General features: G+C 57.6%; 52 protein-coding genes, 2 pseudogenes and 3 riboswitches (1 of these 57 only partly in view). Of the genes and pseudogenes, 14 read left to right on the forward strand and 40 right to left on the reverse strand.

The genetic code is table 11. The features are described from left to right. Positions 1-14: 14 nt before the first annotated feature. The 6 genes from IDH41_RS16715 to IDH41_RS16740 form a co-directional block, all read right to left on the reverse strand. A complete protein-coding gene (locus IDH41_RS16715; RefSeq protein WP_190862986.1) occupies positions 15-743 on the reverse strand; it encodes a DDE-type integrase/transposase/recombinase in 729 nt (242 codons plus the stop codon). Further along, complete coding sequence (locus IDH41_RS16720) at positions 740-1,234, reverse strand: transposase (RefSeq protein WP_190862988.1); 495 nt, start codon at positions 1,232-1,234, stop codon at positions 740-742. Before IDH41_RS16720 ends, IDH41_RS16715 begins: the two co-directional genes overlap by 4 nt. Positions 1,235-2,115: 881 nt before the next feature. After that, the gene (locus IDH41_RS16725) at positions 2,116-4,218 is read right to left on the reverse strand and encodes a glycoside hydrolase family 36 protein (RefSeq protein WP_190862990.1); all 2,103 of its coding nucleotides are present in this window, start codon (positions 4,216-4,218) and stop codon (positions 2,116-2,118) included. Positions 4,219-4,312: 94 nt separating this feature from the next. Then, the gene (locus IDH41_RS16730) at positions 4,313-5,620 is read right to left on the reverse strand and encodes an ABC transporter substrate-binding protein (protein ID WP_190862992.1); all 1,308 of its coding nucleotides are present in this window, start codon (positions 5,618-5,620) and stop codon (positions 4,313-4,315) included. A gap of 131 nt (positions 5,621-5,751) precedes the next feature. After that, positions 5,752-7,401, reverse strand: a complete 1,650-nt coding sequence (locus IDH41_RS16735; RefSeq protein WP_190862994.1) for a response regulator transcription factor — start codon at positions 7,399-7,401, stop codon at positions 5,752-5,754. Continuing rightward, complete coding sequence (locus tag IDH41_RS16740) at positions 7,394-9,253, reverse strand: sensor histidine kinase (protein ID WP_397328131.1); 1,860 nt, start codon at positions 9,251-9,253, stop codon at positions 7,394-7,396. Before IDH41_RS16740 ends, IDH41_RS16735 begins: the two co-directional genes overlap by 8 nt. A 151-nt stretch (positions 9,254-9,404) precedes the next feature. Here IDH41_RS16740 and IDH41_RS16745 point away from each other — a divergent pair, with 151 nt between their 5' ends. Beyond that, positions 9,405-10,295 (forward strand): carbohydrate ABC transporter permease, encoded by an 891-nt coding sequence (locus IDH41_RS16745; RefSeq protein WP_190862998.1) that lies wholly within the window; start codon positions 9,405-9,407, stop codon positions 10,293-10,295. Continuing rightward, the gene (locus IDH41_RS16750) at positions 10,295-11,134 is read left to right on the forward strand and encodes a carbohydrate ABC transporter permease (RefSeq protein ID WP_190863000.1); all 840 of its coding nucleotides are present in this window, start codon (positions 10,295-10,297) and stop codon (positions 11,132-11,134) included. Before IDH41_RS16745 ends, IDH41_RS16750 begins: the two co-directional genes overlap by 1 nt. 102 nt (positions 11,135-11,236) lie before the next feature. On the opposite strand, the gene IDH41_RS16755 is transcribed toward IDH41_RS16750, so the two are convergent. From IDH41_RS16755 to IDH41_RS31810, 7 genes are all read right to left on the reverse strand, one after another. Then, positions 11,237-13,576, reverse strand: a complete 2,340-nt coding sequence (locus IDH41_RS16755; RefSeq protein ID WP_190863001.1) for a universal stress protein — start codon at positions 13,574-13,576, stop codon at positions 11,237-11,239. A gap of 295 nt (positions 13,577-13,871) precedes the next feature. Further along, positions 13,872-14,444, reverse strand: coding sequence for a potassium-transporting ATPase subunit KdpC (gene kdpC / locus IDH41_RS16760; protein ID WP_190863003.1), 573 nt, complete (start codon positions 14,442-14,444; stop codon positions 13,872-13,874). An 18-nt stretch (positions 14,445-14,462) separates the two neighbouring features. Continuing rightward, positions 14,463-16,490: a potassium-transporting ATPase subunit KdpB gene (gene kdpB, locus IDH41_RS16765; RefSeq protein ID WP_190863005.1), complete on the reverse strand. Its 2,028-nt coding sequence runs from the start codon at positions 16,488-16,490 to the stop codon at positions 14,463-14,465. A gap of 30 nt (positions 16,491-16,520) precedes the next feature. Then, on the reverse strand, positions 16,521-18,191 hold the full coding sequence (gene kdpA / locus IDH41_RS16770) for a potassium-transporting ATPase subunit KdpA (RefSeq protein WP_190863007.1): 1,671 nt from the start codon (positions 18,189-18,191) through the stop codon (positions 16,521-16,523). Positions 18,192-18,239: 48 nt separating this feature from the next. Continuing rightward, complete coding sequence (kdpF, locus tag IDH41_RS32155; protein WP_190863255.1) at positions 18,240-18,320, reverse strand: K(+)-transporting ATPase subunit F; 81 nt, start codon at positions 18,318-18,320, stop codon at positions 18,240-18,242. 124 nt (positions 18,321-18,444) lie between these two features. Then, positions 18,445-18,849, reverse strand: coding sequence for a hypothetical protein (locus IDH41_RS16780; protein ID WP_190863009.1), 405 nt, complete (start codon positions 18,847-18,849; stop codon positions 18,445-18,447). Between the two features lie 128 nt (positions 18,850-18,977). Further along, a riboswitch (cyclic di-AMP (ydaO/yuaA leader) is annotated at positions 18,978-19,160 on the reverse strand. After that, a complete protein-coding gene (locus IDH41_RS31810) occupies positions 19,145-19,267 on the reverse strand; it encodes a hypothetical protein (RefSeq protein WP_263364587.1) in 123 nt (40 codons plus the stop codon). Its footprint overlaps the riboswitch before it by 16 nt. Positions 19,268-19,290: 23 nt before the next feature. Further along, positions 19,291-19,489: riboswitch (cyclic di-AMP (ydaO/yuaA leader) on the reverse strand. A gap of 336 nt (positions 19,490-19,825) precedes the next feature. On the opposite strand from IDH41_RS31810, the gene IDH41_RS16785 reads away from it, so the two are divergent. Then, positions 19,826-20,284 (forward strand): hypothetical protein, encoded by a 459-nt coding sequence (locus tag IDH41_RS16785; protein WP_190863010.1) that lies wholly within the window; start codon positions 19,826-19,828, stop codon positions 20,282-20,284. A 29-nt stretch (positions 20,285-20,313) separates the two neighbouring features. On the opposite strand, the gene IDH41_RS16790 is transcribed toward IDH41_RS16785, so the two are convergent. From IDH41_RS16790 to IDH41_RS16815, 6 genes are all read right to left on the reverse strand, one after another. Next, positions 20,314-21,840, reverse strand: a complete 1,527-nt coding sequence (locus tag IDH41_RS16790; protein ID WP_317890764.1) for a glycine betaine uptake BCCT transporter — start codon at positions 21,838-21,840, stop codon at positions 20,314-20,316. Positions 21,841-21,932: 92 nt separating this feature from the next. Next, positions 21,933-22,553, reverse strand: a complete 621-nt coding sequence (locus IDH41_RS16795; protein ID WP_190863256.1) for a flavin reductase family protein — start codon at positions 22,551-22,553, stop codon at positions 21,933-21,935. 30 nt (positions 22,554-22,583) lie between these two features. Then, on the reverse strand, positions 22,584-23,189 hold the full coding sequence (locus tag IDH41_RS16800; protein ID WP_190863014.1) for an alpha/beta hydrolase: 606 nt from the start codon (positions 23,187-23,189) through the stop codon (positions 22,584-22,586). Next, positions 23,186-24,136 (reverse strand): ring-cleaving dioxygenase, encoded by a 951-nt coding sequence (locus IDH41_RS16805; protein ID WP_190863016.1) that lies wholly within the window; start codon positions 24,134-24,136, stop codon positions 23,186-23,188. Before IDH41_RS16805 ends, IDH41_RS16800 begins: the two co-directional genes overlap by 4 nt. Before the next feature lie 74 nt (positions 24,137-24,210). Beyond that, positions 24,211-24,612, reverse strand: a complete 402-nt coding sequence (locus IDH41_RS16810; protein ID WP_190863018.1) for a DoxX family protein — start codon at positions 24,610-24,612, stop codon at positions 24,211-24,213. 149 nt (positions 24,613-24,761) lie between these two features. Further along, positions 24,762-25,208, reverse strand: coding sequence for a MarR family winged helix-turn-helix transcriptional regulator (locus IDH41_RS16815; RefSeq protein ID WP_190863020.1), 447 nt, complete (start codon positions 25,206-25,208; stop codon positions 24,762-24,764). Between the two features lie 192 nt (positions 25,209-25,400). Here IDH41_RS16815 and IDH41_RS16820 point away from each other — a divergent pair, with 192 nt between their 5' ends. After that, positions 25,401-26,396 (forward strand): DUF1835 domain-containing protein, encoded by a 996-nt coding sequence (locus IDH41_RS16820; protein ID WP_190863022.1) that lies wholly within the window; start codon positions 25,401-25,403, stop codon positions 26,394-26,396. Between the two features lie 400 nt (positions 26,397-26,796). Here the strand turns inward: IDH41_RS16820 and IDH41_RS16825 are convergent, their stop codons facing one another. From IDH41_RS16825 to IDH41_RS16840, 4 genes are all read right to left on the reverse strand, one after another. Beyond that, entirely contained in the window at positions 26,797-27,786 is a 990-nt protein-coding gene (locus tag IDH41_RS16825; protein WP_397328133.1) for an MBL fold metallo-hydrolase, read from the reverse strand. A gap of 233 nt (positions 27,787-28,019) precedes the next feature. Next, positions 28,020-29,135 carry a sensor histidine kinase gene (locus IDH41_RS16830; RefSeq protein WP_190863026.1) on the reverse strand — a complete coding sequence of 372 codons (1,116 nt, stop codon included), beginning with the start codon at positions 29,133-29,135 and terminating at the stop codon, positions 28,020-28,022. Beyond that, complete coding sequence (locus tag IDH41_RS16835) at positions 29,132-29,806, reverse strand: response regulator transcription factor (RefSeq protein ID WP_190863028.1); 675 nt, start codon at positions 29,804-29,806, stop codon at positions 29,132-29,134. Before IDH41_RS16835 ends, IDH41_RS16830 begins: the two co-directional genes overlap by 4 nt. A gap of 34 nt (positions 29,807-29,840) precedes the next feature. Beyond that, positions 29,841-31,583: an ABC transporter ATP-binding protein gene (locus IDH41_RS16840; protein ID WP_190863030.1), complete on the reverse strand. Its 1,743-nt coding sequence runs from the start codon at positions 31,581-31,583 to the stop codon at positions 29,841-29,843. A 172-nt stretch (positions 31,584-31,755) separates the two neighbouring features. Between IDH41_RS16840 and IDH41_RS16845 the strand changes: the two genes are divergently transcribed. The 3 genes from IDH41_RS16845 to IDH41_RS16855 all read left to right on the forward strand — a co-directional run bounded on the left by IDH41_RS16845 (position 31,756) and on the right by IDH41_RS16855 (position 34,217). Next, entirely contained in the window at positions 31,756-32,487 is a 732-nt protein-coding gene (locus IDH41_RS16845) for a MerR family transcriptional regulator (protein ID WP_190863032.1), read from the forward strand. A gap of 366 nt (positions 32,488-32,853) precedes the next feature. Further along, entirely contained in the window at positions 32,854-33,837 is a 984-nt protein-coding gene (locus IDH41_RS16850) for a BadF/BadG/BcrA/BcrD ATPase family protein (protein ID WP_190863034.1), read from the forward strand. Beyond that, a complete protein-coding gene (locus tag IDH41_RS16855; protein WP_317890765.1) occupies positions 33,834-34,217 on the forward strand; it encodes a zinc-binding dehydrogenase in 384 nt (127 codons plus the stop codon). Before IDH41_RS16850 ends, IDH41_RS16855 begins: the two co-directional genes overlap by 4 nt. Before the next feature lie 246 nt (positions 34,218-34,463). Here IDH41_RS16855 and IDH41_RS16860 read toward each other — a convergent pair whose 3' ends face one another. Next, a complete protein-coding gene (locus IDH41_RS16860) occupies positions 34,464-35,453 on the reverse strand; it encodes a Gfo/Idh/MocA family protein (RefSeq protein WP_190863036.1) in 990 nt (329 codons plus the stop codon). An 83-nt stretch (positions 35,454-35,536) separates the two neighbouring features. Next, positions 35,537-36,457 carry a macrolide 2'-phosphotransferase gene (locus tag IDH41_RS16865; protein ID WP_190863038.1) on the reverse strand — a complete coding sequence of 307 codons (921 nt, stop codon included), beginning with the start codon at positions 36,455-36,457 and terminating at the stop codon, positions 35,537-35,539. A gap of 438 nt (positions 36,458-36,895) precedes the next feature. Between IDH41_RS16865 and IDH41_RS16870 the strand changes: the two genes are divergently transcribed. Then, on the forward strand, positions 36,896-37,582 hold the full coding sequence (locus tag IDH41_RS16870; protein ID WP_190863039.1) for a class I SAM-dependent methyltransferase: 687 nt from the start codon (positions 36,896-36,898) through the stop codon (positions 37,580-37,582). 72 nt (positions 37,583-37,654) lie between these two features. Here the strand turns inward: IDH41_RS16870 and IDH41_RS16875 are convergent, their stop codons facing one another. After that, positions 37,655-39,175 carry a methyl-accepting chemotaxis protein gene (locus tag IDH41_RS16875; protein WP_190863041.1) on the reverse strand — a complete coding sequence of 507 codons (1,521 nt, stop codon included), beginning with the start codon at positions 39,173-39,175 and terminating at the stop codon, positions 37,655-37,657. 241 nt (positions 39,176-39,416) lie between these two features. Here IDH41_RS16875 and IDH41_RS32160 point away from each other — a divergent pair, with 241 nt between their 5' ends. Continuing rightward, positions 39,417-41,651, forward strand: coding sequence for a GDYXXLXY domain-containing protein (locus tag IDH41_RS32160; RefSeq protein WP_190863043.1), 2,235 nt, complete (start codon positions 39,417-39,419; stop codon positions 41,649-41,651). Between the two features lie 9 nt (positions 41,652-41,660). Here the strand turns inward: IDH41_RS32160 and IDH41_RS16885 are convergent, their stop codons facing one another. From IDH41_RS16885 to IDH41_RS16895, 3 genes are all read right to left on the reverse strand, one after another. After that, positions 41,661-42,119 (reverse strand): hypothetical protein, encoded by a 459-nt coding sequence (locus IDH41_RS16885; protein ID WP_190863045.1) that lies wholly within the window; start codon positions 42,117-42,119, stop codon positions 41,661-41,663. 158 nt (positions 42,120-42,277) lie between these two features. Beyond that, positions 42,278-43,015, reverse strand: a complete 738-nt coding sequence (locus IDH41_RS16890) for a MerR family transcriptional regulator (protein WP_190863047.1) — start codon at positions 43,013-43,015, stop codon at positions 42,278-42,280. 151 nt (positions 43,016-43,166) lie between these two features. Beyond that, positions 43,167-43,475: an MGMT family protein gene (locus IDH41_RS16895; RefSeq protein ID WP_190863049.1), complete on the reverse strand. Its 309-nt coding sequence runs from the start codon at positions 43,473-43,475 to the stop codon at positions 43,167-43,169. A gap of 446 nt (positions 43,476-43,921) precedes the next feature. On the opposite strand from IDH41_RS16895, the gene IDH41_RS16900 reads away from it, so the two are divergent. Both IDH41_RS16900 and IDH41_RS16905 read left to right on the forward strand, forming a co-directional pair. Next, the gene (locus tag IDH41_RS16900) at positions 43,922-44,365 is read left to right on the forward strand and encodes a DUF1641 domain-containing protein (protein ID WP_190863051.1); all 444 of its coding nucleotides are present in this window, start codon (positions 43,922-43,924) and stop codon (positions 44,363-44,365) included. Between the two features lie 34 nt (positions 44,366-44,399). Next, the gene (locus IDH41_RS16905) at positions 44,400-45,581 is read left to right on the forward strand and encodes an NAD(P)/FAD-dependent oxidoreductase (protein WP_190863054.1); all 1,182 of its coding nucleotides are present in this window, start codon (positions 44,400-44,402) and stop codon (positions 45,579-45,581) included. 55 nt (positions 45,582-45,636) lie between these two features. Here the strand turns inward: IDH41_RS16905 and IDH41_RS16910 are convergent, their stop codons facing one another. Together IDH41_RS16910 and IDH41_RS16915 are read right to left on the reverse strand one after the other, a co-directional pair. Further along, entirely contained in the window at positions 45,637-46,191 is a 555-nt protein-coding gene (locus IDH41_RS16910; protein WP_190863056.1) for a pyridoxamine 5'-phosphate oxidase family protein, read from the reverse strand. Positions 46,192-46,295: 104 nt separating this feature from the next. Continuing rightward, positions 46,296-46,661: a winged helix-turn-helix transcriptional regulator gene (locus IDH41_RS16915; RefSeq protein WP_190863259.1), complete on the reverse strand. Its 366-nt coding sequence runs from the start codon at positions 46,659-46,661 to the stop codon at positions 46,296-46,298. A 155-nt stretch (positions 46,662-46,816) separates the two neighbouring features. Here IDH41_RS16915 and IDH41_RS16920 point away from each other — a divergent pair, with 155 nt between their 5' ends. Both IDH41_RS16920 and IDH41_RS16925 read left to right on the forward strand, forming a co-directional pair. Then, the gene (locus IDH41_RS16920; protein ID WP_190863058.1) at positions 46,817-47,560 is read left to right on the forward strand and encodes an SDR family oxidoreductase; all 744 of its coding nucleotides are present in this window, start codon (positions 46,817-46,819) and stop codon (positions 47,558-47,560) included. 99 nt (positions 47,561-47,659) lie between these two features. After that, on the forward strand, positions 47,660-48,451 hold the full coding sequence (locus tag IDH41_RS16925) for an oxalate:formate antiporter (protein WP_190863060.1): 792 nt from the start codon (positions 47,660-47,662) through the stop codon (positions 48,449-48,451). 5 nt (positions 48,452-48,456) lie between these two features. Here the strand turns inward: IDH41_RS16925 and IDH41_RS16930 are convergent, their stop codons facing one another. The 7 genes and pseudogenes from IDH41_RS16930 to greA form a co-directional block, all read right to left on the reverse strand. Beyond that, positions 48,457-48,909 (reverse strand): DUF4362 domain-containing protein, encoded by a 453-nt coding sequence (locus IDH41_RS16930; RefSeq protein ID WP_190863061.1) that lies wholly within the window; start codon positions 48,907-48,909, stop codon positions 48,457-48,459. Beyond that, complete coding sequence (locus IDH41_RS16935; protein WP_190863063.1) at positions 48,906-49,331, reverse strand: VOC family protein; 426 nt, start codon at positions 49,329-49,331, stop codon at positions 48,906-48,908. The genes IDH41_RS16930 and IDH41_RS16935 overlap by 4 nt, the downstream gene beginning before the upstream one ends. A 445-nt stretch (positions 49,332-49,776) precedes the next feature. Continuing rightward, positions 49,777-49,854: pseudogene (locus IDH41_RS31435) on the reverse strand (hypothetical protein); the annotation flags it as partial. Further along, positions 49,848-50,407 (reverse strand): annotated as a pseudogene (locus IDH41_RS16945) (phosphoribosyltransferase family protein). The pseudogenes IDH41_RS31435 and IDH41_RS16945, both read right to left, overlap by 7 nt. Positions 50,408-50,556: 149 nt before the next feature. Then, positions 50,557-50,660, reverse strand: a riboswitch (purine riboswitch). A gap of 188 nt (positions 50,661-50,848) precedes the next feature. Then, positions 50,849-51,211, reverse strand: a complete 363-nt coding sequence (locus IDH41_RS16950) for a hypothetical protein (protein ID WP_190863065.1) — start codon at positions 51,209-51,211, stop codon at positions 50,849-50,851. Between the two features lie 44 nt (positions 51,212-51,255). Then, positions 51,256-52,452 (reverse strand): ParM/StbA family protein, encoded by a 1,197-nt coding sequence (locus IDH41_RS16955; protein WP_190863067.1) that lies wholly within the window; start codon positions 52,450-52,452, stop codon positions 51,256-51,258. A gap of 347 nt (positions 52,453-52,799) precedes the next feature. Continuing rightward, the gene (greA, locus tag IDH41_RS16960; protein ID WP_190863068.1) at positions 52,800-53,276 is read right to left on the reverse strand and encodes a transcription elongation factor GreA; all 477 of its coding nucleotides are present in this window, start codon (positions 53,274-53,276) and stop codon (positions 52,800-52,802) included. Between the two features lie 155 nt (positions 53,277-53,431). On the opposite strand from greA, the gene IDH41_RS31970 reads away from it, so the two are divergent. Next, on the forward strand, positions 53,432-55,090 hold the full coding sequence (locus IDH41_RS31970; RefSeq protein ID WP_190863070.1) for a GMC oxidoreductase: 1,659 nt from the start codon (positions 53,432-53,434) through the stop codon (positions 55,088-55,090). A gap of 105 nt (positions 55,091-55,195) precedes the next feature. Here the strand turns inward: IDH41_RS31970 and IDH41_RS16970 are convergent, their stop codons facing one another. Both IDH41_RS16970 and IDH41_RS16975 read right to left on the reverse strand, forming a co-directional pair. Then, positions 55,196-56,707 (reverse strand): sulfatase-like hydrolase/transferase, encoded by a 1,512-nt coding sequence (locus IDH41_RS16970; RefSeq protein WP_190863072.1) that lies wholly within the window; start codon positions 56,705-56,707, stop codon positions 55,196-55,198. Positions 56,708-56,778: 71 nt separating this feature from the next. Continuing rightward, positions 56,779-56,946: the 3' portion of a LacI family DNA-binding transcriptional regulator gene (locus IDH41_RS16975; protein WP_190863073.1), read on the reverse strand. It continues 909 nt past the right edge of the window; the window shows 168 of its 1,077 coding nt (coding positions 910-1,077); its start codon lies off the right edge, out of view; it ends in the stop codon at positions 56,779-56,781.

Genomic DNA, 56,946 nt, shown 5'->3' on the forward strand with positions numbered 1-56,946 from the left:
CTTTATTAATGAAATTAACAAGACACCAATGAAGACCGTAGATAGGCTATGCATTCAACTATGAATCTTGAGTACCGTCTATATAGTAACGTGGATCCCTTCATCGGACTTCCATTATCCGAGTGAAGCACGAGCGGTTGCTGACGGATCACACATTGCTCTCGAATGACGGTGCGACGAATCAACTGACTGGCATGCTCAGCCGACTCTTCCTCCCAAATCTCCCAGCCTACGATTTTACGGCTGTACAAATCCAATATGAGATACAGGTAGAGAAACAGCCCCTTTATAGGCCCCGGCAGCCAGGTAATATCCCACATCCATACTTCATTCGGTCCGGTCGCAGCATGGCTGGTAAGCGGCCTTGCTGTGCGCTTCTTGCTACGCCCGCGATGATGCTGTTGATTATGTTTATGCATGATTCGATAGAAGCTTGATTCGGAGGCGATATAGATGCCTTCGTCAGCCAGAGCAGGCACGATCTGGCTTGGCGGCAGGCTCCTGTTTTGCGGCTGCTGAAGAATATTCAGCACCTGCTGCTCTTCCGTCTCGCTCAGTTTGTTGACAGGCGCTGGCCGCATGGCGTTAGGACGTCCGTCCTTGGCGCCGCCTTGCTTACGCCAGCGTTGCAGTGTCCGCTGCGTCAGTCCGAGTTCCTTGCAAGCAAAGGCTTCTCTTGCGCCGGCGGCGACCGCCTCTTGAATCAGTGTGATAGCTTCCTTGCGATCTGAGGCACTGATCATTCGTCCTCTTGGTCCCCCCAAATCGCTTGGGCCTTTTTTCGCAGCACCAACAAGGCGGCTGCTTCAGCGAGCGCTGCTTCTTTACGTTTAAGCTCTCGGCTTAAGGCTTTGTTTTCTTGCTCTTTCGTGCGCAGTTCCTTCTGCAGCTTGCCCGCCTGCGCGGTAACTCCGCCATTGGCTTGCATACAGGCATCACGCCATGCTTCAACCTGCTCGACGAACAACCCTTTTGTCCGACAATACTCTGCTAACTCGATTTCGCTTAAGCTTGCCGTTTCGATGACGATGGCGAACTTCTCACGCGTGTTCCATCGCTCAGGTGACACATCACCGTTCATCGTCATCCCTTGGTCCTTCGCCGCCTTTTTCCATTTGTATAGCGTCGTCTCCGATAGACCGCTTTCCTTGGCAATCCGACTAACCGATTCGTTGTTCGGGGGCAGCATTCGTTGTACAATGCTCTGTTTCAACTTCTCATTCACTTGGTTCATTGTCTCTCACCTCGTCCTCGTTATCCCCACTATACTTTCATTTAAGGGGTACGACAACTATTCTGACAGAGGGGGACTGCCATGTCCCCATCGCCGCCATGCTGCCGCGCAACACTCACCATCCTTTCCTCACCGCAGCCGTCCTGCCATGCAACACTTGCCTTGCTATCCGCACCTTCACCAAGTTGCGCGCTCAACTGCCATGTCCCCATCGCCGCCATGCTGCCGCGCAACACTCGTCATCCTTTCCGCACCGCAGCCGTTCTGCCAAGCTCATCCCCGCTCTCGTAAGGAGTTGGCTTCTCCATCCTACTACCACGTACCCCGTTCTCCCCTCCGCATTCACTTAGAGTGGAAATATCCAGTCAAATAGCGAATACGAGCCTCCTTTGGAACGTTTGAATGGATTTCATACAGGCAAAAGCGCTTGAAACCCCCACATACATGCGAAATCCGTTTTTTTGACTGGAAAAATCCATTCAAACCCGCTCTTTGGGGACGATCTGTACCATTTGATTGGATAAAATACAGCCAAACGAATCAGAGCCGGAAATTGCCGCGGTACGCCGACCCGAGCCGACTCAACCCGAGCCGGGCCAAGTCAAGGAGCGAATCAAATGAAACCAGTAGGTAAGTATCGGAAAGGAGTGTGAAGTTGAGTGGTGGTGGGTGAGGGTGTGTGAGGGTGATGTAAAGTTGAGTGATGGTGTGTGAAGTGAAGCAAGTCAGGCAACGCATCCTACGGAACCAGTTCGAGCAAAGCCAACCCAAAGCAAGCAAAAGCTAGGCTATCCAACTCAACCAAATCGAAGGCCAGCCGAGCACTCCACTCCCCCCAAAGAAAGCGGCGGAGCTCCTACAGCTCCGCCGCCAATGTATCGTTACTTTTCCGCGCGCAGCTCGAACAGCCGCGCCGTCCTGCCGGCCGGCAGGCTCGCCCGCAGCGCGCCCTCCGCCGGAAGCCAGCGCCACGCCGTGCCTGGCGCTTCAGCCGGATAGGCGCAGCGCGCGGTCAGCTCGCGCCCCCGCCACCGCTCAAGCGGCAGCTCTACCTCGGCCGCCTCGCCGCCGGTGCGCCATACCGCGACGTAGACCCGGTCGCCGGCATGCAAGCCGAAGCTGACCCAGTCGTCCTGCTGCTTCGGCAGGCCGAGCGGCCAGAACGGCAGCGCTTCGGGAATGTCGGCGCGAATCGACTTGTAGTAGTCGAGCGCCTCCTTCACGAGCGCTCTACGCCGCGGGCTCAGCTCGGCCAAGTGCCCGCTCTGGTGCACGCGAAGCAGAAGCGCGTTCACCATGTTGAAGACGACCTCCTCGTCGTCGCCCTCGCGCAGCGGATACGACCAGACGGCGGATTGCTCGGGCGTCAGCGCCGCCGGCGAAGCCGCCGCGATCGCCGCGTACTTGACGTAATCCTCCTGGTCGCTCGTCGATTGAATGCTGTGCCGGCTCAGCATCGCGTAATCCATCCGCATGCCGCCGCTCGAGCAGTTCTCGATGACGAGCTCCGGATACCGCGCGAAGATGCGGTCGAGCCAGGCCATGTAAGCGCGGTTATGCCGAAGCAGGCCGTCGCCGACGCTGTCCGCGTCCGTCTCCGTCCCGATGCCGGCATTGATGTTGTAATCCATCTTGATGTACCCGACGCCGTAATCCTCAACCAGCCGCCGAATGACCTCGTCCGCATGCGCGATCACCTTCGGATTGCGGTAGTCGAGCTGGTAGCGGCTGCGGTCCTTCACCCGCTTGCCGTGCCGCATGAAGAACCAGCTGTCGTCGGTCTCCGCCAGCTTCGGGCTGTTGACGCCCATCACCTCGAGCTCCAGCCACAGGCCGGGAATAAGCCCCTTGCCGCGAATGTAATCGAGCACATATTTGATGCCCTCCGGGAACCGCTCGCCGGACGGCAGCCATTCGCCGACGCCGTCCCACCACTCGCCGGCTGCATACCAGCCCGCGTCGATGCAGAAATATTCGCACCCGACGTCGGCGGCCGCGTCGATGAGCGGCAGCAGCTTCTCCGTTGTCGGGTCGCCCCACAGGCAGTTCATGTAATCGTTGAAAATAACCCGAAGCAGCCGGTTGTCGTCGTTCGGCCTGCGGATAAGGCGGCGGTACGCCGTCAGCTGCGCAATCGACTCCTCGAAGCCTCCGGCGACCGATCCGACCGCCAGCGGCACCGATTCGAACCGCTCGCCCGGCGCGAGGCTGAGCCACCAATGATTGTCATGCTCCGTCGGTCCGCCGATCAGCACGGTCAGCAGATCCGACTGCTCGATAATCTCCCAATGCCACGAGCCGTTATGCTCGATTTGCCAGAACAGGCTCGTCCCGGCCTCCTCGTTCGCCAGCACCGCCATCGGAATATGCTCGGCCGCCGACCAGGAGCCGGTGTTGCTGCACGACACCCGCTTCGAGCCCCGGTCCTTGAGATGCGACATCCCGAGCTCGGGCAGCTTGTATGAGCGCCATTGCAGCTCGCTCTGCCAGCCGTTATGCGCCACGTACAGCCGCATCTTCTCGTCGCGATCCTGTGCGCCTTCTTTGTCGAGACCGGTCAGCGCGAACGACGAGACGTATTCCACCTCGGCCGGCGCTTCCCCTTCGTTCTCCAGCACGACCCAGCAGCGAACGGTTTGCACGCCGTTATAGAACTGAATGTGCTGCGTCGCCTTAAGGCCGGTCGCCTCGTCGCGCAGCCGGAGCTCCAGCTTGCGGCCGAGCGCTTCCCGCCTATCGGCATGTCCGTCGTAAACCATGCGCAGTCCCGGGTACGACGCCCGGTGCGTCCGGCCGTGGTATTCCGCGCGGTCCTCGCCGGTCAGCTGCAGCTCCATCAGCCGGAAGCCCGCCTTCTGGCTACCCCCGAGCATAGCCGGGTCATACGGCTGCGCGCCGAAATGAAGAAATAAGACGTCGCCGCTCTCCGTCACTTCAATAACGAGATGAAGGCCATTTTCAGCCAGTTCAATCCTCTTACTCATCGTTTGCCATCCTCTCCACAGTGAATTGCTTATTAAAAAAGCTTAACCCGGCACGGATATCGCGCCGAGTTAAGCTTCCCTCCTTATCGAACCGTTATTGCGCGGATCCGAATTGCGTCCAGGCTTGCTGAATTTCCGTGATCGCCTGATCCTTCGACTTGCTTCCGCCGATGTAGGCCTGCATCAGCTCGCCGAATTTTTGGTGGAACGTATCGAGCGAGTAGTTCACCGTCAGGTCGCCGGATTTTTCCGTCTTCAGAATTTCTTCCATTTGCTTCGGCATATCCAGATCGGGAAGCGGAGCGTCCTTGATCGGAGGAATAACCTTCGCTACGTCGGAGAACCAGCTTTTGCCGTATTCGGACGTGTACAGCCAGTTGAAGAACGCGATCGTTTCCTTCGCCGCCGCGGAATCCTTGTTGATGCGAAGCGCTTGGTCGGCGCCCGTCACGAGCAGCGCCTGCTCCGGCTTGTCGCTGACCGGATAGCCGACGATGCCGATCTCGATGTCCGGGCTGATCTTCTTGATCGCCTCTTCGTCCCATGCGCCCTTGCCCGTCATGAACGCCGCTTTGCCGGAGGCGAAGTCGCTCACTTCGGCGTTGCTGTCCCGCTCGAGCGGCTTGTTCGTGCCGTGCTCCACGGTCATGTCGATGAAGTTGAAGAAGTTGTCGTACAGAACCGGATGATCCTTGATCGTCGTTTCGCCGGCGATGAACTTGCCGACGAGCTCCTTCGGCGTCGTGCCCGCGTCTTCGGCGGCCGCGTTCACGAAGTTTTGGAAGATGTGCTTCCATACCCACCACTCTTTGTAGGCGTTGGCGAACGGCGTAATGCCCTTGGCTTCCAGCTTCGCGATCGCGTCCTCCATTTGGGCCGTCGTCTTCGGCACTTCGGTAATGCCCGCGTCCGCAAGCAGCTTCTTGTTGTACACCATGCTCATCAGGTTGCCTTTGACCGGAAGGCCGAGCACTTTGCCGTCCGAGGAGCTCATGTTGGTCTTCACGGCGTCGGTCATCGCCGCCGCAAGCGGCTCGTTCGTCAAGTCCGCGCTATATTCCGCGAACGTGTCGATATCGCCGCCGGCCGTCGTCTGGAACACGTCGGGCGTGCTGCCCGCCGCGATTCTCGACTTCAACACCGTATTGTAGTCAGCCTGCATAATTTCAAGGTTGATCGTCACGTTCGGCTTTACTTTTTTGTATTCGGCGATGTACGCGTTGAAGGCGTCCGTATATTCCGGCGATGCCGTGAACATGTTGATCGTCACCGGAGCGTTGGGATCCGCCTCGCCGTTGCCCGCCGCGCCTTCGTTTCCTGCCGTGTTATTTCCGCCGCAAGCCGACAGGATGCCGACGACGAGCGCCAAGCTTACCGACATGGAGAGAAATTTCTTTTTCATGGTCGTGCCCCCATTTCCCTTGTTGAATGTTGTCTACGGTGTCTATTGTAAGGAATCAGAAACAGGATAAGAATGCACATAAGTGAATAGTTAAGGGTAAAAAAGCGAAGTCCTTCAAGCCGGTTCGCTTTTTAGCCACTGCCGCCCGCTCGGTATTCCGAAGGGGAGAGCGAATAGTAATTGCGGAATGCCTTGCTGAAATAGTTTTTGTCCTTGTAGCCCAGCATTTCGGAAATGTCCTGGATCTTCAAGGAGGAATCGTCCAGCAGCTCCTTCGCTTTATCCATTCGAACCTTCTGCACATACTCGTGAATGCCACAGCCGAATTGCTGCTTGAACAGCTTCATTAAGTATTCCCTGCTCAAAAAGTATTTGTCGGCGAACATCGATATTTTGATATCCTCGAAATAATGATTGTCGATGTAGTCTTTAATATCCCCCGCATCGAATGGCTGATTCGCCTTCTGCGCCTTCCGGATTTCCCCGCCGTAATAGTCGACGATGCGCTGCAGCAGCTCCTCGTATTGCCCGATCGAGACGAAATCAGTGCAAATCCCGAGCGGGAGAAGCTCCTGCTCCCCTCTCATCGGCAGCCGCTCCCGCGCCGCGCCCAGCTCCAGCGCCGCGTCGTTCAGCAGAATGACGAGCTCGCGCAGCATCCGGTCGGCGTCGCCGAAGCTGAAGCCGTCCTGCGCCCGGAGACGATGCACGATTTCGAGCAAAATGGTCTTGGCGCTCTGCGGGTTGCCGTTCTCGAGAGCGCTACGGATCATCGCCATGCGGCCCGTCAGCGATTGCGACTGGGACTCCTTGGCCGAAGCCGAAGCCGATTGGCCCGCGCCGTCCGTCACCGCCGGCCCCTTCAGCTTCGCCAGGTCGATGCCGCTCACGGCCGCCTTCGCCGCCTCGTAGGAATCGGCGATCGCCATCGCGTCGGCATAGCTCGGACCGACCCCGATGGCGGCGATGATGCCCAGCAGCCCGTTCAGCGTCGCGGCCGCCTTGTTCATTTGCTGCATGGAGCGGTAGGCGATGTCCTCGCGGTAGCCGCCCTTCACCGTGAGGACGGCGATCAGCTCACGCTCCTGCTTCGGGCTGGCGAAGCTGAAGGCGTCGAAATGGTCGCCGGCGATCTCGTCGATGACGTTCGCTACCGCAAAATGCAGCAGATCGGTATCCCCGTGAAACCGGTTCTTGCGAACCTGCTCCAAATTAAGGACGCGCAGCGAGACCGCCATGAACCGGTTGCCCGGGTCGTCCGCTCCGATCAGGGGGAGGAACGCTTCGTTCGTCTGGCTCTTGAAGCTCCGCTCGATGATCGACAGGTACACCTTCTCCTTCAGGCGCGGAAGCGACATGTTCAGCGTAATGTTCCGGTTAATGAACTCGCTCTCCTTCCTGCGCTTCGCTTCCAGCACGTCGATCGCCTTGCGCAGCGATTGATTCAGGTCGGCTCGGTTCACGGGCTTCAGCAAGTAATCGACCACCTTCGAGCGGATCGCTTGCCGCGTATATTCAAAATCGTTATAGCCGCTGATCACGATCGTCAGCAGTTCCGGATAGTCGCGCTCGATGATTTGCAGCAGCTCCATCCCGTTCAGCTCCGGCATCTTCATATCGATCATCGCCAGGTCGATCTTGTGCTTCTTCAGCATGTCGAGCCCGGCCTTGCCGTCCGTCGCCTCCAGCACCTCTTCGACGCCGAGTCCCTTCCAATCGCCGAGTATACGTATCGCTTCGCGCAGCGGCTCTTCATCGTCTATGATAAGCACCCTATACATGATTCACACCTCCCCGCGGTAATAACATTTCCATTTCCGTGACCGTCTTATCCGTTCGGATGGCCAGCTCCGCTTCCTCGCCGTACAGGAGCCTCAGTCGGGTATGCAAGTTGACGAGGCCGATGCTCTCGCCCTCGCGTTCCCGCTCCTCCCAGCCGCTCCGGAACGACGCCAGCACCTGCTCGAGCCGCTCCTGCGTGAAGCCCGGCCCGTTGTCCTGCACCGAGATGACCGCGTATTCCTCCGTCAGCCTCGCGCGAATGCCGATCGTAATCGTGCTCGACACCTTCTCGAGCGCGTGCTTGATCGCGTTCTCCACGAGCGTCTGGATCGAGAGCTTCGGCATTTCCAGCTCCATGAGCGCCTCGTCCCAGTCGTAAGTCACCTGCAGCCTGGCGCCGAAGCGCGCCTTCTGCAGCGACAAGTAATGCTCGATATGCTTCAGCTCTTCCCTCGCCTTCACGATATCCTTCCCGCTGATGCAGTACCGCAGCGTCAAGGCCAGCGCGTCGACCATGTCGGCGATGTCGTCCTTCCCGTGCTTGAGCGCCTTCGTCGAGATCGCCTGCAGCGCGTTATACAGAAAATGCGGATTGATCTCCGCCTCGAGCGCCTTCAGAATGGCGTTTTTCTCCACCAGCTTCATCTTGTACCGCTCGTTGATCAAGTCGTTCGTCCTTCGGACCATCTGGTTGAAATGGCGCGACAAATAGGCGATCTCGTCCCGGCCGACCACCTCCGCCTCCGCGTCGAAGTCCCCCGCGCTGAACCGGTTCATCTGGAAGGACAGCTTCTTGAGCGGCCTTGTGATTGCGTTCGAGAAGTAGGTGACGAGAATGACGGCCAGCAGCAGAAACGCGACGCCGATGGCGAAGCTCAAGTTTCTCGTCGTCGTCGCCGCCTCGTATATTTGCGAATAAGGAATCGGCTTGACCAGCTTCCATCCCTCGCGCTCTCCCACGTCATAGACGACGAGATATTTCTGCTCCCCCATGGACCAGGTCAATCTGCCGTCGCCTCCGCCCTTAAGCTCTCCCGCGAGAGCCGCCTTCTCCATCGCTTCGTAGACCGAAGGCTCGTCCGCGTAGAAGGGCTCGTTATCCGGGCTCAGAAACAGCAGATGCTGGCCTTCGCCGAACGGAATGTCCTTCAGAATCTCATCCCTGACCGACGAGTCGTAATAAAAGGACAGCACCGCCTGCGGCTCGCGGGTAACGATCGAACGCAGCACGCGGTGATAGGCCATGAAGCTGTTCTCCGCTTGCAGGCTATAGCCCGGCTCCGCGCCCGGGAGCACGAACGACTGGTACGAGCGGTTGAACGGGCTCTTCATCGCCTTCTCGTACCAGGGCAAGCTCTCGACGACCGCGTCCGTTCCCGTCCGGACCGTAATGTTGTAGTTCTCCTTGGTCACAGCGTAGTACTTCTTCTCCTTGACGACGTACAAATAAATAGCCTCCAGGTCCTGCCGGGAATAATACAGCTCGCGCAAATAATCCTCCACGTACATTCGCGAAGCGTAATCCTCCGATTCATGGTTGATGGCGTGGACGATTTCGTCGTAACGGATTTGCGGCAGCGACAGCTGCTCCATGTCGGCCAGGTATTCCTCCAGATTCTGGTTGACGAGCAGCAGGTTGTTCGACGTGCTCGCGATGCTGCTTGCGACGGACTCCTTCTGCAGCATCTGGTACGAAATAAAAGTAAGCGAGCCGACGACGAGAATAATAATGGTCGTGAATAGCAAAATAAGCTTGTTCACGAGCTTTCTCGACAAGCGCTCGCCGATTCCCCTCGCGGCCTTTACGGCGCTATGCAAGACGGAGCTTGCTTTTCTTCCGACAACATTCAAGTTCACCTTTTTACCCCTAACTGTTTTGTTAAATCCATTTTTGCTCTCTGGCCGCTCCATTATAATACACATTATAGCCGAACCCGATTGGTTGTGTAGGCGGTCGGACTGGGGGTCCGTACACGAACTGCGAATAAAGAGAGGTGCTTCGATGTTTAACGCATTTGTAAGAAAGTGGAGAGAGAAGCTCGAATTCGGCATCTTCACCTTGCCGGTATTAATTTGTATCGCCGTCGCTTTCTATATCCCGTTCGCGATGACGATTCGCTATTCCTTGACGAAATGGAACGGCATTTCCAAGCATCCGACATTCGTCGGCCTCGATAACTTCAAGCAAATTTTCATGGGCGACGCGAACTTCGCGAACTCAGCGTGGTTTACGGTCAAATACGCCGTATTGTATATCGTGCTGGTGAACGTGCTGGCGATTCTGCTGGCCGTCGTGCTCGATATGAAGCTGAGAACGTCGTCATGGCTGCGGGCCGCGTTCTTCATCCCGTATATTCTCAGCCTGGTTATCGTCGGCTTCATCTGGAAGTTCATCTTCATGCAGGGGTTTGAATCGCTTGCGGAAAGCACGGGCTGGGGCATCTTCGAAATGAGCTGGCTCGGGGAGCCGGGGCTGGCGTTCATCTCGATCCTGTTCGTATCCATCTGGCAGTCGATCGGCTTCTATCTGGTCATTTACATCGCCGGCCTGCAATCCGTGCCGGACGATTTGAAGGAGGCCGCGACCGTGGACGGCGCCGGCCCGCTCAGACGCTTCTTCAGCATTACGCTGCCGCTGCTCGCGCCGTCGATCACAATTTCGGTCTTTATGGCGCTCACGAACTCCATCAAGGTGTTCGACGTCATTCTGTCACTTACCGGCGGCGGTCCCGGCGGCACGACGTACAGCATCGCATACGACATCTATCGCGACACGTTCCAGAACAACCTGTACGGCTACGGAACGGCGAAGGCGCTCATTCTGTTCGTCGCGGTGCTGATCGTAACGATCATTCAGTTGACGCTCTTCAAGCGCAGGGAGGTTGAGGCTTAATGAATAAACGCAGCAAAGCAAAGGCGGGACGCATCACGCTCGAGATCGTTATGGTGCTTCTCTCGCTCGTGTTCCTTTATCCGTTGTTCCTCGCCATCAACAACTCGCTGAAGAGCTTCGGCGAGGTCATGACGGACGTCATCGCGCTGCCGAAGCAGCTCGCTTTCGAGAACTACTCGTACGTATGGTCGTTCATCAACTATCCGAAGCTGTTCTTGAACAACTTCGTCATTACGGGCCTCGGGCTCGCCGGCATCATCCTCGTTTCCTCCATCGCGGCCTATAAGCTGGCCCGGACGAAATCGCGCTGGAGCGCGCTGTTGTACATGCTGTGCATTATGCCGATGCTCATCCCGTTCCAGTCGATCATGCTGACGGTGCTGCAGCTGGCCAAGAACATCAACCTGTCCGAAAGCACCTGGGGCCTCGGCCTGCTGTACTGGGGCTTCGGCGCCCCGCTCGCGGTATTCATCTACCACGGCTTCGTGAAGGGGATACCGCAGGAGATCGACGAAAGCGCGAAGATTGACGGCGCATCGGGCTTCAAGCTGTTCTTCCTGGTTATCTTCCCGCTGCTGAAGTCGGTCACGGCGACGATCGTCATCATCGACGTCATGTGGATCTGGAACGACTTCCTGCTGCCGCTCCTCATGGTGAACGGCTCGCCGGACACGAAGACGCTGACGCTGGCCGCGTACACCTTCGTCGGACAATACACGTCGGACTGGCAATACGCGATGACCGCGATGGTGATGGCCGTGCTGCCTTCGATCGTCGTGTTCATCTTCCTGCAGAAGTACATCGTCAAAGGCGTCGTCGCCGGCGCGGTGAAAGGTTAATGCAAAGACAAACAGCAGCTCCGTCGGCCATTCCGGCCAGGAGCTGCTGTTTGTCTTGTTACGGCGGCGCCTGCTTCCGCGCCGCAACGCCTACACCGCCCGTTAATCCCGATGACGGCTCCGGTTCATCGGCTCATAATCGGCGACGACCAGGATATCCGCATGACGCGCCGCACGGAGCAGCTTCTTCAGAATAGAGCCTCTTCGAAGCCGCTGCCATAATGTCGCTTTGGATTGGCCCAGGATAATCTGGGTAGCCTTGTATGCCTTCGCTTTGTCGACGAGAATGCCGGCGACGCCTTTGCGGTTTGTTGCCTTCAGAATCTCGAACGTTCCGCCGAGCCGGTTCGCCAGCTTTCTTATCGATTCCAGCCTAATGGCGATCTCGTCCGTCAAAGGCTCGTCGGCGGGCTTCACGCAGGTCACGTACCACTCCGCTTTGAGCCGGTGGGCGATACGAAAGCCCCGCCGTATCAATCGTTCCGCTTGGGGCGTTGATTCGACGCATACGTAGATCACTTCCTGGCGCCGCCAAGGCCCCCTGAGCGAGCTTTTGCGCTCCCAGGCTTCCAGCCTCTCGTCCACGTCGTCGGCAATTTCCCGCAGCGCAAGCTCCCTGAGAGCAATAAGGTTACCCGATTTGAAAAAATTGCCGAGCGCCTGATCGACTTTGTCCATGGCGTAAATTTTGCCTTCCCTCATACGCTCCTGGAGCGATTGGGGAGCCACGTCGATCAGCTGGACTTCGTCCGCCATTCGAAGAATATGGTCGGGAATGGTCTCTCTGACCCGGATCCCGGTAATTTGCTCCACGGCGTCGTTCAGGCTCTCCAAATGCTGCACGTTTACGGTGGAAATAACGGATATTCCGGCATCCAGTACTTCGATGACGTCTTCGTACCGTTTTTTGTTTTTGCTTCCCGGCACGTTCGTGTGAGCCAGCTCGTCGATCAGCACCGCCTCGGGAGACCTTTGCAGAATCGCCTCCGTATCGAGCTCTTCCAGATTCGCCCCCCGGTAGCTGTGGACCTTGCGCGGCATCGTCTCGAGATCGCCCACCTGGGCAAGCGTTTCCTTGCGTCCGTGCGTCTCCAGCAATCCGATTACCGCGTCAATGCCTTTGTGCAGCAGATCGTTGCCTTCTCTAAGCATCGTGTAGGTTTTTCCTACGCCGGGCGCCGCTCCGATGTATACTTTGAAGTGGCCCCGCTTGATTTTCTCCACTCTCTCCGTCATTTCCGTCGTGCTTAGGCGGCGATAAAGCTCGCCGTTCCTGGGGCTTCTCACCTTGACCGGCATAATTCGTTCCCCTTCGTGCTCCGCTCGGTCCGCCACAACGAACACATCGATGTTTCTCGTCTTGTTCGATAGATCATGGACGATCGAGCCTTGCCAAAACTCCTGCCATCTCGTCTGTTTGGAATGGCCCAGCACGATGCGGGTAATGCTATGTTCCAATGCGTATTTCACCAAAATTTCCGGAAGCTCCCTGCGCGAACACAAGGGCAGCTCTTCGAATGCGCCGCCGACTTTTTCGACCAATTTGACGATGGATCGCTTGAAGGCTTCCGCTTCCTTGCCCAGCTTCTTCTCTTTATCCACAAAAGTGACGACGAGCAGCTCGCCGTTCAGCCGTTTGGCGATTTGTTGGCCGCGGCGGACATAGATGGAGCCGTTCCAATGATATTGGGCGGAGACCAATATTCGTTCCGTTGCGCCGGAAGGTCCGACGAACCCCATCTCCTCCCGATGCTTCTCGAGCGTTTCGTTCACGTCTTCGGCAACCAGACGGAGAGCGAGCTCGCGAAGGACGGCCAAGTTGCCTCTTTTGAATACCGCCTTGTCTTGATTCAGGGGAGCGCCGCCGCCTGCCATGCGTCCCAGTATCGTCTCGGGCGTTACGTCGATCAGTCTCACTTCGTCCGCGAGGTCCAATGTATCCGAAGGAACCGTCTCCTCCGCTTCAATACCGGTCATTTTCTTCGCGATTCCGGCGGCGCCTTCCAGTTCGTACACGTTGACCGTCGTAATGACGCTAATTCCGCGGCTGCGAAGAAACTGAATATCTTCAAGCCGCGACGGGAATCGCGCATCGGGACGGTTCCGGTGGGCCAGACCGTCCACGAGCACCACCTCCGGATTCCGCCGCAGCAGCGCCTCCAGGTCGAGGTCTCTCCGTTCCTTGCCGTCCCTCGTCCAATGGATGCTCGGCACCCGTTCCAGATCGGCCCTTTGCTCCACCGTCTCCGGTCTTCGGTTCGTGGCGACCGCGCAAGTCACGACGTCAAGCCCTTGTTGTTTGAGCGCCTGCCCTTCCCGCAGCATATGATACGTTTTGCCGGAGCCGCTTACCGCGCCGATCAAAATTTTTAACCGTCCGTAATGAAGCTTGGCGATGGACTTTAAAATTTCTTCGGGCGTTTTCCGCTTGAAACTTTCCATTTATAACGTCATCCTTCGCGACTTGTAGGTTGCCTTCATCTCAGAACCATCGTGATGGCCGCTGACAAGAGCATGGCCGGAACGAACGAATAGATCAGTCTTTGTTTTAACATTTTATGCCGAGGCTGGCTGCTGTTCCCGAATAAGTACGACAAGAAAAGTACGGCGACAAAAATCGTAATAAACGAAAATGAAAATATCGTGATCATGAGAAAATCCCCTTCCGATGGGTGAACAAATGGAGCGAAACCGAACATCCCGCCCCCGGTATGGCATAGAAGGGGCGGGCGTTCTATTATTGATTCATTTTGGCATCCAGCTCTAAGTTTAATTTCAGCACGTTAACGGTCGGCTCGCCAAGAAAACCAAGCTGCCTGCCGGACGTATGCTTGCGAACCAGGTCTGCCAGCTGCGTTTCGGCAATGCCCGTCAATTTGCTGATCCGGGGAATTTGCGCCTCTGCGGCCTCCGGACTGATATGCGGGTCCAGACCCGATCCCGAGTTGGTGATCAGATCGATAGGAAGCTCGCCGACCGGGACGTCCGGATTATCGGTTTTCCACGCCTCGACCGCTTCCGCGGTCCGCTTGATCATATCTTCGTTGGAAGGCGCATAGTTTGGCGTGCCGGAACCCGCCCCGTTATAATCGATGCTGGACACCCGGCCGGTAAAGTATTTCGGGTCGGCGAAGGCTTGCCCGATCAATTCGGAGCCGACGAGCTCGTTATTCCGGTTATAAATCAAGCTTCCGTCCGCTTTGCCCGGCATCAAGCCTTGGGCAATCCCGGTGACGAGCAGATTGTACCCGAGCCCGAACAGCAGCATGAGAATCAGGGTGCATCTTACGGAAATTAGAAATAGGCTCATACTTGTTCCATCCTTTCTTTACACCCAGAGATGAATGACCATATCGATCAGCTTAATGCCGACGAACGGAACGAGCACGCCTCCGAGGCCATATATCAGAAGATTCCGCCGCAGCAGCTCCGAGGAGCTCATCGCTTTATAAGCGACCCCTTTCATCGCAAGCGGAATGAGCAGCGGGATGATGACGGCATTGAAGATCAGCGCCGACAAAATCGCCGAATTCGGAGAGCCCAGCTTCATGACGTTCAAAATTTCCAGCTCCGGAATAGCGAGCATGAACATCGCCGGGATAATCGCGAAATACTTGGCGATGTCGTTGGCGATGCTGAACGTCGTCAGCGCCCCTCTTGTCATAAGCAGCTGCTTGCCGATCGCGACGACTTCGATGATTTTGGACGGGTCCGAATCCAAATCGACCATATTCGCCGCTTCTTTGGCGGCAACGGTGCCGCTGTTCATCGCGATGCCCACGTCCGCTTGGGCGAGAGCCGGAGCGTCGTTGGTGCCGTCGCCGGTCATCGCGACCAGCTTGCCCTCCGCCTGCTCGCCGCGGATCACCGCGATCTTGTCCTCCGGCGTGCTTTCCGCGATAAAATCGTCTACGCCGGCTTCCTTCGCGATGGTAGCCGCCGTAAGCGGGTTATCGCCCGTACACATGATCGTTCTGATTCCCATTTTGCGCAATTCGTCGAAGCGCTCCCGCATCCCGGGCTTTACCGTATCCTTCAAATAAATGAGCCCGTAAATCGTATCGTCGACGGCTACGGCGAGCGGCGTTCCGCCTGCGGAGGCAATGGCGTCGCTTTTTTTATCCAGATCTGCCGGTATAACGCCTCCTTGCGACACGACCCACTTCTTCACCGCATCGACCGCGCCTTTGCGAACTTTGCGTCCGTCTTTCAGATCCATGCCGCTCATCCGGGTCTCCGCCTTGAACGCAATAAATTCGGCTCCGTCCGCCGCGGCCGCGTCATACGGAATGCCCTGCTTCTTCATCAGCTCGAGGACGGACCGGCCTTCGGGCGTTTCGTCCCGCACGGAGCCGATCGCCGCCCATGAACCCACGGTCTCCGCCGCGGCGTCCCCGACGGGGATAAACTCGCTCGCCATCCGGTTGCCGAAGGTGATCGTGCCGGTTTTATCGAGAATGATGGTATTGATATCGCCGGAGGCTTCGACCGCCTTGCCCGACATGGCGAGCACGTTGAATTGCGTGACCCGGTCCATCCCCGCGATCCCGATCGCGGAGAGCAAGCCGCCGATCGTCGTCGGAATCAGACAAACGAGCAAGGCGATGAGAACGGGGATTTCAAGCCGTATTTCCAAATAGTCCGCATAAAACGGCAGCGTCACGACAACGATCAGGAAAATCAGCGTTAAGCTCGTCAACACGGTGTTAAGGGCAATTTCATTCGGCGTTTTCTGTCTCTTGGCGCCCTCGACGAGCGAGATCATCCGGTCCAGGAACGACTCTCCGGGATCGCTCGTTATTTTTACTTTGATCCGGTCGCTGACGACGCGGGTACCGCCCGTAACCGAGCTGAAGTCGCCTCCGGCTTCCTTGATGACCGGAGCGGATTCGCCCGTAATGGCGGACTCGTCTACCGATGCAAGCCCCTCGACGACTTCCCCGTCGCCGGGAATCATCTCCCCTTGGGAAACCAGCACGATATCGCCTTTCCGAAGCTCGGCCGAAGGGACTTGCTTGATGTCGCTTCCGACCAGCTTATTGGCCGTTATTTCTTTTTTCGTCTTTTTCAACGTATCGGCTTGCGCTTTGCCCCTTCCTTCCGCCAGCGCCTCCGCAAAGTTCGCGAACAGGACGGTGAAGAGCAGAATCAAAGCGACGGCGACATTGAACCCGGTGGAAACGGTCCCTCCGAATGCGTCCGGCACGAAGATGAGAAACAACGTAATGAGGAAGCCTACCTCTACCACGAACATAATGGGGTTGCGGATCATTACCCTGGGATCTAGTTTATAGAACGCTTGCAGGATCGCTTTTTGGATCAAAGCCGCATCCATCATCGATTTTTTTGGACTCATCGTCGTCATTCCTCCAAATAAACGCTTATCTTAAGGCGTTAAAGTCAATTGTTCGGCAACCGGTCCAAGCACGATGGCCGGGAAGAACGTCAGCGCGCCCACGATCAGGACGGTTCCCAGAAATACGGCCGCGAACAAGCCCGTATCCGTCCGGAAAGTACCCGCGGTTTCGGGGACGGCTTTCTTCGCCGCCAACGATCCCGCAACGGCAAGCAAGGTGACCAAGGACAAATAGCGCCCCAGGAACATGACGATGCCCGTGGAAATATTCCAGAACGGCGTCGCGTCCCCCAATCCTTCGAAGCCGGATCCGTTATTGGCCGCCGATGAAGTATATTCGTACATCACTTGCGTCAGCCCATGATAACCCGGATTCGAGATCGTATCCGCATTCGTGAACAAGGCCAGCGCCGTCGGCGCCAGAATCAGAATCGGCGTGAACAGCATCGTTACCGCAATCAGCTTCATTTCCTTGCCTTCGATTTTTTTGCCCAAAAACTCGGGCGTCCGTCCTACCATAAGACCCGACAAGAAGACGGCGATCATCGTATACATCAATACGTTCAGGAAGCCCGCCCCCATGCCGCCGAATACCGTATTCAGCATCATGTTCGAGAGGGCGATCAATCCGCCGATCGGAGTCAGCGTGTCGTGCATCGTATTGACCGCGCCGGTCTCCGATGCGGTCGTGACCACGGAATACAAGGAGGATTGCGCGACCCCGAACCGGACTTCCTTCCCTTCCATGCTGCCTTGCTCGTGCTGAATGCCAAGCGCATTCAACGCCGGATTGCCGGCATACTCGGCGGTCAAGGAAATCCCGAGGAAGACAATGAACATCATCGCCATCGAAACGAATAAGACGCGTCCTTGCTTCGCGTTCCCTACCATCTTGCCGTAGGTGAACGGAGTGGCCGTCGTAACGAGCAGCATCAGCAGGATTTGAAGCATATTGCTTAAAGCGTTCGGATTCTCGAGGGGATGCGCGGAGTTTACTCCGAAATAGCCGCCGCCGTTATTGCCCAGCTCTTTAATGGATAGAAACGAAGCGACCGGCCCGCGGGCAATCTCCTGCGCCGCTCCTTCGACCGTTGTGGCAACGGCTGTCGGCTCCAGCGTCTGCGGAACGCCCAAGGCGATAAAAACAAGGGCAGCCGCAAACGAGATCGGCAGCAAAATCCGGGTAATGGAGCGCGTCAAATCGACAAAGAAATTGCCGAGCGGCTTGCCGGCCATTCCGCGAATGAACGCAATGACCGCGGCCAGAGCCGTCGCGGGAGCCGCGAACATCATGAATACGATGGCAACCATTTGAGAAAGATACGACAATCCGCTTTCTCCGCTATAATGCTGCAGGTTCGTATTCGTCATAAAGCTGATGGCCGTATTGAACGCCAAGGTCGGCTCCATGCCCGGAATCCCGCTCGGATTCAGCGGCAGACTCCCCTGAAACCGGAAGATTAGAAAAACAAGCAGGATCATGACGGTATTGCTCATCACGATCGCAAGCACATATTGCTTCCAGGTCTGGTTCTCCCTCCGGATGCCGCCAATGCCGTAGATGAGCTTTTCCAGCGGCAGAAACCATTTATCCAATCCCGTCGTTTCGTAATCAAAAGCTTTGGCCATGTACAGCCCCATTGGCCTCGCAAGCAGCAATACGAGCAAAAGCGTAATGCCGATCGAAATAGCGGTAACCATCTTAACGCATGCCTCCTGCTTCGTCCTTCCGAATGGAAGGTTGCGAAATTAAAATTTCTCCGGGTTAATCAATACGTAGGCAAGATAAACAAACATCGCGACGACGATAACGGCAAGTCCCCCTATCATCGCTTCTCACTTCCTTCCGAGATCACGCTTCCGGCCCAACTCATCAAACCGACCGCAATCGCCGCAAGAACAATAACGCTCGCAACCATTAAGGCGTCCAGCATCTGTATATTCGACCTCCTCATCAGGCTTCGATTAAATAGGAAACATCTTCACTGTTGGCAAAAACGACGTGGTTCGCGCCCAATCCCCGATACACCATCCTCGGATTCCCCCGATGGGAGATGACGTACATCGCCTTCGATGTCCATCCTCTGCAGATCTGAATATAACGGCAGCACAAGGGCAAGGAATCTTCGAAAATAAACACCTTCCCGATCGGGTAATCGGGTATGATCCAGCTATCGTGCTTTGTAGTATCCACGTAAATAATTGGTTTTACTCCCAAGCTTTCCATGCTTTTTTGCTGCCTGCTGCTGCTGACCAGCGCCGCGAACGGCAATTGCTTCGCCCTCAGCGTTCTGATGAAATTTTCCCCCGCCCGATTCGGAGCGGAGACCAGAATCCTTTCGTCATCTGCGTACAACATCCGGGTATCTCCTCCTGTTTTCTCTCCGGAGAGGCAACAAAAAAAGAAGCCTGCGCGAAGAGGGCTCTTCTCGCGGCTTCCTGCCGGCACGGAAAAGAAAACCGTGTCAGACCAAGCACGACAAAATCGTTGCCTCTCTCCATACGCTTACGAGGTTAGCTGTCGGATTCGGGCGTGAGAGTCGCCCTACCCGGAAGCGGCCGCGCTTCCGGGATTCACCCCATGGAGCCGCGAGCTTCTTATAGTTGAAGGCTCGCGTTCCGTCGGTTCCCCCGTTCCTTTTCCATTCAAGGACTCAGCGATAAAGATGTTTATCCCATCGTTTTTTCTGCAAATGGATCTTTACTTTTTCAAAAAAGGCAGCAAAAAACCACAGAGGTATAAACCCTGTGGTCAGCGTCCCGATCACAAGTTTCATCATCCTCTCTCCTGAGGCAGCGGCAAGCTGCCCTTCCACGCTTACGAGGTTAGCTGTCGGATTCGGGCGGTGAGAGTCGCCCTACCCGGTACGGAATGCCATGGTATCCGTACCGGGATTCACCCCATGCGATACGGCAGGCGGCTCTCACACCGCTCGCGCATCGCTTCAATGGTTCCCCCGCTTTCCTTGCCGGACAAGGAAATTAAGCGATCCTTCAAAGAAACTTTGTTTTTCAATTCATGAAATGAATCATACTCCCGCAGCTTATATCTGTAAAGAAATGCTATAGCTCAATTCAAGCTTATTTGGACGGCGTAGACGATCAAGCGGGATTCGATCTCCGGTTTGCTATTGAATGCTCTCTATTTCTTCGATTATCTAAAAAACGGAGCGAATCCCGTCATTTCGATAGCAAATAAATGATTCTCCCCGATGCATCCGCTTTCATTGCCCGGCGGCGCCTTAAACGACCCGATCCATCCTTGCATCGCGGTTTACTCCTCAAGTCCGTAAGCGTATATTCAACTCAAAAAAGGACGCAAGGAGATGAACGCGATGAACGGATACTCCGAGCCGTTATCCGGTATAAATGAAAATAGTATGACGAGCGACTGCAAGATCGGCTCCATGGAAATCTTTCGGATGGATGCCAAATGGTTCGGAGACGCGATTCCCGAACGCGACCGCGCATGTATGTTCGTTATATTTAAAATTTCAGGCGGCGGCGTCAGGGGCTGGAGCGAATCGATCCTGCCCTGCACGAAGCAAACCATGGATATCACGCATTGGGCGGCCGTCTTCATGAGGCTGAAAGGACTCTCCATCCCAGACGCCGTGCTTTACGCGCAAGGCAAGAATGAGGCATGGGGACAAGACAGGATGCAGCTCGCGCTAGCCGCGCTGTCGGATTTGGCCGGCACGCTCCAAAGCCGCCCGTCCGGGCCAAGAGACGTCGACGCCTCCTTGGAGCGTTCGTACATGATCGGCCTGTCGCAGGCTTATTTCTCGTTCTAGCTTCCGGCAGGCCCGGTCCCGATCGGCGTCTATTCGCTCTCGGCAATCAGCTGATCCAGCTTCTTCTGCCGCTTTCTCTCCCGCTTCCGGTGCTCCCGGTCCTCCTCGCTCAAGCACTTGAGCAGCGCGACGCACATGCCGCCAATAATGACGGCGAACGGAAGCGATGTCACGATCGAGGCAGTCTGTAGCCCGTTTAATCCCCCGCTGACCAGAAGGACGATGGCAATGGTCGATTGCAGAACGCCCCAGGTGATTTTCACCTTGTTCGTCGGATTCGGATTGCCCTGCTGCGACAGCATCCCTAGGACGAAGGTGGCCGAGTCGGCGGAGGTGATGAAGAAAATAACGATCAGCAGCGTCGCGATGCCGGAGGCGATCATGCCGAGCGGCAGCTGCTTCAGCGTCATGAACAAGGCGGAGGTCACGTCCTTCTCGGCGGCGGCCGCGAGCGGCACGTTCTCGAACAGTTCCATATGAAGCCCCGTACCCCCGAATACGGAGAACCAGAGGAAGCCGAGCAAGCTCGGCACGAGCAGCACGCCAAGCACGAACTCCTTGATCGTTCTTCCTCTCGACACCCTGGCGATGAAGGTGCCGACAAAAGGCGCCCAGGCGATCCACCAGGCCCAGTAAAACAACGTCCAGTCGCCGATCCACTTGCTCTGCGAGAACGGAGACAGGCGCAGGCTCATTTGGATGAGGTTTTGAACGTAGAAGCCGAGCGTCGAGGTCAACGTATCCAGAATAAAGGCGGTCGGCCCGACCAGAAAGACGAAGACGAGCAGCGCGAAAGCAATCCATAGATTGGTCGTGCTCAGCAGCTTGATGCCCCGGTCCAAGCCGGTTGTCGCCGACAGCATGAACAATACCGTCACGATCGCGATAATCCAGATTTGCGGGCCGGTACCGTTCCTGAGGCCGAACATCGCGTTCAAGCCGCCGTTGATTTGCAGCGCGCCGAGGCCAAGCGAAGTTGCGACGCCGAAGGCGGTCGCGATGATGGCGAGCGTATCGATCGCTTTGCCGATCGGCCCTTCCGCGCGCGGGCCGAGCAGCGGATAGAAGGTCGAGCTGATCAGCCCCTTCCGCCCTTTGCGGAATTGATGGTACGCCAGAATCAAGCCGACAACCGTATAGATCGCCCACGGATGCAGCCCCCAATGGAAGAAGGAGTAACGCATGGCGACGCGGGCGGCCTCCGCCGTCCCCCCGGCCACCCCCTCCGGCGGGGTAAGGAAGTGCGACAGAGGCTCGGCTACGCCCCAGAATACGAGCCCGATTCCCATGCCCGTGCTGAACAGCATCGCGAACCAGGCGAATAAGGAATAGGAAGGTTCATCGTCGTCGTCGCCGAGCTTGATCCGCCCGTATTTGCCGAAAGCAAGCGCGAGCGAGAAAATAAGGAAGCCGAACATCGCGAGCAGATAGAACCAGCCGAACGAATCGATCGCAAATTGAAACACTATCGCTGCCGTATCGGCCAGCTGAGACGGCATGAAGGCGCCCCAAAGCACGAATACGACGATAATCGCCACCGAAATATACAGGACCACTTTCATTCCCCCTTATTCCGGTAGCTTTCCCTCCGAACGGCAAAAATATAGAGCATCCGCAGCGGATGCTCCTTATTATTCGCCTTATTCGATCAGCCCGGCCTCTCGAGCGAGAACCGCTCCCCGAGCTTCGCGTAATCGCTGCCGGCCAGCCGGCTTACCGGCTTCAGCGCCGCCGCGTCGATGCGCCCGTTCTCGTATAGCGACTCGTCGACGTGGAACCGTACGACGCGGCCGATGAGCAGGTCGCAGGCGGGCGATTCGTCCGTGCCGCCAAGCGGCAGCGACCGCTCCAGCACGCATTCCATGCGGATCTTCGCCTCCGCTACGCCGGGAACACGGATGTTCTCGCTCGGCACGGCCGTTAAGCCCGCCAGCTCCGCCTCGCTCTTCTCCGGCGGCAGGCTCGCGGCCGTTACGTTGATCGCCTCGATATATCGCTCGTCGGCGATATGGACGACGAACTCGCCGGCGTCAGCCGCATTCCGGGCCGTATCCTTCTGTACGCCGCCCGGCTTGCGCTGAACCGATACCGACACCATCGGCGGGTTCGCGGTTACGATATTGAAGAAGCTGAACGGCGCCGCATTCCATACCCCTTCGCCCGACAGCGTCGTTACGAAGGCGATCGGCCGCGGAATGATGCCGCCGATCAACAGCTTGTAGTTGTCCTGCGCGCTCTGGCTTGCAGGGTCAATCGATAGGACGCCCATCGTCTCCATCCTCTCTCGCCTCACCTGGCGTCAGAACGTTTTTTTGAACCAAGCTTCCGCAGCGGCTACCTCGGTGCCGGTCAATTGATGGCCGTAACGCTCCCAGTGCACCTCTACCGAGGCGCCAGCTCCGCCGAGCAGCCGCTCCAGCTCCTCGGTCTCCTGCGCCGCGCAGATCGGATCGTTCGTACCCGCTCCGATGAAGATCGGCACCCCGGCAAGATCCGGAATGTCCGCGCCGCGATCCGGAACCATCGGATGATGGAGAATCGCGCCTCTTAGCGAGCCTTTATGGTGGAAGAGCAGGCTTCCGGCAATGTTGGCGCCGTTGGAATAGCCGACGGCTACCACGTTCGCGCGGTCGAAGCCGCGCTCCGCCGCCGCGTCGTCCAGGAACGCATGCAGCTCCTTCGTGCGGAACCGCAAATCCTCGATGTCGAACACCCCTTCCGCCAGCCGGCGGAAGAAGCGCGGCATGCCGTTCTCCAGCACGTTCCCCCTTACGCTGAGAACGGAGGACGCGGGCGACAGCCGGTCCGCGAGCGGGAGCAGGTTCCGCTCCGTTCCTCCCGTACCGTGCAGCAGCAGCAGTACGGGTGCATTCGGATTATCGCCTTGCTTGAATATATGCTTCATTGTTTATCCTCCTCCAATACCCGGACCTCGAACGGAGTCAGCAGCTGCTCGATCTGGCCGCGACTGGCCTCGAACCATTCCGGCAGCATCAGCTTCTCGCCGAGCTTAGCCGGTTCTTCATCACGGGCAAAGCCCGGGGGATCCGTGGCGATTTCGAACAGGATGCCGCCTGCTTCGCGGAAGTACAGCGCTTTGAAATACTGCCGGTCGACGATCGGCGTAGGCTGATACCCGCTGCCCGCGACATGGCTTCTCCAACGTTCGTGCTCCTCGTCGTCTTTCGCCCGCCAAGCGATATGGTGAACGGTGCCCGCTCCGCCGTGGCCGGCCTCCATCCGCGTCACGTTGACGTCGATCAGGTTGCCGATATCGGCCGTCGATTGAAAGCGCATATAGGCGCCCTCCTGCCCGACTTTGGTCAGCCCCATCACGTTTACGAGCAAATCGGCCGTCTGTGCGGGAGCGGTGCTGTACAGAATCGCGCCCCCGAACCCTTTGATCGCCTTATCGGCCGGCACGCCGCCGAACGACCATGCGCTCGCTCTGCCCTCGCGGCGTTCGACGATTTCCAGCTTCAAGCCGTCCGGATCCTCGAACGCCAGATACGTCTCGCCGAACCGCGTCGTTACTTCCGCCGCGACGTTCAGCTTCGCCAGCCTTTGCTGCCAGAAGCCGAAGGCGCCTTCGGGCACGAGGTAGGTCGTCACTCCGACCTGTCCGCCGCCGATGCGTCCCTTCCGCGATTGCTGGAAAGGGAAGAACGTAATGATCGTGCCCGGGCTGCCCGCCTCGTCGCCGAAGTATAGATGGTACACCTCCGGAGCGTCGAAGTTGATCGTCTTCTTGACCAAGCGAAGGCCAAGCGCGCCTGCATAGAAATCGGCCGTTCGCTGCGCATCCCGAACGAATGCCGTAATATGGTGAATACCCGCTGTTGGTGTTGTCATGACTTCCACTCTCCTCGTTTTTATCGAACGTTTGACTGAAGCGATACTTGCTTATTGACGGATGACTAATCGGATTACCAGATCAAAGCGTCCAAGGAATAAGCGCCTGCGCCCGTTAATGCGACACCTATAGCAATGGCAATCAGAACAAGATTATATTCATAACCGTTCGCAGTCGCCCATAAGCCGTTGCTGCCGTGCACCTTCGCGATCGCGACGAGCATCGTTGCGACGATGAATGCGGCGGCGAGCGGCGTCAGCAGTCCCGCTGCGAACAGCAAACCGCCGGTCAGCTCCAGCAATCCGGCCACGACAGCCATCGCGACGCCCGGCTTCACGCCGATCGATTCCAGCCAGCTCCCCGTCCCCTTCGGTCCATAGCCGCCGAACCAGCCGAACAGCTTTTGCGCCCCATGCCCGACGAACAACAAACCGATTACCAAACGAACGATCAACAATCCAAGTGCCAAACTCATTTTAAACTCCTCCAATTTATTAATATTTTATTTAAAGAATCTCTAATTTAAGATATTTGTCATGCGTAACTGCTTCGCCGTCTTTGGAGGCGGAGCTTACGTTTCGCGGTGAAACATAAAAAGCGGCTTTTCTTCTCCGCTATGATCGGCTACTTAAAGTGCTCCTGCGCGTGCTTGCCCAGCTTCTTGAGCAGGACGCTCGCCAGCTGCTTCTCTTCGGATGACAATCCCGCTACCGCCTCCCCGATCGCGGCTTCGTGACTCGGGAACACGTCCTCGATGAACTTCGCGCCCTGCTCGGTCAGCTCCGCGTAGATGAGCCGCCGGTCCTCCGTCGAAGCTCTGCGCCGCACCATGTGCTTCTTCTCCAGCTTATCCACGACGTACGTAATGTTGCCGCTGCTCATGAGCACTTTCCCGCCGATTTGCTGAAGCGGCTGCGGTCCCTTATGATACAGCAGCTCCAAGACGCCGAACTCCGTCCGGTTCAGCCCCATCCGCCGAATGTCCCGGTCCGCATGCGCGTTCACCCATTGGCTCGCCCTGGACAGCGCGATGAACAGCTGCAGAGCATCGTTCGCTTTCGCATCCGCCATCTCAGCTTCCCTCCTTCCCTCGCTCGCATTTATCTTTAAGTTAATTATCTTGATTTAAAGATAAATCAATTTCATGCTATTGTCAATATGTTTTATCAAAATTATTTTGCGCCCGGCCGTTTCGATTTATGCCGGACGGTTGCATCCGGTTATCGGTTCGTTCAAAATCGGAGGAAAGGAGGCGAAATGAACATGCTTCATATCGTAAACGGCGACGTCGTCGCCGAGAAGCTGAAGGCGGGAGGCGTACCGGGCGACGTTCTCCCGTGGCGGGAAATTTATTCGGAAGGCCCCGTCTTCCTTCGGCCCGAGCTGCCGGAGCATCGAGCGGCCAGAGGCCGGTATTTGGAGCAGGCCCTTGGCATTCCGGTGCGGGAGTGGCAGCTTGGCTCGGAGGCGCAGGAGCGGCGGCTCGCGGACTTCCGCCGGCATGGCGACGTCGTGCTCTGGTTCGAGCACGACTTGTTCGATCAAGCGATGCTCGCTTATTTGCTCCATTGGTTCGCAGGGCAAGATCTGCGCGGCACGAGGCTGCACCTGCTTGGCATCGGCGAATATCCGGGCATGGCGCTCTTCCGCGGGCTGGGCGAGCTATCCGCCGGGCAATTGGCCGGACTTGCGGGAACTTGGAGCGAGATTGGGGAACGGCAGCTGCAGCTCGGGAGGAAAGCTTGGGAGGCGTACGCATCGCGAACGCCGCAGCCTCTGGCCGCGCTGCTTCCCAAGGATACGTCGGCGCTCGCCTTTCTGCATGACGCGTTCCTGCTCCATCTTCGCCGCTTCCCTTCGGTACATAACGGGCTTGGCATCGTCGAGCAGACGACGCTGGAGCTGCTTCAAGCGGGCGTCGACCGGACGCTGGAGCTGTTCCGGCGCACCGGCGACCGGCTGAACGGACTCGGACTCGGCGACATCCAATACTGGCGCGTCCTGCGCCTGCTGGCGGAGGCCGAGCATCCGATGCTCATCGTCGAAGGGGACGGCCGCTTCCCTGGGCTACACGACGCGCCCGGCGATTTCCTCACCCGCCGCGTGCGGCTGACGCCGCTTGGGGCGAAGCTGGCGAGCGGGGAAGCCGACTGGATCGCGCTTAACGGAATCGACCGGTGGTACGGAGGCGTCCATCTTCAGGGACGATCGCCTATATGGCGGTGGGATGAAGCGCAGGGGGTGATTGCGAGGGCGTAAGCGACCATGACGTCGGGGTCAGGCGAGGCAGGAGCTTGCGTGAACTAGCCGGCATGAAAGCCGTCAGTTTCAAAAATTGAAATAACTTAATTAAGTTGAACGTAAGTTAAGGTGCTAATTTCAAATATTGAAACTACAACAGGAAAGTGAACGGGTTTGCTCGCAAATGGTCCGGATTAATTTCAATTCTCGAAACTATCGCGCATCATTCCCCCATTCGAACGAGTATTTACTTCAAATTTTGAAACTAAAACTGCCATCGTCGCGCATCAGCCCACCGCAGCTGCCGATCGATTCCGCTTCGTACGTATCGAATCGCTCCCGAACGACAAAAGGAAGCGGCAGCCGGAAGCATCCCGCATGCATCTCCGACTGCCGCTATCGACCTGTCAAGCGCGGCTCAAGTACAGATCCGCTCTTTGTTGCTCTTGCCCGCTGCCGCGCCTTTGAGAGCCAAGGCCTCCTCCCACCACTTGGAGGTCGGATAGACCGTATCGCCGAGCGGAACGGGCTCCCCGATTCTCGGCGTCAGCACCGTCGCGCCGAGACGCGCCGCGGCCGCCAGGGCGCGTTCAACCGGATCCGTCCAGTCGTGCATCGCGAGCGTGAAGGCGCCCCAGTGGATCGGGATCATCAGGCTGCCGCGCACGTCCAGATGAGCCTGCACCGTTTCCTCCGGCATCATATGAATATTCGCCCATCTCGGATCGTATTGGCCGCATTCCATCAGCGTCAGGTCGAACGGACCGTACTTGTCGCCGATGTCCTTGAAGTGCGGCCCGTAGCCGCTGTCGCCGCTGAAGAACACCTTCGCCTCCCGCCCCTCGATGACCCATGAGCACCATAGCGTCGCGTCGCGGTCGTTCAGGCTTCTGCCCGAAAAATGCCTCGCCGGCGCGCAGGCCAGCTTCAGCCCCTCGTATTCGAATTCGTCCCACCAGTCGTGCTCCTCGATCGCCGCGGGATCGACGCCCCATCTCTCCAAATGCGGACCGACGCCGAGCGGAACGATGAATCGCCTTACTTTATTCTTCAATCTGACGATCGACCCGTAATCGAGATGGTCGTAATGATCGTGCGAGATGAGCGCGGCATCGATGACCGGCAGCTCGTCGAGCTCGAACGGCAGCCGGTCGCTGAATCGCTTCCCGCCAACGAATGGAAACGGCGAAGGCGCGCTGCCGAACATCGGATCAAGCAGCAGCGTCTTGCCGTCCAGCCGGAGCATGGACGCCGAATGGCCGAACCACGTGACGCTCGGCTGCTTGGCGGGCGCGAGGTCGTTCCCGCTCAACTTCTTCGTCTGCAGCGGCTTTGCCGGCCTCGAAGCCGGATTGCCTTTGACGAACTGAACGAGAATTTCCAGCTTCTCCTTCGTCGTGCTGTCCATCGAAGTCGGAATCGCGTTAACGAATTTGCTCCCCGCATACTGCTTCGAGCGGCGAAGCCGCAGGCGCCTCTCCTCGGACGGCCCCGCCCCGAACGCCGGATAATAACGCAGCACCAAAAAGACGACAATAACAAACGCGGCTATAATCCCTGCTAGAATAAACATCCGTCATCCCCCTCTTACTTGCTGCTCGGTCGTTTCTTAACTTTTTAACCGATAGTGATGTATACGCCTCAACCTCCGCCAAGGTTGTGTGAATTTTTCGTTAAATCGACAGGCCGCTCTCCAGGCTCCGCCTGCAGCCCCACTTCGAAAACGGAGCCCTCGCCCAGACGGCTGTCGACTTCGATGCGCCCATGGTGAAGCTCGACGATCTTCTTCACGATCGACAAGCCGAGTCCGCTTCCTTCCACCGTTCGAGTACGCTGCTTGTCTCCCTTGTAGAACCGCTCGAATATGCGCTGCCTATCGTCCTTCGCGATTCCGATCCCCGTATCCTCGATGCGTACCTTGATCTCATCGCCGTCCCGGCGCAGCAGCACCTTCACGCTCCCGCGGAGAGGGGTGAACTTGATCGCGTTATGGATCAAATTGACCCATACCTGGCCGAGCAGCTCTTCGTTCGCCGTTATATCCGTCTCCGGCAGCTCGAGCTCCAGCTCCAGCTCCTTCTCCAGCCACTGCGGCTCGCTCGCGAGCACGATGCCCTCGAGCTGCAGATCGAGCCGGTACCGCCTCGCGTCCAGCTGCTCCTGCCCCGATTCCAGCGTCGTCAGCTTAAGCAGGTTATCGCTTATTTTGGACAGCCGGGACGTCTCCTTCTCGATAATCGACAAATAGCGATTCCGTTCCTCCGGACTTAGATCGTCGCGCTGCAGCGTGCTCGCGAAGCCGCGGATCGACGTGAGCGGCGATTGGATTTCATGCGAGACGTTCGAGATAAACTCCTGGCGGAGCATTTCCATCTGCTTCAGCTCCCGGGTCATTTCGTTGATCGATTGCACGAATGCGCCGAATTGCCCGTGCATCTTGTTGTCCCGGTCGAGAACGACGCTGAAATCGCCCTTGGCGATTTTTCTCATCGCGCCGATCAATTCCTGCCAGAGCGCCTTCTGCTTCGGATGGGCAAGAGCCATTACGATCGCAAAGATCAGCAGCAGGATGAAGATGCCCAAATACCAATTGACGAACTGGACCGCGTAATCCGGCCAGTCCACCTCGTGCCGCTTGTAGTACCAGCGCGACAGCCAATAGCCGATCGAGAAGGCGCAGCCGCTTGCCGCCAGCATCGTCAAGACGGAACCCGTCCTGCGCAGCATAATGGCCGGTTTCGTCAACTTCCGCCTCATTTCACGGCCTCCAGCCGGTAGCCGAGCCCCCGGATCGTGCTGATCCTGACCGCGGCGTCCCAGGCGGCGAACCGCTCGCGCAGCCGGTTCACATGCACGTCGAGCGTCCGCTCGTTGCCGTCGAAATCATAGCCCCAGATCGCCTCGATCAGCTGGTTCCTCGTCAGTGTCCGGCCGATATTGCCCGCGAGCATGAACAGCAGCTCGAATTCCTTCGGCGGCAGCGGCTGCTGCTCCCCGCGGACCTTCACCTCGTACGTCTGCCGGTCCAAATGCAGCTCCCCCGCCGTCACCTGCCGGGAAGCCGCGATCCGGTACCGCTTCATCAGCGCGCGCACCCGGACGGTCAGCTCCGCCGGATCGAACGGCTTCACCAGGTAATCGTCCGTGCCCAGGTTGAAGCCGCGCACCTTGTCGCCCATTTCGCCCTTGGCCGTCAGCATGAGCAGCGGAATGTCATAGCTTCTGCGCAGCTCCCTGCACAGTTCCCAGCCGTCCATGTTCGGCATCATAATATCGAGGATGACCATATCCGCGGGAGAAGCCTCCATAAGCGCAAGCGCCGCCGCGCCGTCTTCCGCCTCCTGCACGATCAGCCCTTCCTTCTGCAAAATAACGCGGACCAGCTCCCGGATATGCGGATCGTCGTCGACAACTAGCACATAGCCCATATTTATTGCTCCCTCGCTTCCTGACGAACCGGCGTTACGCGGACTTGTTCATCCGCAGCTGTCCGTTCGCGAATTCCCTGTACATCGCGTGGCTCGCGTACAGCTGCTCGTGCGTGCCGACGCCTGTAATGACGCCCTTCTCCATGAAGACGATCGAATCGGCATCGACGACCGTCGACAGCCGGTGGGCAATGACGACCGTCGTTCGGCCGACCATCAAGTTTTTGAGGGCGTCCTGCACGACTTCCTCCGACTTGCTGTCCAGATTCGACGTCGCTTCGTCCAGCATCAGGAGCTGCGGATCGCGCAGCAGCGCCCTGGCGATCGCGATCCGCTGCCTCTGGCCGCCGGACAGCTTAATGCCCCGCTCCCCGACCTCGGTATCGTAGCCGTCCGGCAGCTCCTCGATGAAGCCGTCCGCATAAGCCATGCGCGCGGCCTGCTCCATCTCCGCGCGGCTGGCCTCCCGGTCCAGGCCATAACATAGATTTTGTTTAATTGTTCCCGCGATGATCGGGCTTTCCTGCGACACGTAGCCGATCTGTCTGCGCCACGAACGGAGCGACGCGTCGCGAATGTCCATCGCGCCCAGCTTGATCGAACCGGACGTCGGGTCGTAGAACCGCTCGAGCAGCGAGAACAGCGTCGTCTTGCCGCTGCCGCTCGGACCGACGAGCGCGGTAACCTTGCCCGCTTCGATCGTCATGCTGACGTCCTTCAAGATCGGCTCATCCGGCTTGTACGCGAACGATACGCGCTCCACCTTCAGCGTCTGGCCGATCTCTTTCACCGCGAGTCCCTTGTCCTGCGCTTCCTCTTCCGACTCCATAATCCCAATTATACTCTCCGTCGCGCCCATCGCCTTCTGAAATTGGGTAAAAAATTGCGAAATTTGCGTGATCGGCAGCATGATTTGGAACAGGTACATCATAAAAGCGACCAGCTCACCGGCCGTCATCGCGCCGGACGATACCTGCACCCCGCCGAACCCGATCAGGCTGACGAGCAGCAGCAGCACGATAAACGTGACGATCGGCGAAATCAAAGCATGCATCCGCGCCTCCTTCAGGCCGAAGCGGAACAGGTTCCGGATGCCGGTCTGCCCCTGCTCGAATTCCGCCGGCTCGGAGCCCGACGCCTTCACGAGCCGGATCTCCGATACGACCCGGTTCACGACCGAGGCGAAGCGGGCGTTCTCCTCCTGCGTCGACATGGACACCTTGTACATGCCGCGGCCGATCGGCACCATGACCAGGGCCGCGACCGGGAATACGATCAGCATCAGAAGCGTCATCTGCCAGTTCATGTAGAAGAGGATGCCGAGCGCCCCGATAATCGATAAAATGCCGTTAAAAAAGCCGGTCGTATGCTCCGTGATGAGGCTTTTCAAAACGACCGTATCGTTCGTCAGCCGGCTGATCGTATCGCCCGACGATTTGTTGTCGTAATACGGCACCGGCAGCTTCAGCAGCTTGCTCCAAAGCCGCTCTCGTATGGACGAGACGATCTTGTTGCCGCCGTAATGCAGCAGGTAGACCGATACGCCGCCGGAGACGACCTGCGCGATGAAAGCGACCGCCAGCCAGGCGATCTGTCCCGAGCCGAGCGAGCCGAACGAAAAGCCGTTGACGAGGTTTTTGGTGAAGAGCGGTATCGTCAGGCTGACGAGCGTCGTCACGACGCTCAGCGCCGCCGCGACGGCCAGCAGCGCCTTGGGCGGGTCGGTTTCCATCATAAGCCCGACGAAGCGGCGGACTTTGCTGTTTTTAGTTGTCATTATGCTTCACTCCCCTATCTCTATTCTCTCATCCACGTTCCTTACTGTACGTTGTCAGTTTAAACGGAATTTAAACGGCTTGCCGTTTTTCGCAAAAAAGGGGTTGCTTCTGACACAGCGTCAGGAATTATAGTAGGGGTACCGGTAAATAAAACACGCGCGAAACGAGGGGATGGTCATTCGGAAGCAAGGCTGGAAAATCGGGGAATTGGCGGCGAGCACCGGACTTACGGTCCGGGCGCTGCATCATTACGATCAGAAGGGGCTGCTGCGTCCTTCGGCCCATACCGAGGCGGGGCATCGGCTTTATTCGGAGCGGGATATCGCGAAGCTGCAGCAGATCGTATCGCTTAAGCAGCTCGGCTTCGCCTTGGACGAGATCAAACGTTTCATGGAAAGCCCGCGGTTCGATCCGGAAGAGGTCATCCGGCTGCAGCTGGAGAAGCTGAACGAGCATATTCGTCTGCAGGAGGAGCTTCGAGGCCGATTGCTGCATCTGCAGCAGCTGCTGAAGGAGAACCATAATGTAACGACGGAGCAATTTATCAAAACGATCGAGGTGATTACGATGAGCGCGGAAAACTATTTTACGCCGGAGCAATTGAAAGCAATCGAGAACATTCAAAGCCGGATTAGCCCTGAAAGGCAGCGGCAGTACGAGCAGGACTGGACGAGGCTGCTTGCCGGGCTGCAAAGCAAGCTGGACGAGGGAGTGCCGGCCGGCGACCCGGAAGTCGCAGCTTTGGCGAGGAGCTGGAAAGAAATTTTCGACGTATTCGGCGGCGGCGATGCCGGCATCGTGGCGTCTGCGGAGCGGTTCCATACCGATCATCCCGGCAGCTCGCTCCAATTCGGCTTGAACGCCGAGCTGTACCGCTATATCCATGAAGCGCTGTCGCCATAACGGTGGCGGCTCGGTTCAAGGGGCCGTTCCCGGGCTTATCTGCGGAGCGGCCCCTTTCCCGTTCGCGGGCCGATACGGAAACTCTCCAGCCTGTTTAGGTCATACAGGAAAAATTCTCCACAGTATTCGAAGCAAATACGCTAAAATAGGAATACAAAGCAAAGCGTACGCTTTCGAAGCGGGTTTGCCGCGCAAACCTTAGCGTACGCTTTCGAAGCAGGTTTGCTGCGCAAACCTTAGCGTACGCTTTCGAAGCAGGTTTGCTGCGCAAACCTTAGCGTATGCTTTCGAGGCGGGTTTGCTGCGCAAACCTTAGTGTACGCTTTCGAAGCAGGTTTGCTGCGCAAACCTTAGGAGGAACGAGAAATGAACGAAAAGAAAGCGGTCATCGGCATTGACGGCGGCGGAACGCATACCCGCGTCCTCGTATGCGACACGGATGGGAACGCGCTGGCCTACGTCGAACGAGGGTCGGCTTCGTTTCATAAGGACGAACGCGCGGCACAGAATGTGCGCGAAGCAATACGCGAGGCGCTTAGCCAGGCAGGCTGCGCGGCCGGGCAAGCGATCGGACTTGCCGCCGGCATTGCGGGGTACGATCAACCGTCCGATCTGGACTGGATTCGGCCGTCCACGGAGCTGCCCGGTCTTGCCTGCCCGAAATGGCATGTCAACGACGCCGTATCCGCGCATGCAGGCGCCTTGCTGGGCGAGCCCGGCATCGTCGTCATTGCGGGAACCGGCTCCATTATCGTAGGCGTAACGTTGGACGGGGAGGTCGTGCGCAATTACGATTTTCACCACTACGCCGCCAGCGCTGCCCGGTTCCTTGCCTATGACGCGGTATACGAGACGCTTGCCGGCAACGCCGACGAGTCCGACGCCGAGCTTGTCCAATCGATGCTCGGCCACTGGAACGTTCGCTCGCTTAGCGAGCTCGGAGACGTCGCCAAGCGCGGCTTTCATCCGGACCGCCGGGAGCGGGACAAGCATTTCGGCGATTTCGCCCCGATCCTTACCCGTGCCGCCGAGCAAGGCAGCTCGACGGCCAGGCGCGTCTGCGACCGGGCGATCCTGCAGACGAAGGTCGGGATCGAGCTTATCGCCCCCTCGCTCGGCGGAGGCGACATTCCGGTCGCGTTCATCGGCAGTGTCGCGAACAGCCCTTATTTCTACCGGACTTTGCGCGCGCAGCTCGATAAGAGCGGCAACAACGGCCGCTTCGCCGTCGCGGAGCCGGCCTTCCCGCCGGTCGTCGGCTCGGTCCTGCTCGCGATGAAGCATTTGGGCCTGCCGATCGGCGAAGCCTTCCTTGACAATATTCGGAACGGAGCCGACTACTCTGCGTGATTGGCGCCAACATCCGTTTTCTGCTTGTTTTTGTTCGTCTCGCCCGATCGATGTACGAGACGCCCGACATGATCGAGCCGCACAAGCTGCTTGCCGAGCATGCCGCCCGCATCGATGCGGGCAACCTTCGCACGACGTTGAACAAGCGGCTGTCACCCATCAATGTCGCAAATTTGCCCGAAGCCCATCGATTGGTCGAATCGGGCCGCATGATCGGCAAGGTCGTTGTCGAATCCTTCGAGCGAGACGGGCAAAATAGAGAAAAGCCCCTTTTCGGGGCTTTTCTGCATGATGATACGAATCCGGGAAATGTCGAGCGACGAGCGACGACTCCGCAATTCCGAAATAAGCTGCTGGCAGGCGACGAGGAAACGGTATAGGATCAATAACTGAAACTAAGTCACCCTCAAACCAGCCATTTTGAAATATAGTTTCAAATATTGAAATAAATCTGCTCGCCAACAAGCTCGTCCATCGCTATCTTGCCCTTTATTTTCAAAAACTGAAACTAAATCCCTCTTTATCCCAACAACACGAGAGTCAGTTTCAAATATTTAAACCAATCTGCTCCCAACAAGGTCTCGCTGGCCGCCTACAACGCGGGCAACTAAGCTCCCCAAAAAACGCTACTCGTCCGCCGGATACCGAAGTCCCCATTGCCGCCGGATCTCGTCGAGCGTCGCCATGATGTCCAGCGTTTCCCGGAGCGGCATGACGGAGCTCTCCAACCGGCCCTCGCGCAAGCAGGCCATCGCTTCCTCCGCCTCGAACGCGTACCCTTTCGACTGGCGGTCGTCCTCGAACTTGACCGGTTCTTCCTGCGCGACGTGAAGGGAGGCCGATTTGCCGAACAGGAAATTCGGAACGTGGATATGCCCCTTCGTCCCGTAAATATAGGCATCGCTCACCATGCCGAGCTGAACGGCTCCGTTCAGCGCCGCCGCGCGTCCGCCTTCGTATTCGAACAGAAGGGAGAACTGCTCGTCCACGCCCGTCTCGCCGATCCTCGCGCTGCTCATGATTTTGGACGGCTGCCCGCCGAAGATCATCGAGGCGAACGATACCGGATAAATGCCCGCGTCCAGCAGCGCGCCTCCGCCAAGCGCCGGATCCAGCAAGCGGCTTTGCGGCTGCCAGCCGATGTTGAAGCCGAAGTCGGCCTTCAACAGCCGCACCTCTCCGATTCGTCCCTCGGCGATCCATTCCCGAACTTTGACGATCGGCGGCAAATACCGCGTCCACATCGCCTCCATCAGGAAAACTTTGTTTTCGCCCGCCGCTTCGATCATTTCCTTCGCTTCCGCCGCGTTCATGCAGAACGGCTTCTCGCAGAGGACGGCTTTGCCCGCGCGAAGCATGGCCAGCACATTGTCCTTATGCGCGGGATGCAGCGTTCCGACATAGACGATATCGACGTCTTCGTCCCCCGCAAGCTGATCGACCGAGCCGTAAGCCCTCGGTATGTTATATTCCTTGGCGAAGCGCTCCGCCTTCTCCAGGTTCCGTCCTCCGACGGCGATCAGCTCCGCCCCTTCGGCATAGGCCAAATCTTTGGCGAACGTGGACGAAATTCCGCCCGGTCCGAGAATTGCCCATTTGATCGTTTGCTTCGACATGCACTTCTCCACTCCTTTGACTTGGACATCGTTACCATTTTTCATTATATCGGACATCCTTTGCGGAGTGAAGCGTCACCGCCTTATAGGCCCATAAAAGCTTTGGCCATCTCCATATCCGCTTCCTTCCCGGTCATCAGCGCGAATTTGGCCACCATCGCGGGATACGCGGCCCATTGCTCGGCGATATGCTCATGCATGGTCGGCCATACCCGGCCGCCCGCCTTCTCGTAACGCTTGAGCAAATCCCGCAGCCCCTCCTCGCCGAACAAGGCGTAGAAAATGACGAAATCTTTGCCCGGATCGCCGACCTCCGCTTCCGTCCAGTCCTGGAAGCCCGTCACCCGGCGATGCTCGTCGATCAGAATATGCGGCGGATGCATATCGCCATGGTTAAGAACGCTATAGTCCGGCCAGTAGGAGCCGCGCGCCAGCCAAGTCGTCCATCTCTGCAGCAGCTCGGCCGGCACGGCGAAATGCTGCTTCACCTCTTCGATCACGTCCGCGAACGCCTGGCGCGCCTCCAACGGACTTTTCACGCGAAGCCCCGCCTCGGCCGCCTTCCCGTGATCGATGCGGTGCAGCGCCGCCAGCGCTTCGGCGAACGAGTCGAAGAATGCTTCCGGCAGCGAATGCTGCTCGTACAGCCAGGCATATCCGCCCGCGGCCGGATCGACGGTGGCAACCGGCTTGCCGCCGAGCAGCGGGTAAGCGATCAGCTCCGGCGTAAAGATTCGCCAGTCCGGCGCGTCGATCGGCAGCTGCTCCCGCACGAGCTTCAGCACTTTATATTCGTTCTCCGCTCGCTCCAGCACGTCGGCGCGTCTCGGCTTGCGGAGCACCCAGCGCGCCCCGCCGGCGTCCTTCGCGAACGCCACCAGGAAGTCCATGCCCGACTCGTTGATGTCGAGGCTGTCCTCCTCAATCCGCAAGCCGCCGGCCGCCGCGGCGGTCAGCAATTGTTGTTTCACGCTCGTATATTCGTTCGGTTGTAAAGTTGTCATTTGGCATCCGCTCCTTCAAATTAGACAAAATAAAAAACACAGACGCTGCCGCCCGTGTTCGTCGCAATCGGATTATCGGAAACCCAAAGAATCGTATGCCTATAGGCTATGGATTAACGAAACAAACCATCCGCCCATCGGCGTGATGTCCGTTACGTTACCATTCTTACTAGCCATACAGGGGGTATCCGCGGATAGACATACGTATCCCGATTGCTCCGCGCACAAGCAGAGCGATGAGCAAGCCGCAATTAGACGCGGGCCTTTCTCAATCGGGAAAAATCTACCACACGTAACCCCTCCGTTCGAATAAAGTAACCCCAGTGTAGCAGATACCTTCGCCCTCGACAACGCTTTTTCGGAATAACGGCTTGACCTTAACGCCGCGTCAACCTTTACGATAAAGGCGATTACGCGAATGATCAGGAGGAAGCCGACATGCCAGACCATCAAACCATCTATCAAGAAGAAGCCGAGCGGTATCACCGGCTTATCGCGAAGCAGCCCGATCTGGGCGAAGCGATTGAAGAGCTATTCCCCCCCGCAGGGCTCGACGTCGTCGATCTGGGAGCCGGCTCGGGCAGGCTGACGGTCCCTCTGGCGGCGAAAGCGAAATCGATTATCGCGCTCGACGCATCCGAAGCGATGCTCGAAGTAAATGCCGCCAGACTGCGGCACGCCGGCTGCACGAATTGGAGCACGAAGGTCGCCGACCACCGCAGCCTGCCGCTCGCGGACCGAAGCGCGGACCTCATCGTCTCCGGCTGGAGCATCGGCTACTTGGGGGATTCCAGAACCCGCGGCTGGGAACAAAACATTCGCCGGGTCATCGGCGAAATCAAGCGGGTGCTTCGCCCGGGCGGCGCCGCCCTCGTCTTCGAAACGATGGGGACCGGCCATGAAACGCCTCATCCGCCCGATTTTCTGCAACAATATTACGCGGCGCTCGAGAAGGAATACGGCTTCTCGTACCAATGGATCCGCATGGATTATCGCTTTGAGAGCGCCGGCGAGGCGGAGGAGCTTATCCGCTTCTTCTTCGGCGACGAGTTGGCGGACGAAGTCGCGAAGCGGAGGCTGTCCGTCGTGCCCGAATGCGCGGGCGTCTGGCGGCTGCGGCTGTAATCGGCCGCCTTCCCTATCCCTAACGGGCAGCAAAAGCCCCCTGACAACGGCAGGTCAGGGGGCTTGTCATCCTTATCCGGCTATGCCGCGAAGGCTTGTCTCCGCCTCCTTGATCCGGTCGAGGCTGGCGCGGTTGTTCTGCAGCAGGTTGTCCAGCGTCGCGGACAGCTGCTCGAGCGTCGCGGATGCTTCCTCGCTGATGGACGCGAGATTGGACGTGGAATCCGCGATGACCCCGGAGGAGCCGCCGATCTTGTGCATCAGGCCGCTGTACCCGGACGTAAGCGCGTTAAGCTGCGCGACCGAATCCGTAATGGACTCGAACGATTGCTTCGTCTGCTCTGTGATCGCGCCGCTCTCCTGCGTGCGGGCAGCCGCTTCGTTCAGCTTGCCGCGGGTCGACTCGGACTGCCGGGCGAACTCCTCCAGCTGTTCCGTAATGCGCGCCGCGGCCAGCGAGGTCATGTCCGCCAGCTTCCGGATCTCGGCGGCCACGACGGCGAAGCCTTTGCCGTGTTCGCCGGCGCGCGCCGCTTCGATGCTGGCGTTGAGCGCCAGCAGATTCGTCTGATTCGCGATATCGCTGATCGTCACGCTGAATTGGCTCGTCTCCGCAAGCCGGTCGATCAGCTGCGACGTCTCTTCCGTAACCGACTCGATGTCCTTCGCGAAGCCCGCATTCGTCTCCGACAGCCTGTTCATCTTGCTCCTGCCCTCGTCCGCCAGCCGGGCCGCTTCTCCGGTTTTGCCCAGCAGCTCCTCGATCGAGCTCGTCATCTCGCCGACGAGCACGTTCATCTCTTGGATGGAATCGCTGATTGCCAGCGTCGAATCCACTTGGTCCGAAGCGCCCCGGGAAATTTCCTGGAACGCGATGTTCATCTCGACGAAGGCGAAGTTATTGTCCTCGCCTGCCTGCGTGACGCCGCCAAGATGCGCGGACACCTCCGCTACATTGTCCAGCACGGCCTTCTTCTGCTCCGCCTGCTGCGCGGACAGCCGCTCGGCTTGATCCCGCGAAGCCTCCATGCTGCCTATGAGGCGCGACGATACGTAGATTAGCCCGATCAGCAGCGCCGCGATCAGGACGTACAGGATCACGAAGGTCGGAATCGCGCTTTCGTCCAGCTTTAGCTGCTCCTGCTGCCCGATCAGAATGTACAGCAGCTGGGCGAATCCGATAACGAGTCCGAGAATGAGCGACCACAGCCGCATGAATATGACGCAAATGACGAGCATATAGAAAATCGAAAACGTATTGGCTACGCTCGGGGATTGAAGAATGGAGGAGACCGAGCTGACGGCCGTGCCGAGAACGGCAATGTAGCCGATGGATTGAATCAGCTTCCGGGAATAGTGAAAGAACGCGTACAGTCCCGTCAATGCAAGCTGCAGCCCGATGACCGTATACGCGCTGCCGTCGGTATTGCCCTTCCCGAGAAAAGCGATCATGCTCATCAAAGTTACGGCCAGCGTGAAAACGTTGGCGAACATGACGACGGAATTGCGCCGCACCATGTCCCGGTCCCTAGCGGATAGAAGCTTGTCCCTCTCTTTGGCAGCCGTTCGGATGTTCCTGTAAATGTTCGTCATGCCTGTCACCCATCCCCTTATGTAATCGCTTACTACTCCCTGCTTCCAGGGTACTACCCGATGGCCGCGCAATTTAAGGTGATCGCTGCCGAAATAGGTCGGATACCTCTTTTATCGGGAAATTCGTCCTGGTTTTGTAGAGGCAATTCCGAGGGCGGTACTACAAAAAGAGAGTACTAGTTTGCGGTGGGAACGGTCACTATAATACAGACATACCAACCAAGAAAGGCATGTGAACGCGATGGTCCGATTAAATGTGGCGCGCGTCGGATTTCTGATGGGCGTCTCCTTATTGCTTGCGTCCGTCATTTACTTTTTTGCGGCGAATTGGGACGGCTTCGGACGGGCCGACAAAATCCTTTGCTCCGCCGGCATCCTCGTGCTGTTCTACGGGGCGTCTTATTTTTTCTCGAAAATGAAAATCATGCTGGGCCACCACTCGTTCCTGTCGGCCAGCTTTCTCGTCGGCGGCTGCGTCTCCTTCGGAGCGGCCGTCGCGCTTCTGCACCAAATCTACCACTCCCAGGTGGATACGTACGAGCTGTTCCTCGTCTGGTCCGTGCCGGCGCTGCTGTTTGCCGTCATTACGCGCAGCGGGGCCTTCTACATCCTGGCCTTCGCGCTTGGGCATATGACGATTTGGCAATATTTCTTTCCATCTTCACTGTATATCCGGCATACCGATTGGCATATGCTCCTGATCGGCTGCCTGTTCGCCTTGCTCAATCTCGTCCTGCTCGCGCTGACGGAGACGAAGGCACTGAAGTCCGCTCCCTTGAAGGTGCTGAGCTTCCTTGTCCTGCATGTCTCTCTGCTTGTGCTCGCGAACTATTTCGAGCCGGCCCCGTACAACGTTTGGACCAATATCGCCGCCCTAGCGGGGATCGCGGCGGGGTTTTACTACTACATCCGCGTACGATTGGACAAAACGATGCTCACTTTGCTTGCGCTTGCGGCTTCCGCCTACGCCGTATCGAAATTCATCAAGCTCATGGCGGAGCATTTGTCGACGGCTTTCTTCGTCTGCGGCCTTCTCTTCGTGGCTTTGCTGCTCGCGGGGAACGTCATGTTCTTCCGGTATTTGAACCGGCTGGGGCATAGCGGGGATAACGCCGGGGAAGAAGCGGTGAAGGAGCCTGCCGCGCCCGGCAAGAAGGAGGCGGTCGGCAGCATCGTATCCATGATCGTGACCGTTATCGGCATTCTGATCGGCAGCATATCCCTCATCGGACTTGTCGTGATGGCTTCGGGGGACGCCGACCCTCAATATACGTTATTCGTCCTTGGGGTTCTGTTCGTCATCCCGGCCCTCTGGCTCCGAACAATAAATCCCGTCGTTCGCTATACGCTGCTGACGATCGGCTACGCGGTCGGCATCGTCGCCGTCATCTGGATCGATTCGGCCGGCCTGTCGCTGCTGTTCCTCTTCGTGACGGCCGCCGGATGGTTCCGGCTGCAGGGACGCGCCCAGCATCTCCTCACCTATTCGCTGATCAACCTGAATGCCGCGATCGTGCTGTTCCAGCTCATGGACCGAATCGAGCACACGCCAACTTATATCGTATTTGCTCTCGCGGTGCTGAACGCGGTCGTCCTTGCCTGCCGGTTCCTGCTCCGGGACGGCCCTTCAAGGCGGCATTTGTGGGAGGGCGGACTGTTCTACGCGCTGTTGTTCCTGTTCTGGCTGACGTTCATGGAAAATATTTATCCGCATTCGAATTTGTTGTTCAACTGGTTCAACTTCATCGCGGTAACCGGGCTGGCCTTCCTGTTCGTCCGGCGCGGCGAAGCTTACGGGACGACGCTCGGCCTGACGTTCTGGTTCGCGTTCGTCGCCTTCAAATATTACGATCTGCTATGGTCGCTGCTGCACAAATCGATCACGCTCGCGGTGCTGGGCCTTCTCTTCATCGCGATCACGTACGCGTTCGCCTACCGGGCGCGGGCGGGCGCGCCGGAGGAGGCGGGCCGTTCCCGTTTCATGCCGCGCAGAAGCCCGGTCCTCATCGCCGTCGTCGTGGCGCTGCAGCTCGGCTACGTCGGCTATCAAGCGGCGGCAAGCGAGTCTCTGCTCACGGGCGGCACCGAGATCAAGCTGCGGATCGAACCGGTCGACCCGAGATCGATGCTTCAGGGCGATTACATGACGCTCCGCTACGCTATCTCTACGCCGCCGCAGGCGATTGCGGCCGAGCTGGAATCCCGGCCGGGCCTAAGCCGGATCAAGGTCGTGCTTCGTCCGGACGCCTCGGGGGCGTACGTCTTCGACCGGCTGTACAAGGACGGCGAGAAGCTGGCGGACGGCGAAATCATGATCAAAGGCAAGGCGAGCGGCTGGCAAACCGTCTATTACGGCATCGAAACGTATTTCGTTCCGGAAGGCACCGGCCGGGACGCTGAGCGGAATGCCAAGTACGCCTACGTCAGGGTGAACGGACGCGGCGACGCGATGCTGGAGCGCATCGGCGGGGAATGATCCCTTTCCCTAATTCGCCAGCCTTCTAAGCTCGGGATATTCCTCCAAATAACCGTTGCGCGCAAGCTCGGAGAGCGCCTTCCGGATGCTGTGCTCGTCTTCGCCGGATTGGTCGGACAGCATGAGCAGCTCGTCGATCGTAATATTGCGGTGCTGCTTGCAATAGGTCAGCAGGCCTTTGGCGGCCCAGGACAGGCGGTCGTCCTGGAATTCGCCGATCATTTTGCGGAACAGCTTATGCGGAATGAGCTGTTCGTCGACGAGCTCCTGCATCGCCTTGATCGCCTGCTTCGTCGTCATGCGGCCTTTCTTGGCCACTTCGGACAGCGACAGCGACGCGGTATCCGATGTGTGCGAGCTAAGCACGATGTAAGTCATCTGCGAATAAATGTCCAGGTTCGGCTTAAAAAAGATTTCCGTCGATATCGTAAAGTTGCGCAATTGGGTTTGCGCGGCATCCGTCGTCATCGAATCGTTCTCCCTTCCGAATGGGTTGTATCAGTATAATCATTCGTAGAGGAAGATCCGGTTCGGACTTTATGAGAGATTTATAATGATGCATGAAACGCGGAGTGGCGTCCCCGCGGCCCGAATCGGCCGGCAGGGACGCCACTCTCTCTTACGCCCTAGGCGTTGCGGTCGGCATATTCGGCCATCGCGCCTTGCATGAACTTGGCCAGGCCTTCGCCGAATTGATCGATGTTCTTCGTGAAGCGGCCGTCGTCGACGTACATTTGGCCAAGACCGCGGAACGCTTCGAGCGAATAGCTGCCCATCCGGTTCAGAAAGTCGTACCATTCCTTGATTGCGGCCTGCGCCTCGTCCGAAGCCGGCGATTCGTGCCGCAGCGAAGCCAGCTTCCGGTAGATGCCGTTCATCTCCTCCGCCATCTCCGCCTGCTCCTGCGCGGACAGCTTCCCGAGCTTCGCGTTCGACCGGTCGACCGCTTCGTCGCCCCAGCGCTCGCGCGCCTCCCGTTCGTATGGATTGCTGCTGAAATCAAAGCCTTCGAATTTTTGCTTGTTCGTCATATGAATTTCTCCCTTCGCGTGCCGGATCGTCAATTCGATCGTTTGGATCATCCGGTCGAGCTGGCTCCGCTTGTCGAGCAGCATTCGCCGGTGCATCTCAAGCGCCTCCTCGTGGTCAAAGGAAGGATTGTCGACGATCTCCTTAATTTTTTTCAACGGGAAGCCGAGCTCGCGGAAAAATAAAATTTGCTGCAGCATCTGAAGGTTGTCGTCCGAATAGAGACGGTAGCCGGCGTCCGTCTGCCCCCCGGGCTTCAGCAGTCCGATCTCGTCGTAATGATGCAGCGTGCGCACGCTGATGCCGACCAGATCGGCCACTTCCTTTACTTTCATGGCGGTTCGCCTCCCTTGGCTTTTACTTTAAGGTATCACGTTACGTGAGGGTCAATAGGCGATTTATTTTTCCATTCAAGCCCGTCCGCATCGCCGTTTTCAAAAAAGGCCAATCCGGTCGCTTGAACCGAATTAGCCTTCAACTTCGCCTTCATCCACCTCCGTACCGGTACGCCGCCAGATCGACGCGCCCGTCCCGATCTACCTCGACGCCCTCGCCGTTCAAATAAAGCGTCTGCATGAACCGTCCTTCCCCGTCCTTGATCGCGATCTCGCCTTTCGCGTTGACGACCCTGTGCCAAGGCAGCTTGTGCGCCTCGCTCATCGAGTGAAGAATCCGCACCACCTGCCTGGCCCCCCTGCGGCTTCCCGCTTGCTCCGCGATCTGCCCGTAAGTCATGACATAACCTTCCGGTATCGATCTGATGATGTCGATCACCCTCTTCGTAAACGGCTGCATATCCCGCGTTCTCTCCTTCCGCTGGCGTTCGTTGTTCCCTTACCTTATCAAAAAAAGCCGGGACAAGACAGCCCGCAAGCCGAATAGGAGCTGCGCACGCCTGCGCATACTAGGAAAACAGCCGTTTCATCGTCCCCGATGCTCGGCGATTTACAAAGTCGGCGGAATTTTTTCGTTTTTTTTTCGAAAAGTTTGAAAAAAGTTTTTCACTTTTGCTCCAAACGATGTAGAATAGAGGCAAAGGGTTTGAAACCGATTAGGTCATACACGCTAACGCCGTATCCCTCCACCGCAGTCACAAGTCGAAAGAAAATAACGGTCCCTTTTTTTCGATTACTTTGTGAAAAGTGTAACAATGTTCTGAGGTGTGGCCTACCTCATTAGCGGCCTGACATGATTGACTCCAAACTTACCTTCAAAACTTACGCAAAGGGGGACATTCTCTAATGTCACAACTATCTACCGAGCAAGTAGCAGTAAGCATAGCGGAAGAAAAGCAGTCATTAGACGTTCTTGACCAGTTAATGAAGCCGGAGGTTCAACAGTCCTTGACGGTTCTGGTCGATAACCTGCCGAAGCTGGCCGAGATGGTCACGATGATGACGAAAGCTTACGATTTCGCTTACGGCATCGCGACCGATAAAGTGTTGATCAATGATTTCGCCCAAGGGATCGGCGAATTCGTGAAGCCGGTTCAAGAGAAGGCCAAGGGCCTTGCGACGGCGGCGATGGAAGCCGGCGAACGCTCGCACGAAGCGGAAGCGGCCGGCGCGACGGTCGGCTTGTTCGCCATGCTCAAGATGCTCAAGGATCCGGAAGTGCAACGTACGCTTCGCTTCGCGCAAGCTTTCCTGAACGTGCTCGCCGAGCGGAGAAATGAAAAGGCATAATACGCTTAACGCATAGAACGAACGGAGGATGAACATGTCGAAGCAAATTTTAATTCTAGGCGCCGGCTACGGCGGCATTCTGACCGCCCTTACGGCCCGCCAGCATCTGTCGGCCTCGGAAGCGGGCATTACGCTCGTTAACCGGTTTCCAACCCACCAGATCATTACCGAGCTTCACCGCCTTGCGGGCGGCACCGTTGCCGAAGGAGCCGTCGCGCTTCCGCTGAACAAGCTGCTGCGCGACAAAAACGTGAATGTCGTCGTCGATACGGTTAAGGAAATTAAGCCGGACGAGAAGGTCGTCGTCATGGAAAGCGGCCAAGTGCAGCGCTACCACGCGCTGGTCGTTGCCCTCGGCAGCGAAACGAATTATTTCGGCATCCCGGGCCTCGAAGAGAACAGCCTCGTGCTGAAGTCGGTTGCGGACGCGAACCGCATCCGCGCGCATGTCGAAGCGAAGCTCGACGCGTACAAGGCGTCCGGCAACAAAGCCGACGCGACGATCGTCGTCGGCGGCGGCGGTCTCACCGGCGTCGAGCTGGTCGGCGAATTCGCGGACAAACTGCCCGAGGTTTGCCGCAGCAAAGGCATCGACTTTGCCGACGTATCGCTGTACTGCGTAGAGGCAGGTCCTGCCGTACTGCCGATCTTCCCGAAAAACCTGATCGAGCGCGCCGTAGAGAGCCTCGAGAAGCGCGGAGTGACGTTCATTACCGGCGTGGCCATTACCGAAGCGACCAAAAATACGGTATCGCTGAAGGACGGCAACACGATCGAAGCGAGCACGATTATTTGGACGGGCGGCGTCAAGGGCAATCCGGTCGTCGGCAGCAGCGGTCTGGCCGAGGACCGCGGACGCGCGACGGTAACGCCTACGCTGCAATCGACGTCGCATCCTGACGTCTTCCTCGCCGGCGACTGCGCGGTCGTCTTCCCTGAAGGCGGCGAGCGTCCATATCCTCCGACGGCCCAGCTGGCTTGGCAAATGGGCGAGACGGTCGGCTACAACGTATCCGTCCTGTTCAAAGGCGGCGTCATGGACAAATTCAATCCGGTGTTTTCCGGAACGCTGGGCAGCCTGGGCCGCAAAGACGCGGTCGGCACGATCGGCGGCAACAATACGCAGCTGAAAGGCCTTCCGGCTACCCTGATGAAGGAAGCGAGCAACATTCGCTACCTGTCGCATATCAACGGTTTGTTCACGCTGGTTCATTAATCAGTAAGGAAAGAAGGAGGGGCATGCACGCCCCTCCTTCTTTTTTTGTGACGACTCAGAGCGACTTGCCGAGCGGCGTCGGCATGCCGTCGATCGTGCGGCTGTTTTTCTCCTGCCTATACTGCCTCAAGCCTTCCTCGCCCTTCTGAACGGACCATCGCTGCAGCGTATCCCGCTCCCCTTCGTAAGCCATGAACGGCACCGCGAAGCCGCATGAGGTCTGCACCAAATGGACGTCGATATCGATGATCTGCCTCGCGCCCGGCAGCGAGACGAATCGCGGATATAACGCATCCCACTCCGGCGTATCCGGCAGCACGACCGTACCGGTGCCGTAGAGACGCAAAATGTTCGGAGGACCCTCGAAGGCGCAGAACATGACGGTGATTCTTCCGTTCTCGTCCACATGCGCGCTCGTCTCGTTCCCGCTCCCGGTCATGTCCAAGTAAGCGACGCGGTTCGGCGACAATATCCTTAACGCGTCGTGTCCCTTGGGCGATACGTTCACATGCCCTTCGGCGGTCAACGGCGCCGACGCTACGAAAAAAATATGCTGCCGGCCGATAAAGGCCTCGTGCTCCGGCAGAATCGCTTCAAATTGCTTCCCCATCGAATCTTCACCCCGTCTTGTTCGATTGAACGATAATGGTTATACTTATTCGACTAATTTTGGAAAAGCCCTCCATGCCGTTCGTTTCCGACTACCCACGGGGACTATGGCGTCCGCCCCCGCCCGACCGTCTGCCGGTGCGTTTCTCCCCATGCATCCATCAGGTCGAATATCGGATCGAGCGTATGGCCATAATCGGTAATGTTATATTCCACCCTTGGGGGCGTTTCCGGATAGACCTCGCGATGAATGATGCCGTCCTGCTCCAGCTCCTTCAGCTGCTGGGACAGCATTTTCTGGGAAATACCCGGAATCGACCGGCGAAGCTCGTTATAGCGGATGCTTCCTTGGTTGACATGCCACATAATGAGCATTTTCCATTTGCCGCCAATGACGCCGATCGTTGCCGCCACGTTCTCATAGCATTCATAATCATGCTCGAATCGGCTTGCCGCCTGCTCATTGGTCATATTATCCACCCTTTCGTTCATTCGTTGCCGCGGCCCCGCATGGCGAAAATCTAACTTCAAAGTAACTACCCAACTTAAAAGTGCCTTCTTGCTGCCCGTTCGAAACGGCTTTATTCTTCGAGTATAACCAATCTGCAATTAAGGAGGCCAATCCAATGAATCAATCGTTAGCAGGGAAAACCGCAATCGTAACCGGAGCGTCGCGCGGCATCGGCCGCGTGCTTGCCCAGCGGCTCGCTTCGCAAGGGGCCAAGGTCGCCGTCAACTATTACAGCAACCGGGATCAAGCCGAAGAGATCGCCGAGCAGATTAGCCGCACGAACGGTCAAGCCGTCGCCGTCCAGGCCGACGTCTCGAAGGTGGGCGATATCCGGAAGCTGTTCGAGGAGACGGCCGGCCATTTCGGCGGGATCGATATTCTGATCAACAACGCGGGACTCGGCATCATGAAGCCGGTTGAAGCGATTACGGAGGAGGATTTCGACCGCGTGTTCAACCTGAATGTGAAAGGCTCTTACTTCGCCAGCCAACTGGCGGCCGACTATATGAAGGAAGACGGATCCATCGTCAATTTCTCCACCTCCGTCATCGGCTTGATGCTGCCGGCCTACAGCCTGTACGCAGCGTCGAAGGGAGCCGTCGAGCAGTTCACCCGGCATTTGGCCAAGGAGCTCGCCCCCAGAGGGATTCGGATTAACGCCGTCGCGCCAGGCCCGATTCAGACGGAATTTTTTATGGCCGGGAAGTCGGAGGAGCTTATCGAGCGCTTCAAGCAAATGAACGCGTTCAACCGGCTGGGCGAGCCCGAGGACGTCGCCGGCGTCGTCCAGTTTCTGCTGAGCGAGGAAGCCGGGTGGATCACCGGGCAGACGCTGCGCGTCAACGGCGGGATGGTCTAAGCCGCTTCTCGCGGCGGGTTGACTTCCGTATCGGCAGGTGATATGGTGGCGTAATACCCATTTCCATGGAATGGGTCTTATCCAATAGGGGTGTTCGCTATGAACGTATCGATTTACGAACAATTTATCGAAAATGCCAAGGCGCGGTTACGGGAGGACGGCCGATTCGTCGCCCTGCTGGCGGGCGGCTCCATGAAGGAAGGGACGATGGACCGGTTCAGCGATCTGGATCTCGTATTGGCGTACGATGTCCGGTATCGGGATGCCGTCATGGCGGATCGGATCGGCATTGCCGAATCGCTCGGCAGCTTGTTGTCCGGCTTCACGGGCGAGCATGTCGGCGAGCCGCGCCTGATCATCTGTCTGTACGGTCCTCCGGCGCTTCATGTCGATCTTAAATTCGTCACCTTATCGGAGCTCGAGAGCCGCGTCGAAAACCCGCTTGTTTTATGGGAAAAGGAATCTGCCGTAACGCAAATCTTCGAGCGAACCGCGCCGGCTTGGCCCGAGCTCGACATCCATTGGATCGAAGACCGCTTCTGGGTTTGGGTGCATTACGGCGCGACGAAGCTGGGGCGCGGCGAGCTATATGAGCTGATCGACTGCGTCTCTTTCATGCGAAGGTCGGTGCTCGGCCCGATGATCGCGACGCTTCACCGCCGGCCGATAAACGGCGTCCGCAAGCTGGAAATGTTAGAGGGCCCCGAGATCGAGCAGCTCGAACGGACAGTCCCGGTCCATGACGTGCGCAGCTGCTACGACGCGCTCCAGACGACCATTAATTTATATAAAAACTTGCGCGCCCGCTTCTCAGAAGCGAAGCCGAACCTTGCGGCCGAAGCGGTCTCTACCGCTTATCTCGAGGAAGTCTATTCCGCTTACCGGGAGTAAGACGCTTACCAGCCGTCCTTCGGGACGGCCAGAATCGGCAAGCTCTGCTCGTCATAGCCCTCGCACTGTTCAAGCGTATAGACGTAACGCTCGTCCTGCTCGTCCACGCTGACCGCCTTGCAGCGGTATACCGTTTTTCCCTGCTGACTGCTCATCCCGTCGCGCGTATTGTCCACGGTCCACGTGATGTTCCGGCCGTCGGAGTGTACGTCGTGTATCCAGTACCCGCCGTCGACGATCGGCGGAATGAGCATCAGATAGTCGCCCTTCCCGTCCGCGTGACGGCCGACCATTTCGTTCAGACGCTCCGCGTCCTGCCGGTCAAAGCGATGAAGGACGAATTGTTTCTTCTCGCGCCGCGACTCCCCTCCGTCAGACGTTAGCGTTACAGTCAAGGCTGCGGCCAGTGCGGCGACGGTTACCGCGAGCACGGCGATCGTTATTTTCGCTCCGTTCACGAATCCTCCTCCTGTCCGCCGTTCAGCGGTTCGAATACCGTCCACCCGGCCGCCGGATCGGGATAGTCGCTCCACAGCTCGACGATGTTGCCGTCCGGATCGTGAAATTTAAACGAGAGGGCTTCGTAATCCGTCACGCTGCCAACGGTAATGCCGGATTCGGCCAATTGGCGATGTGCTTCCCGAAGGTCGGGAACGACAAAACCGTACGAGGCTTGCGTACCTGTCGAGTCGTTCATGTGAAAGGTCACTCGGGCGTCATCGTTGCCAATGAGCAGCACCCTGACCCCCGACGCGGACCGGAGCTCAAGGAACAGCTCGTCTTCCCGAACGACGCGTAAGCCCAGATGCTTACCGTACCAGCGTGCCGCCTCTTGAAGATTGCTTACCGGGATGTAGCTGTAACTGCCAAGTATTTGCACGAAATCGCCTCCGTTTCAACTCGTTTGCTCACCACTCGTTTCACTCCATTTTACCATAATTAGGGCATTATAATTTGACTGTATTTTATCCAATCAAAGTCGCTCCTGAATGGCCTCTGACGGGTTTGGCTGTATTTCTTCCAATCAAATAGCCGCATCTTCCTCCGTATGAGCTCAATATCGCAAATTTGATTGGACTCCATCCAATCAAACCGGCCAGTCATTTCCTATCGCCCCATTTTGATTGGACAAAATCCACTCAAACCACCAATGAACGTACACCGCTCGTTCCCGCACATGCAAAAAAGAGCCGTCCCTGCGTCAAAAGCACGGGAACGACTCTTCTTATGCCGCTTCTATCGAGGTTTCGACCGAGGAGGCTTTCTCCTTGAGGCCCGATAGGCACAAATTCAAAATAATAGCGGTGAGCGAGCCGGATACGTTGCGGCACGATGACGGCTCCGGCATACATCGCGAGCACGTGTTGGAAGCCTAGCGTAACGATCTTTTGTTTGCTTAACATTCGACATTCTCCTTATGCTTGACGAATCATGTTGTCTTCTTCGATAAAATGCACTTCTCCGGGCGCCGCCATCGACGCGATCCGCGCGAGCGAATGGACGCGCACGCCCTGCGCCTCCAGCAGGCCGCGCCCTTCCTGAAAGCTCTTCTCGATGACGCAGCCGACGCCGACAAGCTTCGCGCCAGCCTGCTTCACGATATCGACAAGACCTACCAGCGCGGCGCCCGTCGCGAGAAAATCGTCGACGATCAGAATGTTGTCGTCCGGACTCAAATAATGGCGCGAGACGGTAATTTGATACGTTTCCTGTCGCGTGAACGAATGAACCTGCGCGGTATGAACCGCATCCGACTGCGTGACCGCCTTCTTCTTCTTCGCGTAGACGAACAGCACGTCAAGCGCGATGCCCGCCGCCGAAGATCCGCCCGAATTCCTGCCCGATCGCCAGCGCCAGCCGCGTATCGACCTGATGATTCAGGAAGGAATCCACCTTCAGCACCTTGTCCGACAAGATCAGCCCTTCCTCGCGAATCCGTTCCTCAAGCATTTTCATTTGACTCGACCTCTCCTTTGCCGGCCTTAACAGCCAATTCCTCTTGAAAAAAAATAAAAAGAGCAGCTTCCCTTGAGCCGTATCTCTCAAGTGAAGCTTGCCCTTATCTTCTCGCCACCTCCGCGCGATACGCACAATTGAAGCTCGAGTCAAGCTGCGCCGTCACTCATTGTCGGTCGATTATCGTGGTCGTCCGGTAGAAACGAATGGGCCATATTCCCATTAATATACGAGTGTTATGAAGGTTTACCTCGTCTATCGTACATGCTCTCTGCCGCCGATTCAAGTGAAACTTTTACATTAAACGACAGAATTCGACTCGATCGGCTAATGGTATGGCACGATCCAACAACACCTAGAAATACTTAGTATTATTAAGTGTTACTATGTATTACAAAGAATGGCCTGGTACGACATAGCCGCACCAGGCCTTTTCCTCGCTCAAATCCAAGCTTCGATATCCTCTTCGTCGATCTCTTCTTCCGGTGCCGCCTGCGGAGCATCGGGCAGCCGCTCCGCCTCCTGCGCCGCTTCGGCCGCCGCGGCCGTCTCCTGCTTGCCTGCCGCAACCGGAACGAACGCGACTTCCTGCGCTTCGGCGGAACCGCCGTGCAGCACGCTCCGCTCGGCCGGAACGTATGCCTGCAAATTGCGGACGCCGTTTTGGTAAATCTCTTTCTCGATCAAATAGCGGAGCGAATCCATCAAGTTCGACTGGGCATTCAGCCACTGCATGACGAGCGGATCCTCCGATTTCTTCGTCTTCAGGCTAATGTTTTCGCCGGGAAGCTTCGTTTTCTTCACTGATCAGTCACCTGCCGGTACCCATAAATTGCGAGAACATGCCGTTACGCCGGCTGAAACGCCTTGTTTTTGAGCGCTTCGTAAATTTTGCCGCGCACGAAGGCGTCGAGCCCCATGGCGTTCAGCTTCACGGCGTACTCCGCCGGAATGTAAAGCAGCTGCATCTCGCGCTCGGCGCACAGCTCCTTAATTTGCGGGTACAGCATCGAACGCATCAGAATGCTTCCGCCGCCGTATACGCAGATCAGATCGATCTCGTTGCGCGCTTTCGTCAGCTGACGCTTCACGTTCTGGACGATCTGCTTCACTTGGCTCTCGAGCGGCCTTCTGAGCGTCTTGATCGCCCGGGCATGGTACTTATGCTTCGGGTTCTTGATGACGTCGCTGAAGAACTGCCTCGGACTGTTCGGCAGATGGATCAGCCGGTTAAACTCGTCGAGCGCCTCCTCGATCGCGTAGCCGGCGCCGTGATGGCTGCCATGGACGAATTGCCGAAGAAACTTGTTGCCTTCGGTGATCGGGTATTCGGTCGAGCCGTCGCCGATATCGACATGCAGGATGCGCTTGTCCTTGAAGAAGCTGCCGTTGAACTTCTTCTCGATGCCGTACTCCTTCAGGAATTCGTCGAAAATATCCCCTTCCCGCCAATTCCCTTCCGCATCCTTCTGCAGCGTGAAAATAACGGGCGTCGCCTCCGGAACGACCTTGGCGAACGGAATGGCGACTTTCACGACGACCCGCTGGATGCCCAAGTGGACCGTGACATGATGGGTGCCCGCCGTGAACCGCCGCTCGAACTTCGCCGACGTCTCGTCCGTATGCTGCGTCACCGGGAGCGCCGTCGCCATATCGACCTCCACGTCGATTTGCGCCGGAATTTGTTTTTCTTCTTCATAGGCCTTTTGTACCGCAACCGCCGCGATCTGCGCGAGCGTGTTGATGAGCGGCAAGTCCATATCGCTCTTCAAATCGATGCCGATTTGCAAATTATCCAAAATCTCGCCGCTTTCCAGCGCGAACTTGCCGACGTAATACATCCCCGGCCGCGCCGATGGCGAATCGATGGTGACGACCAATTGATCCTGCAAATTTTTGATGAAGCTCTCCGGCGATTGCTCCTCGCTCCACGGGAGCTCGTCCACCGTACAGTTCACGTTCGGCTGTTGGATGAGTCTGCCGTCAATAATCAGATCATGCTCGCTGTTCCCGTTGTCGTTGCCTACTAAGAAATGATAATTCATGATGGCCATCCTCCTACAAAGAGTGTATTTTTGAAAATATAAGAGTTTATAAGTTTTGCACTTATAAATCAGCTTATATTTCATCGCGAAACGAGCTTATGCCGCCAAAGGACGGCATAAGGCCGTTTACACTTGAAAGCCCGCACCCTGCTAATCCGCCTATGCCAGCTGAAACTCTGTTAAGTATTACTTTGCCACACAAGGTGTTAGCGCGCATCCCGCTTGGGACCCATAGCCGGTTAATATTTTCTCATTATCCCGTGTCAATATTTGCCTCAACGGCGCGCTTAAACGCGAAAAAAGACGCCATCCCCCCGAACGGGGAAACGGCGCCTTCCGGCGGCCGATTACGCTTTGATTTCGAGCAGCTCGTATTGAATGATGCCCATCGGCGCGTCGACGCTGACGACATCGCCGACGCGCTTGCCGATCAGCTCCTTGCCGAGCGGGCTCTCGTACGAAATTTTGTTCTCGGCGACATCCGCCTCTTCGGTGCCCACGATCTTATACTCCATCTTCTCGGCGAATTCCACGTCGTTAAGCACGACGACCGTTCCGATGCTCACGACCGATAAGTCCATGCTCTCCGCGTTCACGATCCGCGCTTTCTTCAGCATGCGCTCGATCGCAAGGATGCGCGTCTCCATGAAAGCCTGGTCCTCCTTGGCCGAATGGTATTCGCTGTTCTCCTTCAAGTCGCCGTAGCTGATCGCCAGCTTGATCCGGGCCGCGAGCTCCTTGCGCTTCACGTATTTCAAGTCGTCGAGTTCGGCCTCTAGCTGGGCCAAGCCTTCCTTCGTCAGAATGACTTCGTCGTTTGCCATCATAACAGCTCCCATTTGCGTTCTTTCTTCTATTTTAACCTATTTCGGTCCGATTTCCAAAATAAGGACCCCGCGCGTACCTACCTCCCCTACTCATATGTGCCCGTTACGATTCATAAGCATACAAAGAATACAACGGCAAAGGAAGTGGCTTCGTGAGACGATATGTCGCAACCAATGGCGATACGCCCGGCTCGATCGCCAATCGTTACGGCATCGAAGAGCGGCTGCTGCTGGAGGCCAATCCCCATATTCGCGGCAGCCGGGCGATTACGGCCGGCACGCCCGTTCAAATCCCCGAGCTCCCTTCGGCCGCCGCCGCGGGCACGTTGTTCACTTGTCCCCCCGCGGAGCCGTTCCCCTATTTGAACAGCTGGGTGCCGCTAACGCCTATCGGCCAAATGCAGGAAGCCGAATACGACGTGCTCATTATCGGCACGGGCATGGGCGGAGGCGCCGCATTGTGGCGGCTGTGCCAGCAATGGGCGGATTGCGGCAAGAAGATCGGCGTCATCGAGAAAGGCGGCCTGCTGCTGCAAACCCACAGCTGGAACGTGCCGACCTTGAATAACGAGCGGGCCGGCAGGCTCTTCGCCAATCCCGCCGTCGCCTATCCGATCGGCCGGACGCTGCCGCAGTTCCCCGGGGCGAGGGAGGTGTACGCGCTTGGCGGACGAACGGCTTTCTGGGGCACCGTCAGCCCCCGGCTAAGGCGGTCTGACTTCACCCGTTGGCCGATTTCCTATGAGGAGATGGAGCCCTATTACAACATCGCGGAGACGGTCATGAAAATCTCCAAAGCCTACAGCGAGGATTCCACGATTACGGAAACCCTCTTGGAGAGATTATGGATGAACGGCTACCCGGAGGCGACGAACAGCCCGATGGCGGTCAATCACAATCCGACCAAGTACGGGGAGGTAGCGGCTTCCGCCGCGTTCAGCTCCATCGACTTTGTGGCCAAGGCGCTAAACCTGGCTCCGTTCGACCTTGCCATTGGCGCTTGCGCGACGCGCATTTTCATAGAGGGCGGCAGAGTGGCCGCAATCGAGGCGAAAGCGCCCGGGGGGACGCCCTATTATTTGCGGGCGAAGACAGTCATCGTGGCCGCGAGCGCCCTGCAGGCGCCTAGGCTGCTGCTGCATTCGCGAATTCCGGGCAGAGCGATCGGCCATTATCTCTCGTCCCACTCGTTCGTCGTCACGAACGGGCTGCTCCGGGCGCCTACCCTGCCCGAGGTGATGGGAACGCTGGCCATCCTGGTGCCGGCAACGGAGGAGCATCCTTATCAGGTTCAAATTCAAGGTCCCGGCCCATATTATTGGTACCACGATACGGACAAAATGATTCAGGAGGAATGGGGATTTAACTTTTTCGGGGGATTCGGCATGGTGGAACCGCGATTCGAGAACCGGGTCTATCTGGAGCCCGGAAGGCCGGACGAGAACGGCATGCCGAACATCGGGGTGAGCTTCTCCTACGGTCCGAGAGATTACGCCGTCATCGAGCAGCTGCAAGCGGCTATCCCCCGGATCGCCAGCGCCGCGGGCATCCAGCTGACGGGACCCGAGGGACGGCCGGATTTGTGCCTGCTGCCCCCGGGAGCCGACTTTCATGAACACGGCACATGCCGGATGGGCGATAATCCCGCCACCTCCGCGACCGACCGGTACGGGCAAATTCATGGCGTTGCCGGCCTCTATGCCGCGGGCAATTGCGTCCTGCCGAGCATCGGAGCCGCGAACCCTTCCTTGACCGCGGCGGCCGCGGCCATTCGCACGGCCGATCATATCGTAAGGACGCAGCGGGCTTAACCCTTCTCTTCAATCGGTTTCCGATCAGGTCTTCTCGTATTCGAAACGGACCGGATCTATGCCGCCCGCGGGTTTTCTTCTGACATTCCGTCAAGCCGGGTCCTCTTATCGCCATACCGGAAAGCCCGGCTCATTTGGAAATTCGCCCAGCTTGATCCTTCTCTCCAACTCGGTCACCGACATCGTAAGCGTATAATCCGTCCCGTCCTTGCCGATCAGGCCGAGATCCTTCTTCGAGCGCAAGTCCGCTGCTTCCGGATCGACAATGTCCCTCAGCCGGCGCTCGAACCGCTCCAGCACGGAAGCATACCGCGCGTCGCCGGCCAAGTCGTTCATCTCGAGCGGATCTTCCTTCACATGGAACAGGCTCGGCCTGTCGAACACGTAGTACGTGTATTTATAATCGCCATCCGTCAGCATATACCAGCTCTGCTTAAGAAAATTGCCATGGTACTCGGAGAACGCGTAATCCGGCCGTTCATGCTCCCGCCCCTGAATAAGCGGCAGCCAGCTGCGCCCGGGACGGTCCGCTTCCGTTGCAAGACCCGCCATCTCCATTACGGTCGGATACAGATCCACGAGCGTTACCGGATGATCGATCCGCCGTCCCGCAGGCAGACCCGGTCCTTTCACGATCAGCGGCACGCCGACCGAGCCTTCGTACGAGCATTGCTTGTAGAACAGCCCGTGCTCGCCTAGCGACTCGCCGTGATCGGACATATAGACGATATAGGTATCGTCGTACAGGCCCTGCGCCTTCAGCTCCGCGACGATGCGTCCGATCATATCGTCCATCGCGGTGATCATGCCGTAATAAGCGGCGATCGTTTTGCGCATCGTCTCCTCGCTCACGTCGCCGAGATCGAGCGCGTTCTGAAAATGCTTGAGCTGAGGATGCAGCCGGTCATTCGGGAACGAAGCGTCGTGCGGCATGTCAAGGTTGTCGGGATCATACAGATTGAAATACTTTTCCGGAACCGTGAACGGCCAGTGCGGATAGAGCAGTCCGACATACAAGGCCCAAGGCTTCCTCTCCGCTTTCTGTCCTTTCCGCTTCAAATAATCGACCGCCCACCCGGTGACGATCCGGTCGTGATCGTAGAAGCCGAAGCGGTCGTCGTGCCCGTGATGGCCGTCAGTAACGATATTTTCCCTGATGCCCGCATGCTCCAAATGCTTGCGCTTATCCGGGCGGATATAGCCGTTCAGCCTCGAATCCATCGGCGTGCCGCGCGGATAGGGTTGGAACGCGGCCCGCCTCTCGATTATGCGATGCTCGGTGAAGCCGCCGTCCTGATAGTCGCCGCAGAAATCCATTTTGCCGAGCATCGTCGACGGAATGCCCGCTTCGTGAAGTCTCCTCGCCCATGTCGACTCCTCCGGATCGAGCGGGCAGCCGATGAACCAGCTGTCGATTTGATGGGTGTACTTGCCGGTAATGAAGCTCATCCGGCTCGGCGTGCATACGGGTGAATTGCAGTAAGCCCTTGTGAAGCAGGTGCCCTCCGACGCCAGCGCGTCCAGATTCGGCGTTTTCACATGCGGATGTCCGCGATAGCCGGTCATCAGCGGGTGGTGCTGGTCGCTGCAAATAACCAAAATGTTCGGATTCGACATCTTCATCCCTCCGCGATTGATATGGGTTTTATGACTTTAACGGTAAAGTATTCAAGTAAAAAAAACAAGATCTAATCTTGCTCTTTTTTTGCGACGGGCGATACGGCCTTCGTGGATGCTCGGACAAGCAGCTTCGGATCCAGCTTTAACCGGAAGATCTGGTCGGAATCGGACTTGCCTTCGATTTTGTCGATCAATATTTCGCACGCTCTGCGCCCCATCTCCTGGATCGGCGTAGC

Source organism: Paenibacillus arenilitoris (assembly GCF_014705655.1).
In the GTDB taxonomy this organism is placed as follows: domain Bacteria; phylum Bacillota; class Bacilli; order Paenibacillales; family Paenibacillaceae; genus Pristimantibacillus; species Pristimantibacillus arenilitoris.

Coding starts and splice junctions, on each gene's coding strand:
- IDH41_RS16715 (WP_190862986.1), bottom strand. CDS start 743: ATGATCAGTGCCTCAGATCGCAAGGAAGCTATCACACTGATTCAAGAG.
- IDH41_RS16720 (WP_190862988.1), bottom strand. CDS start 1,234: ATGAACCAAGTGAATGAGAAGTTGAAACAGAGCATTGTACAACGAATG.
- IDH41_RS16725 (WP_190862990.1), bottom strand. CDS start 4,218: ATGAGTAAGAGGATTGAACTGGCTGAAAATGGCCTTCATCTCGTTATT.
- IDH41_RS16730 (WP_190862992.1), bottom strand. CDS start 5,620: ATGAAAAAGAAATTTCTCTCCATGTCGGTAAGCTTGGCGCTCGTCGTC.
- IDH41_RS16735 (WP_190862994.1), bottom strand. CDS start 7,401: ATGTATAGGGTGCTTATCATAGACGATGAAGAGCCGCTGCGCGAAGCG.
- IDH41_RS16745 (WP_190862998.1), top strand. CDS start 9,405: ATGTTTAACGCATTTGTAAGAAAGTGGAGAGAGAAGCTCGAATTCGGC.
- IDH41_RS16750 (WP_190863000.1), top strand. CDS start 10,295: ATGAATAAACGCAGCAAAGCAAAGGCGGGACGCATCACGCTCGAGATC.
- IDH41_RS16755 (WP_190863001.1), bottom strand. CDS start 13,576: ATGGAAAGTTTCAAGCGGAAAACGCCCGAAGAAATTTTAAAGTCCATC.
- kdpC (WP_190863003.1), bottom strand. CDS start 14,444: ATGAGCCTATTTCTAATTTCCGTAAGATGCACCCTGATTCTCATGCTG.
- kdpB (WP_190863005.1), bottom strand. CDS start 16,490: ATGAGTCCAAAAAAATCGATGATGGATGCGGCTTTGATCCAAAAAGCG.
- kdpA (WP_190863007.1), bottom strand. CDS start 18,191: ATGGTTACCGCTATTTCGATCGGCATTACGCTTTTGCTCGTATTGCTG.
- kdpF (WP_190863255.1), bottom strand. CDS start 18,320: ATGATAGGGGGACTTGCCGTTATCGTCGTCGCGATGTTTGTTTATCTT.
- IDH41_RS16780 (WP_190863009.1), bottom strand. CDS start 18,849: ATGTTGTACGCAGATGACGAAAGGATTCTGGTCTCCGCTCCGAATCGG.
- IDH41_RS31810 (WP_263364587.1), bottom strand. CDS start 19,267: ATGAAACTTGTGATCGGGACGCTGACCACAGGGTTTATACCTCTGTGG.
- IDH41_RS16785 (WP_190863010.1), top strand. CDS start 19,826: ATGAACGGATACTCCGAGCCGTTATCCGGTATAAATGAAAATAGTATG.
- IDH41_RS16795 (WP_190863256.1), bottom strand. CDS start 22,553: ATGGGCGTCCTATCGATTGACCCTGCAAGCCAGAGCGCGCAGGACAAC.
- IDH41_RS16800 (WP_190863014.1), bottom strand. CDS start 23,189: ATGAAGCATATATTCAAGCAAGGCGATAATCCGAATGCACCCGTACTG.
- IDH41_RS16805 (WP_190863016.1), bottom strand. CDS start 24,136: ATGACAACACCAACAGCGGGTATTCACCATATTACGGCATTCGTTCGG.
- IDH41_RS16810 (WP_190863018.1), bottom strand. CDS start 24,612: ATGAGTTTGGCACTTGGATTGTTGATCGTTCGTTTGGTAATCGGTTTG.
- IDH41_RS16815 (WP_190863020.1), bottom strand. CDS start 25,208: ATGGCGGATGCGAAAGCGAACGATGCTCTGCAGCTGTTCATCGCGCTG.
- IDH41_RS16820 (WP_190863022.1), top strand. CDS start 25,401: ATGCTTCATATCGTAAACGGCGACGTCGTCGCCGAGAAGCTGAAGGCG.
- IDH41_RS16825 (WP_397328133.1), bottom strand. CDS start 27,786: ATGGACAGCACGACGAAGGAGAAGCTGGAAATTCTCGTTCAGTTCGTC.
- IDH41_RS16830 (WP_190863026.1), bottom strand. CDS start 29,135: ATGAGGCGGAAGTTGACGAAACCGGCCATTATGCTGCGCAGGACGGGT.
- IDH41_RS16835 (WP_190863028.1), bottom strand. CDS start 29,806: ATGGGCTATGTGCTAGTTGTCGACGACGATCCGCATATCCGGGAGCTG.
- IDH41_RS16840 (WP_190863030.1), bottom strand. CDS start 31,583: ATGACAACTAAAAACAGCAAAGTCCGCCGCTTCGTCGGGCTTATGATG.
- IDH41_RS16845 (WP_190863032.1), top strand. CDS start 31,756: ATGGTCATTCGGAAGCAAGGCTGGAAAATCGGGGAATTGGCGGCGAGC.
- IDH41_RS16850 (WP_190863034.1), top strand. CDS start 32,854: ATGAACGAAAAGAAAGCGGTCATCGGCATTGACGGCGGCGGAACGCAT.
- IDH41_RS16860 (WP_190863036.1), bottom strand. CDS start 35,453: ATGTCGAAGCAAACGATCAAATGGGCAATTCTCGGACCGGGCGGAATT.
- IDH41_RS16865 (WP_190863038.1), bottom strand. CDS start 36,457: ATGACAACTTTACAACCGAACGAATATACGAGCGTGAAACAACAATTG.
- IDH41_RS16870 (WP_190863039.1), top strand. CDS start 36,896: ATGCCAGACCATCAAACCATCTATCAAGAAGAAGCCGAGCGGTATCAC.
- IDH41_RS16875 (WP_190863041.1), bottom strand. CDS start 39,175: ATGACGAACATTTACAGGAACATCCGAACGGCTGCCAAAGAGAGGGAC.
- IDH41_RS32160 (WP_190863043.1), top strand. CDS start 39,417: ATGGTCCGATTAAATGTGGCGCGCGTCGGATTTCTGATGGGCGTCTCC.
- IDH41_RS16885 (WP_190863045.1), bottom strand. CDS start 42,119: ATGACGACGGATGCCGCGCAAACCCAATTGCGCAACTTTACGATATCG.
- IDH41_RS16890 (WP_190863047.1), bottom strand. CDS start 43,015: ATGAAAGTAAAGGAAGTGGCCGATCTGGTCGGCATCAGCGTGCGCACG.
- IDH41_RS16895 (WP_190863049.1), bottom strand. CDS start 43,475: ATGCAGCCGTTTACGAAGAGGGTGATCGACATCATCAGATCGATACCG.
- IDH41_RS16900 (WP_190863051.1), top strand. CDS start 43,922: ATGTCACAACTATCTACCGAGCAAGTAGCAGTAAGCATAGCGGAAGAA.
- IDH41_RS16905 (WP_190863054.1), top strand. CDS start 44,400: ATGTCGAAGCAAATTTTAATTCTAGGCGCCGGCTACGGCGGCATTCTG.
- IDH41_RS16910 (WP_190863056.1), bottom strand. CDS start 46,191: ATGGGGAAGCAATTTGAAGCGATTCTGCCGGAGCACGAGGCCTTTATC.
- IDH41_RS16915 (WP_190863259.1), bottom strand. CDS start 46,661: ATGACCAATGAGCAGGCGGCAAGCCGATTCGAGCATGATTATGAATGC.
- IDH41_RS16920 (WP_190863058.1), top strand. CDS start 46,817: ATGAATCAATCGTTAGCAGGGAAAACCGCAATCGTAACCGGAGCGTCG.
- IDH41_RS16925 (WP_190863060.1), top strand. CDS start 47,660: ATGAACGTATCGATTTACGAACAATTTATCGAAAATGCCAAGGCGCGG.
- IDH41_RS16955 (WP_190863067.1), bottom strand. CDS start 52,452: ATGAATTATCATTTCTTAGTAGGCAACGACAACGGGAACAGCGAGCAT.
- greA (WP_190863068.1), bottom strand. CDS start 53,276: ATGGCAAACGACGAAGTCATTCTGACGAAGGAAGGCTTGGCCCAGCTA.
- IDH41_RS16970 (WP_190863072.1), bottom strand. CDS start 56,707: ATGTCGAATCCGAACATTTTGGTTATTTGCAGCGACCAGCACCACCCG.